The organism is Aquaspirillum serpens DSM 68 (assembly GCF_000420525.1).
Classification (GTDB): Bacteria; Pseudomonadota; Gammaproteobacteria; order Burkholderiales; family Aquaspirillaceae; genus Aquaspirillum; species Aquaspirillum serpens.
In genome coordinates this window covers 1-43,546 of sequence record NZ_ATVC01000014.1, presented here as the reverse complement: position 1 = coordinate 43,546, position 43,546 = coordinate 1, and the positions used below count along the sequence as shown (strand labels likewise).

At 50.6% G+C, this 43,546-nt stretch carries 48 protein-coding genes and 2 rRNA genes; 28 read left to right on the top strand and 22 right to left on the bottom strand.

Annotated elements, in window-relative coordinates; translation table 11 throughout:
• From G465_RS0104540 to G465_RS0104520, 4 genes are all read left to right on the top strand, one after another.
• Nucleotides 1–152 (top strand): 23S ribosomal RNA (locus tag G465_RS0104540); the annotation flags it as partial.
• A gap of 75 nt (nucleotides 153–227) precedes the next feature.
• Nucleotides 228–340 (top strand): 5S ribosomal RNA (rrf, locus tag G465_RS0104535).
• 155 nt (nucleotides 341–495) lie between these two features.
• Nucleotides 496–2,208 carry a proline--tRNA ligase gene (locus tag G465_RS0104530; protein WP_022653301.1) on the top strand — a complete coding sequence of 571 codons (1,713 nt, stop codon included), beginning with the start codon at nucleotides 496–498 and terminating at the stop codon, nucleotides 2,206–2,208.
• Nucleotides 2,209–2,447: 239 nt separating this feature from the next.
• Nucleotides 2,448–3,476: a nuclease-related domain-containing protein gene (locus G465_RS0104520; protein ID WP_022653299.1), complete on the top strand. Its 1,029-nt coding sequence runs from the start codon at nucleotides 2,448–2,450 to the stop codon at nucleotides 3,474–3,476.
• Nucleotides 3,477–3,521: 45 nt separating this feature from the next.
• Here G465_RS0104520 and G465_RS0104515 read toward each other — a convergent pair whose 3' ends face one another.
• From G465_RS0104515 to aroK, 3 genes are all read right to left on the bottom strand, one after another.
• Nucleotides 3,522–3,902 carry a type IV pilus assembly protein FimV gene (locus G465_RS0104515; RefSeq protein ID WP_022653298.1) on the bottom strand — a complete coding sequence of 127 codons (381 nt, stop codon included), beginning with the start codon at nucleotides 3,900–3,902 and terminating at the stop codon, nucleotides 3,522–3,524.
• 191 nt (nucleotides 3,903–4,093) lie between these two features.
• A complete protein-coding gene (aroB, locus tag G465_RS0104510; RefSeq protein ID WP_022653297.1) occupies nucleotides 4,094–5,197 on the bottom strand; it encodes a 3-dehydroquinate synthase in 1,104 nt (367 codons plus the stop codon).
• Entirely contained in the window at nucleotides 5,184–5,717 is a 534-nt protein-coding gene (gene aroK, locus G465_RS0104505; protein ID WP_022653296.1) for a shikimate kinase AroK, read from the bottom strand. The genes aroB and aroK overlap by 14 nt, the downstream gene beginning before the upstream one ends.
• Nucleotides 5,718–5,873: 156 nt before the next feature.
• Between aroK and G465_RS13510 the strand changes: the two genes are divergently transcribed.
• Nucleotides 5,874–8,225 carry a penicillin-binding protein 1A gene (locus G465_RS13510; RefSeq protein ID WP_022653295.1) on the top strand — a complete coding sequence of 784 codons (2,352 nt, stop codon included), beginning with the start codon at nucleotides 5,874–5,876 and terminating at the stop codon, nucleotides 8,223–8,225.
• 72 nt (nucleotides 8,226–8,297) lie between these two features.
• Nucleotides 8,298–10,208: a putative bifunctional diguanylate cyclase/phosphodiesterase gene (locus G465_RS13505; protein ID WP_162138812.1), complete on the top strand. Its 1,911-nt coding sequence runs from the start codon at nucleotides 8,298–8,300 to the stop codon at nucleotides 10,206–10,208.
• A gap of 60 nt (nucleotides 10,209–10,268) precedes the next feature.
• Here G465_RS13505 and G465_RS14985 read toward each other — a convergent pair whose 3' ends face one another.
• From G465_RS14985 to G465_RS0104470, 5 genes are read right to left on the bottom strand one after another with little or no spacing between them, the layout of a single operon-like run.
• The gene (locus tag G465_RS14985) at nucleotides 10,269–11,336 is read right to left on the bottom strand and encodes an SPOR domain-containing protein (RefSeq protein WP_022653292.1); all 1,068 of its coding nucleotides are present in this window, start codon (nucleotides 11,334–11,336) and stop codon (nucleotides 10,269–10,271) included.
• A complete protein-coding gene (locus G465_RS0104485; RefSeq protein WP_022653291.1) occupies nucleotides 11,333–12,055 on the bottom strand; it encodes a type III pantothenate kinase in 723 nt (240 codons plus the stop codon). The genes G465_RS14985 and G465_RS0104485 overlap by 4 nt, the downstream gene beginning before the upstream one ends.
• An 8-nt stretch (nucleotides 12,056–12,063) precedes the next feature.
• Entirely contained in the window at nucleotides 12,064–13,026 is a 963-nt protein-coding gene (locus G465_RS0104480) for a biotin--[acetyl-CoA-carboxylase] ligase (protein WP_022653290.1), read from the bottom strand.
• Nucleotides 13,023–13,526 carry an adenylyltransferase/cytidyltransferase family protein gene (locus G465_RS0104475; RefSeq protein ID WP_022653289.1) on the bottom strand — a complete coding sequence of 168 codons (504 nt, stop codon included), beginning with the start codon at nucleotides 13,524–13,526 and terminating at the stop codon, nucleotides 13,023–13,025. Before G465_RS0104475 ends, G465_RS0104480 begins: the two co-directional genes overlap by 4 nt.
• 29 nt (nucleotides 13,527–13,555) lie before the next feature.
• Entirely contained in the window at nucleotides 13,556–14,383 is an 828-nt protein-coding gene (locus G465_RS0104470) for a ferritin family protein (protein ID WP_022653288.1), read from the bottom strand.
• 491 nt (nucleotides 14,384–14,874) lie between these two features.
• On the opposite strand from G465_RS0104470, the gene G465_RS14980 reads away from it, so the two are divergent.
• Nucleotides 14,875–16,341 carry a methyl-accepting chemotaxis protein gene (locus G465_RS14980; protein WP_162138811.1) on the top strand — a complete coding sequence of 489 codons (1,467 nt, stop codon included), beginning with the start codon at nucleotides 14,875–14,877 and terminating at the stop codon, nucleotides 16,339–16,341.
• Here the strand turns inward: G465_RS14980 and G465_RS0104460 are convergent.
• The 9 genes from G465_RS0104460 to G465_RS0104425 all read right to left on the bottom strand — a co-directional run bounded on the left by G465_RS0104460 (nucleotide 16,334) and on the right by G465_RS0104425 (nucleotide 23,024).
• A complete protein-coding gene (locus G465_RS0104460; RefSeq protein WP_022653286.1) occupies nucleotides 16,334–17,140 on the bottom strand; it encodes a GGDEF domain-containing protein in 807 nt (268 codons plus the stop codon). The genes G465_RS14980 and G465_RS0104460 overlap by 8 nt on opposite strands.
• Before the next feature lie 54 nt (nucleotides 17,141–17,194).
• Complete coding sequence (locus G465_RS16330) at nucleotides 17,195–17,353, bottom strand: SiaC family regulatory phosphoprotein (RefSeq protein WP_211213669.1); 159 nt, start codon at nucleotides 17,351–17,353, stop codon at nucleotides 17,195–17,197.
• Nucleotides 17,354–17,360: 7 nt separating this feature from the next.
• Nucleotides 17,361–17,594, bottom strand: coding sequence for a DUF1987 domain-containing protein (locus tag G465_RS16325; RefSeq protein WP_211213668.1), 234 nt, complete (start codon nucleotides 17,592–17,594; stop codon nucleotides 17,361–17,363).
• 8 nt (nucleotides 17,595–17,602) lie between these two features.
• Nucleotides 17,603–17,992 carry a DUF1987 domain-containing protein gene (locus G465_RS0104450; RefSeq protein WP_027405167.1) on the bottom strand — a complete coding sequence of 130 codons (390 nt, stop codon included), beginning with the start codon at nucleotides 17,990–17,992 and terminating at the stop codon, nucleotides 17,603–17,605.
• A 5-nt stretch (nucleotides 17,993–17,997) separates the two neighbouring features.
• Nucleotides 17,998–19,560 (bottom strand): SpoIIE family protein phosphatase, encoded by a 1,563-nt coding sequence (locus G465_RS14975; RefSeq protein WP_022653284.1) that lies wholly within the window; start codon nucleotides 19,558–19,560, stop codon nucleotides 17,998–18,000.
• Nucleotides 19,561–19,569: 9 nt separating this feature from the next.
• Nucleotides 19,570–20,664: a branched-chain amino acid ABC transporter substrate-binding protein gene (locus G465_RS0104440; RefSeq protein ID WP_245556748.1), complete on the bottom strand. Its 1,095-nt coding sequence runs from the start codon at nucleotides 20,662–20,664 to the stop codon at nucleotides 19,570–19,572.
• A gap of 117 nt (nucleotides 20,665–20,781) precedes the next feature.
• Nucleotides 20,782–21,234 (bottom strand): SiaB family protein kinase, encoded by a 453-nt coding sequence (locus G465_RS13480; protein ID WP_211213667.1) that lies wholly within the window; start codon nucleotides 21,232–21,234, stop codon nucleotides 20,782–20,784.
• 85 nt (nucleotides 21,235–21,319) lie between these two features.
• Entirely contained in the window at nucleotides 21,320–21,766 is a 447-nt protein-coding gene (locus G465_RS0104430) for an HIT family protein (RefSeq protein WP_022653282.1), read from the bottom strand.
• Nucleotides 21,767–21,785: 19 nt separating this feature from the next.
• The gene (locus G465_RS0104425) at nucleotides 21,786–23,024 is read right to left on the bottom strand and encodes an adenylate/guanylate cyclase domain-containing protein (protein ID WP_022653281.1); all 1,239 of its coding nucleotides are present in this window, start codon (nucleotides 23,022–23,024) and stop codon (nucleotides 21,786–21,788) included.
• 139 nt (nucleotides 23,025–23,163) lie between these two features.
• On the opposite strand from G465_RS0104425, the gene G465_RS0104415 reads away from it, so the two are divergent.
• Nucleotides 23,164–23,505: a zinc ribbon domain-containing protein YjdM gene (locus G465_RS0104415; protein ID WP_022653279.1), complete on the top strand. Its 342-nt coding sequence runs from the start codon at nucleotides 23,164–23,166 to the stop codon at nucleotides 23,503–23,505.
• Between the two features lie 66 nt (nucleotides 23,506–23,571).
• On the opposite strand, the gene G465_RS0104410 is transcribed toward G465_RS0104415, so the two are convergent.
• Nucleotides 23,572–24,174, bottom strand: coding sequence for a CBS domain-containing protein (locus tag G465_RS0104410; protein ID WP_022653278.1), 603 nt, complete (start codon nucleotides 24,172–24,174; stop codon nucleotides 23,572–23,574).
• Between the two features lie 54 nt (nucleotides 24,175–24,228).
• Between G465_RS0104410 and G465_RS16465 the strand changes: the two genes are divergently transcribed.
• Nucleotides 24,229–24,720 carry a type II toxin-antitoxin system RelE/ParE family toxin gene (locus G465_RS16465; RefSeq protein WP_245556746.1) on the top strand — a complete coding sequence of 164 codons (492 nt, stop codon included), beginning with the start codon at nucleotides 24,229–24,231 and terminating at the stop codon, nucleotides 24,718–24,720.
• 10 nt (nucleotides 24,721–24,730) lie between these two features.
• On the top strand, nucleotides 24,731–25,021 hold the full coding sequence (locus tag G465_RS0104400) for a HigA family addiction module antitoxin (RefSeq protein ID WP_022653276.1): 291 nt from the start codon (nucleotides 24,731–24,733) through the stop codon (nucleotides 25,019–25,021).
• 49 nt (nucleotides 25,022–25,070) lie between these two features.
• On the opposite strand, the gene tolQ is transcribed toward G465_RS0104400, so the two are convergent.
• The 3 genes from tolQ to G465_RS0104385 all read right to left on the bottom strand — a co-directional run bounded on the left by tolQ (nucleotide 25,071) and on the right by G465_RS0104385 (nucleotide 28,111).
• On the bottom strand, nucleotides 25,071–25,766 hold the full coding sequence (tolQ, locus tag G465_RS0104395; protein ID WP_022653275.1) for a protein TolQ: 696 nt from the start codon (nucleotides 25,764–25,766) through the stop codon (nucleotides 25,071–25,073).
• A 47-nt stretch (nucleotides 25,767–25,813) separates the two neighbouring features.
• Nucleotides 25,814–26,371, bottom strand: a complete 558-nt coding sequence (locus G465_RS0104390) for an L-threonylcarbamoyladenylate synthase (protein WP_022653274.1) — start codon at nucleotides 26,369–26,371, stop codon at nucleotides 25,814–25,816.
• 75 nt (nucleotides 26,372–26,446) lie between these two features.
• The gene (locus G465_RS0104385; protein WP_022653273.1) at nucleotides 26,447–28,111 is read right to left on the bottom strand and encodes a sigma-54-dependent Fis family transcriptional regulator; all 1,665 of its coding nucleotides are present in this window, start codon (nucleotides 28,109–28,111) and stop codon (nucleotides 26,447–26,449) included.
• A 296-nt stretch (nucleotides 28,112–28,407) separates the two neighbouring features.
• Between G465_RS0104385 and G465_RS0104380 the strand changes: the two genes are divergently transcribed.
• The 6 genes from G465_RS0104380 (at nucleotide 28,408) to G465_RS0104355 (ending at nucleotide 33,109) form a co-directional block, all read left to right on the top strand.
• Nucleotides 28,408–28,671, top strand: a complete 264-nt coding sequence (locus G465_RS0104380) for a phenol hydroxylase subunit (RefSeq protein WP_022653272.1) — start codon at nucleotides 28,408–28,410, stop codon at nucleotides 28,669–28,671.
• Between the two features lie 47 nt (nucleotides 28,672–28,718).
• Nucleotides 28,719–29,735, top strand: a complete 1,017-nt coding sequence (locus tag G465_RS0104375) for an aromatic/alkene monooxygenase hydroxylase subunit beta (RefSeq protein ID WP_022653271.1) — start codon at nucleotides 28,719–28,721, stop codon at nucleotides 29,733–29,735.
• The gene (locus tag G465_RS0104370) at nucleotides 29,732–30,001 is read left to right on the top strand and encodes an MmoB/DmpM family protein (protein WP_022653270.1); all 270 of its coding nucleotides are present in this window, start codon (nucleotides 29,732–29,734) and stop codon (nucleotides 29,999–30,001) included. Before G465_RS0104375 ends, G465_RS0104370 begins: the two co-directional genes overlap by 4 nt.
• Before the next feature lie 34 nt (nucleotides 30,002–30,035).
• On the top strand, nucleotides 30,036–31,589 hold the full coding sequence (locus G465_RS0104365) for an aromatic/alkene/methane monooxygenase hydroxylase/oxygenase subunit alpha (protein ID WP_022653269.1): 1,554 nt from the start codon (nucleotides 30,036–30,038) through the stop codon (nucleotides 31,587–31,589).
• Between the two features lie 14 nt (nucleotides 31,590–31,603).
• Entirely contained in the window at nucleotides 31,604–31,984 is a 381-nt protein-coding gene (locus G465_RS0104360) for a phenol hydroxylase subunit P4 (RefSeq protein WP_022653268.1), read from the top strand.
• Between the two features lie 66 nt (nucleotides 31,985–32,050).
• The gene (locus tag G465_RS0104355; RefSeq protein WP_022653267.1) at nucleotides 32,051–33,109 is read left to right on the top strand and encodes an NADH:ubiquinone reductase (Na(+)-transporting) subunit F; all 1,059 of its coding nucleotides are present in this window, start codon (nucleotides 32,051–32,053) and stop codon (nucleotides 33,107–33,109) included.
• Between the two features lie 10 nt (nucleotides 33,110–33,119).
• On the opposite strand, the gene G465_RS0104350 is transcribed toward G465_RS0104355, so the two are convergent.
• Nucleotides 33,120–33,827: a GntR family transcriptional regulator gene (locus tag G465_RS0104350; RefSeq protein WP_022653266.1), complete on the bottom strand. Its 708-nt coding sequence runs from the start codon at nucleotides 33,825–33,827 to the stop codon at nucleotides 33,120–33,122.
• Nucleotides 33,828–33,968: 141 nt separating this feature from the next.
• Here G465_RS0104350 and G465_RS0104345 point away from each other — a divergent pair, with 141 nt between their 5' ends.
• From G465_RS0104345 to G465_RS0104290, 12 genes are all read left to right on the top strand, one after another.
• Complete coding sequence (locus G465_RS0104345; RefSeq protein ID WP_022653265.1) at nucleotides 33,969–34,298, top strand: 2Fe-2S iron-sulfur cluster-binding protein; 330 nt, start codon at nucleotides 33,969–33,971, stop codon at nucleotides 34,296–34,298.
• Nucleotides 34,299–34,361: 63 nt separating this feature from the next.
• Nucleotides 34,362–35,288 carry a catechol 2,3-dioxygenase gene (locus G465_RS0104340; RefSeq protein WP_022653264.1) on the top strand — a complete coding sequence of 309 codons (927 nt, stop codon included), beginning with the start codon at nucleotides 34,362–34,364 and terminating at the stop codon, nucleotides 35,286–35,288.
• Nucleotides 35,289–35,714 carry a GlcG/HbpS family heme-binding protein gene (locus tag G465_RS0104335; RefSeq protein WP_022653263.1) on the top strand — a complete coding sequence of 142 codons (426 nt, stop codon included), beginning with the start codon at nucleotides 35,289–35,291 and terminating at the stop codon, nucleotides 35,712–35,714.
• A 50-nt stretch (nucleotides 35,715–35,764) separates the two neighbouring features.
• A complete protein-coding gene (locus G465_RS0104330) occupies nucleotides 35,765–37,219 on the top strand; it encodes a 2-hydroxymuconic semialdehyde dehydrogenase (RefSeq protein WP_022653262.1) in 1,455 nt (484 codons plus the stop codon).
• 30 nt (nucleotides 37,220–37,249) lie between these two features.
• Complete coding sequence (gene dmpE / locus G465_RS0104325) at nucleotides 37,250–38,032, top strand: 2-oxopent-4-enoate hydratase (protein WP_022653261.1); 783 nt, start codon at nucleotides 37,250–37,252, stop codon at nucleotides 38,030–38,032.
• Between the two features lie 12 nt (nucleotides 38,033–38,044).
• Nucleotides 38,045–38,839: an SDR family NAD(P)-dependent oxidoreductase gene (locus tag G465_RS0104320; RefSeq protein ID WP_022653260.1), complete on the top strand. Its 795-nt coding sequence runs from the start codon at nucleotides 38,045–38,047 to the stop codon at nucleotides 38,837–38,839.
• A 25-nt stretch (nucleotides 38,840–38,864) separates the two neighbouring features.
• Nucleotides 38,865–39,815, top strand: a complete 951-nt coding sequence (locus G465_RS13475) for an acetaldehyde dehydrogenase (acetylating) (protein WP_022653259.1) — start codon at nucleotides 38,865–38,867, stop codon at nucleotides 39,813–39,815.
• Between the two features lie 15 nt (nucleotides 39,816–39,830).
• On the top strand, nucleotides 39,831–40,862 hold the full coding sequence (gene dmpG, locus G465_RS0104310; RefSeq protein WP_022653258.1) for a 4-hydroxy-2-oxovalerate aldolase: 1,032 nt from the start codon (nucleotides 39,831–39,833) through the stop codon (nucleotides 40,860–40,862).
• Entirely contained in the window at nucleotides 40,859–41,650 is a 792-nt protein-coding gene (gene dmpH / locus G465_RS0104305; RefSeq protein WP_022653257.1) for a 2-oxo-3-hexenedioate decarboxylase, read from the top strand. Before dmpG ends, dmpH begins: the two co-directional genes overlap by 4 nt.
• A gap of 12 nt (nucleotides 41,651–41,662) precedes the next feature.
• The gene (gene thmT / locus G465_RS0104300) at nucleotides 41,663–41,854 is read left to right on the top strand and encodes a 2-hydroxymuconate tautomerase (RefSeq protein ID WP_022653256.1); all 192 of its coding nucleotides are present in this window, start codon (nucleotides 41,663–41,665) and stop codon (nucleotides 41,852–41,854) included.
• 147 nt (nucleotides 41,855–42,001) lie between these two features.
• The gene (locus G465_RS0104295; protein WP_022653255.1) at nucleotides 42,002–42,922 is read left to right on the top strand and encodes a SphA family protein; all 921 of its coding nucleotides are present in this window, start codon (nucleotides 42,002–42,004) and stop codon (nucleotides 42,920–42,922) included.
• 188 nt (nucleotides 42,923–43,110) lie between these two features.
• The gene (locus tag G465_RS0104290) at nucleotides 43,111–43,311 is read left to right on the top strand and encodes a YlcI/YnfO family protein (protein ID WP_022653254.1); all 201 of its coding nucleotides are present in this window, start codon (nucleotides 43,111–43,113) and stop codon (nucleotides 43,309–43,311) included.
• Nucleotides 43,312–43,546: the final 235 nt, after the last annotated feature.

Below are 43,546 nucleotides of genomic sequence, written 5' to 3'. Positions count from 1 at the left end.
ATCTAAGCGGGAAACTCGCCTCAAGATGAGACTTCCCCGAGGCTACAAGCCTCCTAAAGAGTCGTTGAAGACCACAACGTTGATAGGTCGGGTGTGGAAGCGCAGTAATGCGTTAAGCTAACCGATACTAATTGCTCGTGTGGCTTGATCCTATAAGTAGCGACACTTACACAATCTAACCCATAATCATCTAACCCATAATCTTTACTTCTTCTCTCCCCTTTTTGCTTGGCGGCCATAGCGAGTTGGTACCACCCCTTCCCTTCCCGAACAGGACCGTGAAACGACTCAGCGCCGATGATAGTGCAGATCCCTGTGTGAAAGTAGGTCTCCGCCAAGCCCCCCATTACAAAAGCCCCTGACAATCAATTTGTCAGGGGCTTTTGGCTTTCCTGCCTGTCGTGGCATTAAATTCTGTTCTGAATGACTGTGATTACGGGCTAATAACGCGCATTCTGGTAAAATCCAGCCAAATTTCTTTGATGGATAACCACTATGCGTGCCTCCCAATTCTTTTTTTCTACGTTAAAAGAAGCGCCTGCCGAAGCCGAATTACCCAGCCACAAGCTGATGATGCGTGCTGGCATGATTCGCCGTGTTGCGTCTGGTTTATATAACTGGATGCCAATTGGTTTTCGTGTTTTGAAAAAAGTCGAAGCCATTGTGCGCGAGGAAATGAACCGTGCAGGGGCGATTGAATTGATTATGCCTGCAGTGCAACCTGCAGAATTGTGGCAAGAATCAGGTCGTTGGGAGTTTTATGGCAAGGAATTGCTGCGTTTGAAAGACCGCCACGAGCGTGATTTCTGTGTTGGCCCAACCCATGAAGAAGTCATTACCGATATTGTGCGCAAAGAAGTGCGCAGCTATAAGCAACTTCCTCTTAATTTCTATCAAGTACAAACTAAATTCCGTGATGAAGTTCGCCCCCGTTTTGGCGTGATGCGGGCCCGCGAATTTGTGATGAAGGATGCTTATTCATTTCATACTGACTTTGAGAGTTTGAAACAAACTTATCAAGTGATGTATGACGCCTACTGTCGTATCTTCCAACGTTTGGGCTTGCAATTCCGGCCAGTGGCAGCGGATACGGGTTCGATTGGTGGAACGGGTTCACATGAATTTCAAGTGTTGGCCGATTCTGGCGAAGACGTGATTGCCTATTGCCCCACTTCGGATTATGCCGCCAATATTGAATTGGCTGAGGCCGTTGCCCCGACCACACCACGTCCCCCTGCTGCGGTTGCACTGGAAAAAATTCATACGCCTAAAGTTAAAACCATTGCTGATTTAGTGGCGTTTCTAAATGTTGATATCAAGCAAACGGTAAAAGCGATTGTTGTTGAAGCGGAAGATGGTGCACCAGTCTTGATGTTATTGCGTGGCGATCATGAGCTGAATGAAATCAAAGCTGAAAAAATCGCTGGTATTAAATCACCCCTGACTTTTGCCACGCCAGAATCGATCCAACGTGCGTTCTCTGCCCAGCCTGGTTCGTTAGGGCCGGTTGGCTTCCAAGGCCGTATCATTGCAGATCGTACGGTCGCTGTGATGGCCGATATGATTTGTGGCGCGAATGAAGACGATCACCATTTATTAGGTGTCAATTTTGGTCGTGATTGCGCTGAGCCTGAAGTGGCTGATTTACGCAATGTGGTGGTGGGTGATCCTTCGCCATGTGGGCAGGGCGAATTGGCTTTGTGTCGCGGGATTGAAGTGGGTCATGTTTTCCAACTGCGTACCAAATATTCTGAAGCGATGAAATGTGAGTTTTTAGATCGTGAAGGAAAATTGCAGCCGATGGAAATGGGTTGCTATGGCATTGGTGTGAGTCGGATTGTTGCAGCAGCGATTGAACAGAATTTTGACGAGCGCGGGATTATCTTTACCGATGCCATGGCGCCGTTTACGGTGGACATTGTGCCGATGGGTTATCGCCGTTCTGAAGCCGTACAACAGGCCGCAGACCAGTTATATGCTGATTTAACCGCATTAGGTGTGGATGTGTTGTTAGATGACCGAGATGAACGTCCTGGGGTGTTGTTGGCTGATGGCGAGTTGATCGGCATTCCTCATCGCGTGGTGATTGGTGATCGTGGTTTGAAAGAGGGTGTGGTGGAATATCAACACCGTCAGGATAGTGAAGCCACTAAGGTGAATCTTGACCAGTTATTGAGTGTATTGAAGGCGAAATTGAATCTGGCCTAAACACTGTGGTATTCACTGCTATGGAAACCATCTCAATGAAAATTGAGGTGGTTTTTTTGTTAAACATAAAAACATTAAGTTATTTGTTTAATTTGATGTTTGACTATGTTGTATGCGTTTTTGCGCTGTCAAATTGATGTTTTATGAAATTTGACCAGAAACAAGCGTAATTACCGCAAATCTGTTTTACTATTCCGCTTTCTGTATGCGTCATTTCCCTAGAAAGCGAATTTCCCCCCATGCTTGCAAAGAAACCAGATGCCTTGGATGCGCCTCTCGCTGCTTTACAAAGTTTGCGGCAGGGTGCTCAACCTGATGATTTGCCATTTATTGATATTGGCTTGCGTGATTATGTCGGTTGTGCCAAGGCAAGTATGGCTGTGGTTAAGATGTTAGAGGCAGATTTTACTCGTGGGTCAAATTGGTTGGTTTTGCACGATTTGACTTTACGCGTCGGTGAACACTATGCCCGTATCGACCATTTATTGATTAACCGCAATTTCGATGTTTTTATCCTCGATTCTGCACTTGGCTCAAGTTTGATTAAGGTGGATGGTAAGGGCACCTTTTCACGGCAATGCCCCGGACAAACGCGCTTTGTTGCGATTGATTCGCCGCTTGATCAAATGGCACGTCGTATGGCCTTATTAAATGCGCTGCTGCCGCGTTTACTGGCTGCGGTGAAACCGGGGCCAGATAGCCAGTTACGACCAAATGTGATGGGCTTTTTCTTGCTGTCTCCTGGTATCAGTGTGGTTCGTCCCGGTGGTTTTGGCAGTGTCGATACCCGTTCTTTTATGCCGATGATTCAAATTACCAAAGAATTGAATCACTACGGTGCAAACTCCGGCCCGATGGCGGCAGCGGCTTTGGTCTCGATGAATCAGATTGATAACCGTGTGTTGACGTTATTAGGTGAGCGGTTGGTGGCAATGCACAAGCCCGATCCGATTCCAACAGTTGAAGCGTTACGCCTGCGTTATCCGCCACCACCCAAAGTGGACACCCCAGAAGAGGCCGCAGCGAAAGCGGCATTGGCGTTTTCTTGTAATTGTGGTTCAGAGACCTTCACTATCCGTAAACTGCGTTTAGGCGGCGATGCGGTGGCCTGTGCCGAATGTGGTGCGGCGTATATGTTGATGCAGTTATTCCGCTGTAAGCAACGGCCATGTGGCGCTAAAACCGAGGTAACTGCTAACGGTAAGCTGCGGGTGTTTTGTGAGAAGTGTCAAAAAGAAAAACTCTTGCATTACAGCGAATCGACTTAAGCGGTCGCGAAGCCGATTGGCTTCGCGGGCATGGTGGTAATTGGATTAGCGGAAGAGTTCGTCGTGTGGCAACAAGGTTTGGCCGGTTTTGCGGATTTGTTGCCAGATGGCTTGTTGTTCTAATTGTGGTTGTAAGTGGGCTGCCAATTGACGGTATTCCTTGGCTTTACCGCCTTCAGCAAAGGCACGCAGTAAAGTCACTTGGATAGCGACATTGTGCGGCTCATCTTGCAAGGCAGCTTGTAAGACCCGAATTGCTGCTTTGGGATTGTGGCTGAACAAAAACACTTCTGCTTCGCCAATCGGGTCGATGCCTCGGGCACTGGCTTTGACAAAACGATGTTGTCGCCGCCAATAAGCCAACAAGTACGCCACCCCACCAAGCAACGAGGCATTGAGTAACAATTCATAGCCAGCGAGCTCCATCAGCATCTCCCCTTTTTTGTTATCAGGTTGGTGTAATGGGGAGATATCTTCTGCTGGAACTGGCTGCTGCACAATGCGTAGAAATGCGGAATTCCCTGACAAGAGTAAGGTTTTTCGCTTTAATGCAGCAGCACAGCTAAGTATTTGATTCTCAAACCTTGTTTATGCCTAAGGTATAGGCTGTTGTCGTCTTAATTGGCATCTTTTGCGGCTAAAATCCACCGACCCGACAGGACTTGTTGTAAGACTGCGACAGGCACATTGCTGCGGATTTCTGCTTGCCCCAGTTTTGGTAGCAAAACAAAGCGGGGGACACCATTCTCCACTTTCTTGTCATGACTCATCAACGACATCCACTGCGTAAAACCTAAATCTGGGGCATGGGTCGGCAGTTGTGCTGCTTCGAGCAAGGCGGCAATCCGTGTAACCTCTTCGGCAGCTAACTCACCCAATAAATAGGAAGTCTCTGCTGCCAATAACATTCCCACCGCCACCGCTTCACCATGCAACCAACTGCCGTAACCAACGCCGGTTTCAATAGCATGACCAAACGTGTGCCCAAGGTTGAGCAAGGCACGAACGCCTAATTCTTTTTCGTCCGCCGCTACAATCTCGGCTTTCATCTCACATGAGCGTTTTACCGCATAAGCAAGAGCATCACGGTCACGGCGCAACAGTGCTGGCATATTGGTTTCTAGCCAGCTAAAGAATGTTGCATCGCCCAACAAGCCATATTTAATGATTTCGGCAATGCCGGCGGCGACTTCACGCTGCGGCAGGGTGTCGAGCAGCGTCATATCCGCCAACACTAAACGTGGTTGGTGGAAAGCACCAATCATGTTCTTGCCTTTGGGATGATTAATCGCCGTCTTGCCGCCCACGGATGAATCGACTTGAGCCAATACCGTAGTTGGAATTTGGATAAATGGGGCACCGCGCTGCCAACAGGCGGCGGCAAAACCTGTCATATCACCCACCACCCCGCCACCAAGGGCAATGAGCGTGGTTTTACGTTCTGCGCCATGCTCTAGCAGCATGTCAAAAATCAGATTCAGGCTGTCCCATGTTTTGTTGGCTTCGCCATCGGGTAAAACGACGGTTAATACCTGAACACCGGCTTGTTCCAGACTCGATTGCAGACGAGCAAGATAAAGTGGAGCAACCACCTCATTGGTAACAATGGCTACTTTTTTTTGTGCCAGATGCGGCAAGATCAGGTCGGCACGTTCTAATAAATCTGTACCGATATGAATGGGGTATTGGGTGTCTGGCAAAACCAAGTCAAGTGTGATCATGATGGCGCAGTTCAATTTGGCGTAAAAGACGGTGAACTAAGGTATTGATATTTTGGCGCGAGGTATCGACCACAATATCGGCAACTTCACGATAGAGGGGATCGCGCTGGGCAAACAGTGCTTCGAGCTTGGCACGAGGGTTAGCTGTTTGTAATAGTGGGCGGTTTTTATCATGTTGGGTACGGGCGAGGAGGTCATCAATGCTGGCCCGCAGATAAATCACCGTACCGTGGTTGGCAAGGATTTGGCGATTATGTGGGTCAAGCACGGCCCCGCCACCGGTCGCCAAGACAATATCGGGAAGTGCAGCAAGTTCGGCAATCATTTCACTTTCACGGACGCGAAAGCCTGCTTCTCCTTCTATTTCAAAAATGACCGGAATTCTTACTCCCGTACGGGCTTCGATTTCGTGGTCGGAGTCATAAAACGTTTTGCCCGTCAAACGCGCAAGTTGACGGCCAACGGTGGTTTTGCCGGCACCCATAAGGCCGACGAGGAAGAGATTTCCGGACGCTTTCATGCCGACATTGTAACCAAGTCTGGCAGCCTCCGCAGGCTATTGATCGGCATAGAATAGAAAAGAAACGGCACGATTGTTTCGCTTGGTTAAAAGCTGTGCACGATGCGTGCAGCCATGTGCGTATAATCGCCCTTTCCGCTGCTCGTCTTTGCCATTATGTTCGCTCGCTTAATTCTCGGTTTTATCGCATTTCTTCTCACCTTAGTGATTCTTGCTGCCGGCGCGGCAGGGGTCGCCATTGCGGTAACCTATCCCAAATTGCCGAGTTTGGATGTGCTCACCGACTATCGGCCTAAAATCCCGCTGCGTGTTTACACCAGCGATGGTGTCCAAATCGGTGAGTTTGGTGAAGAAAAACGCGCTTTTACTCGCATCCAAGACGTGCCACAGTTGATGAAACAGGCCATCTTAGCGGCAGAAGATGAGCGTTTTTATCAACACGGTGGGGTGGACTATATGGGGGTATTGCGGGCGGCCTCTGGCAATTTAGTCTCTGGTCGAACCCAATCAGGTGCTTCCACCATCACTATGCAAGTGGCAAAGAATTTCTTTTTGTCGAGTGAAAAAACCTTCACTCGCAAATTCAACGAAGCTTTGTTGGCATTCAAGATTGAACACAACCTCAGCAAAGACCAAATTCTTGAGCTCTACGTTAATCAAATTTACCTTGGCCAGCGTGCTTATGGCTTTGCCGCCGCTGCGCTGACCTATTACGGCAAACCACTGAAAGAACTGTCAGTGGGTGAGTTTGCGATGTTGGCAGGTTTGCCCAAAGCACCGTCTTCTTATAATCCAGTGGTAAACCCCGATCGGGCTCGCCTACGGCAACGTTATGTTTTGCGGCGGATGAAAGAACTGAACTTTATCACCGAAGACCAATATCAACAGGCGGTGGAAGAACCCATCCGCCTCGCAACGCGCAAAGAAGATTTCAGTGTACCGGCGCAGTATGTCGCAGAGATGGTGCGGCAAATTATGGTGTCGCGTTATCAAGAGGCAGCTTATACCCAAGGTTTCCGCGTCTATACCACGATTCGCAGCGATCACCAGCAATGGGCATTCGACGCCCTGCGTGATGGCTTAATGGATTATGACCGCCGCCACAGCTATCGTGGTCCTGAATCGTTTATTGACCTCAAACCACTGACAGCAGATAACCGCGACGAGGCACTCGATGAAGCCTTGGCCGCCATCCGTGATAGTGGTGATTTACAACCTGGGGTGGTGCTAGAGGCCAGCTCAAATCAGGTGAAAGTCTATCTGCGTGGTGGGGAAGAAGTGGTGGTAAAAGGCAATGGTTTGTCGTTTGCTCGTTCTGCTTTGTCGAAAAAACTGACCCCTGCCCAACAAATTCGCTCAGGTTCTGTTGTGCGATTGGAAAAATCGGACAAGGGTGAATGGCGGATTGTGCAAATGCCGAGGGTGGAAGGGGCCTTTGTCGCGACTGACAGCCGAACAGGGGCGATCTTGGCTTTGGTCGGTGGCTTTGACTTTAACCGTAACCACTACAACCGTGTTACACAAGCATGGCGACAACCGGGGTCGAGTTTTAAACCTTTTGTCTATTCTGCTGCCTTAGAAAAAGGCATGACCGCTTCCACGCTGATCAATGATGCGCCACTGGTGATTGACCCGCAAACCCTAGGTGGGCAGCGTTGGAGCCCAAAAAACTATGATGGTAAATTTGCCGGCATGATGACGATGCGCCAAGCGTTAACGCGTTCTAAGAACTTGGTCTCGGTACGCATTTTGATGGCAGTTGGGACCGATTATGCACAAGACTATTTGCAACGTTTTGGCTTTATGCCCAAACAACATCCGGCCTATCTGACGATGGCGCTGGGGGCGGGCATGGTGACGCCGCTGCAGATGGCCGAGGCCTACAGTGTTTTTGCTAACGGTGGCTATCGTGTCAAATCGTATTTCATTGAACGTATTGAAGACGAGCGCGGTTATGTGGTGGCGCGGACGGCTCCGTTAGTCGCTGGACAAAATGCGCCGCAAGCAATCGACCCGCGCAATGCTTTTATTATGACCAGCATGATGCGTGATGTGGTGCGCTATGGCACGGCGACTCGCGCCATGAGTTTGGGGCGTGGTGATTTAGCGGGTAAAACCGGCACCACTAACGATGCGCGAGATGCTTGGTTTGCCGGTTACAACCCCGATATCGTCGGCGTGGCGTGGATGGGTTTTGATGACAATAAACCGCTAGGCGGTGGAGAAACTGGCGGCGGTGCGGCGTTACCGATTTGGATCGGGTATATGCAACACGCCCTGAAACATCTGCCCGAAGTCGATCAACCCATCCCCGCCGGTCTGGTCGAACAGGCCGGCGCCGGCAGCCGAGGTGGGTCAGAGTATTACTATCAGGAATATCAACGGCCCAATCCTGCATTGGGTTTGAATAATCGGTCGAGTGACGCTGCTGACAACCGTGGCGACCAAACCGAAGGCCAAGATACAGCGCGCGATGCTGTAGAAAACGTCAAAGAGCTCTTGTTCTAATGCCTCATTTTCGATCGTTTCAGGAACGGTGGTTCGCCGCCTCTTTCCAAGCTTCTGATGGGGGGGCGGCGCTTGATTGCCCGCCATCCTGCTTTGTTAATTGCCAGTTTATATCTGTTATTTGGTTTGCTATGGATTTTGTTTAGTGACCAAGCGCTTGAATGGTTGGCGGGGGGAGATGCGCCGTGGCTATCACGGTTGCAAACCTATAAAGGCATGGCCTTTATGGTGATTACCACCGTGTTGTTATTTGCCCTGATTAGCGCCAGTCACCGTGTCCGCCTGCGGCTCTTGCAAGAAGTTGCCGAGCGCGAGGCGCGGCTGAGCGATATGGCACAGCATATTCCCTCGGTGTTTTGGATTTTAGAAGCTGATCTCCAACCGCATTACATCAGCCCCGCGTTTGAAAAGGTGTGGGGTATTTCGTTGCAAGATTTTATGTACGACAACTTGGCGTGGCAGCGGGCCATCTTGCCGGAGGATTTACCGACAGCGCAGCGCTTTGTTGATAGTTATTTGCATGGTAAAAGTCGTTCGGTAGAGTGCAAATACCGCATCATGCGGCCCGATGGCGAAGTGCGGTGGATTCATGACACCGCTTATCCGGTACAAGATGAAGCAGGTCAGTTGATACGAATCATCGGGGTGGCCAATGATATTACTGAACAAAAACGCGCCCACGATCAGCTCTACCTGCTGGCGCATTTTGACAGCCTGACCGGACTCCCTAATCGCAGTTCCTTAATTAGCCGCCTTGAACAAGCGTGTGCCGACCGTGAACACCGCCCGTTTGCTCTGCTGTTTATTGATCTTGATCGCTTTAAGGTGATTAACGATACCCTCGGTCCGCAAATGGCGGACCATTGTTTGCGTCGGGTCGCATCGCTGTTAGAACATGCGTTTTTGCATGACACCTTTACCGCCCGCCTTGGCGGCGATGAGTTTGCTTTGATGTTTACCGAGCAAACCAATCGCGAACATCTGGCGATGACTTGCCATCAACTATTGGCTTTGCTATCTCATCCGCTTGAGGTCGATGGCCATGAGGTGTATGTCGGGGGCTCGATTGGGGTGGCGTGTTATCCACAAGATGGTGAGACGGCAAATTTACTGCTGCGCCATGCGGATATGGCGATGTATGCGGCAAAGCAAGCGGGGCGTAATACTTTCCGTTTTTATGATGTGCAATGGGAACACGGCAAACAAAATCTTGAGCTTGAACGTGAGTTACATAAGGCATTACAGCAAGAAGAGTTTGTGTTGTTCTATCAACCGAAGTTTTGCCCAATCACCCGCACTCTGCAGGGGTTTGAAGCTCTGTTGCGCTGGCGTCATCCCGAACGCGGTTTAGTGTCTCCAGCGTTATTTATTCCGTTATTGGAAGAAACGGGCCTGATTCGTGAAGTGGGTAAATGGGTGATGCATGCAGCTTTCCATGATTTGGCGCAGTGGCAAGCTGCTGGCTTTGGCCATATCACGATGGCGGTGAACGTGTCAGCGCGTCAGTTAGATCATCTGAATTTGGTCGATTTTGTGCAAGAAGCGCTCGAGCGTTACAACTTACAGCCACAGCATATTGAGTTGGAATTGACTGAAAGCGACTTGATGACTAACCCCGAACAATCGCGCGCCATTATCCAAGGGCTGCGGCAACAGGGGATTCGCATTGCCATTGATGACTTTGGTACCGGTTATTCCAGTTTGGCCTATCTCAAGCGTTTTGCGCCTGATACCCTGAAAATCGATAAATCGTTTATTGATGACATTGACCACGAGCACGATGCGGCGGCGATTGTGGAGGGGATTATTCAATTATCGAAAATCCTACACATTCATGTGGTGGCCGAGGGGGTCGAACGTGATAGCCAGTTGCAAGTGCTGGCACGGGTGGGATGTGATGCGGTACAGGGCTTCTTACTTGGTAGACCGATGCCGGCGGTACAGGTAATGGGATTGCTCAACTTAGAACAAAAATTAGATTAGCCTCAATAAAAAAACCGCCCTGTCTGATGCAGAAACAGGGCGGTTTTTGTATGGGCAAGATTATTTCGGGCAGGCCTGCGATTTCAATGTCGCTTGCGGCCATTCGCTAGCCAACAGCTCAAGTTTTGCTTTTTGGTCGCTGTCTAAATTGCGCAGACGGAACGTGCTGAGTTTGCCACTGGCAGCGGGAGCGGCGGCTGTGGTGCTGCTACCACCATTTTCACGCACTTCAATTTTGGCGGGATAGCCTGCTTGGGTCAGTTTGTCGCGCATCCCTTCGGCCGAGGCTTGTTTACTGAATAAACCCACCGAGATGGCATTACGCATTTCCCCTGCTTGGTTGACCACATAGCTATCAAAGCCTTTCGACTTCAAGGTCATGACCAACTCGACAGCAGCCTCGCGGCTGGCTTGTGGCGGTAAGTGAACCCAATAACGGGTGCTGGTGCTGCCTTCTGCTGGCGCGGCGGCAGGTTTTGCTGCTGGGGCTTCGCGGGTCATTTCTACCATTTGCCCTGCAAGTTTAACCTTCAGCAAACGCTGTTTCACCTTGCTGGCCGCAGCACTGTCAAATTCACCCCACTGATAACATGCCAAGGTGGTTGGTGCCGGTTTGGCTTTTTCTTGTGGCTTATCGCCTTTCTCGGCGGCAGCTAAGAGTGGGTCTTTCTCCGCTGGTTTGGTGGCTTTTTCCACCACTGGCGGTTTTTCAACGGGTTTTTCTACGGCTTTTGCCGCAGGTGCCGAGACCGCCGGCGGTGGTGTCGTGGGGACTGCCGTGGCTGTTGGTGCTGCGCTGTTAACGGCGGCAGCAGTGGCCGCTGCTGCGACTGCTGTCGTCGCTGCTACCGCAGCAACCGTGGTGGCGGTATTTCCATTTTCTGGAGGCGTGTTCGCGGCAGTGGGTGCGCTAGGCTGTTCAAGCGGAGGCGCTGGGCTGATTTCTGGGCTGGTCGCTGGCGTACTATTCCGGCGCAAGGCCGCGACTTGTTCGGGGGTCAGTTGTTTTACCTGTGGGGCATTGATTTCCCGTGAGGCAACATTACTCGGTTCGGTGGTGCGAGTGCCAATCAAGAGCGCAACGGCTAGGTTGGCTGTCAGCAGGCCGACAAAAAGCCACTTCATCATGATGATTCTTCTTCTGCCATATATGCTAATCCAGTGAGGACCAGATTATCCACAATAGTGGGCCGGCGCGGGAGTCTGCTTGCAATAATTGTTGCATCACCGCCGCCTAGAAAGACGTTGACACTGCGGTTTTGCTCGGCTTCGAAGCGTAATAGATTGCCATAAATGCTATCGGCTAAGGCATTAAGACAACCGCTATAAATGGCATCGACTGTGTTATTAGGGTGTGCCTGCCAATGACCCTCGGCATAGGGTAGCTGGGCTGTGCCTCGGGCGAGGCTATCCCGCATCAGATGTAAACCGGGGGTGATGGTGCCACCCAAAAAATGCCCCGTGTGGTCAACACAGTCGATGGTCAAAGCCGTGCCAGCATGAGCAACAACACAGGCTTGTTGTTGGTTAAGATGATAGGCGCCAATCGCGGCCGCCCACCGATCTGCCCCAAGCCGACTGGGATCGAGATAGGCATTGCTTAATCCTCCGGCACGAGTGCTGGGGCGTAACCACGTGATGGGGTGGGGAGAAGCGCGCGAAAGCTGCTCGGCCACTGCCTGCCCCGCGACATTACAACCGTAGGCGCGAGTGATGGCTAGGGTTGACCACAAGGCGGCCAGTTCGGGTAAATCTGGATGATTGACACTATGGATAGGGCCAAGTTGGTGTTGATTGGCAAGACACCATTTCACGCGGGTATTGCCTGCATCGATAAGCAAATTCATATTCAAGATCAAGAGTGGGCGAGGGTACGGCGCAGGCTGACTTCACCAGCGTGAATCAATTTTTCTTGACCATCGCCAAGCTGTAAGCGCAACGCGCCTTCATTATCGACCCCGAGTGCAATGCCAGGCTGTGGCGGTCGATAGGCCGAAATAATATCCACTGCTTGGTGTTGCCACGCATGACTGGCTTCCCACTCCGCCCGAAAAGCAGCAAACCCGTGTTTGGCAAATTGGCCTAACACCTGATCGAGTTCGTTTAATAACAATGCTGCTAATTGATTGCGGTCGGGCATCGGGTAGTTTTCTAAACCGGCTGCGGCTTGATCGACACCGGTGGGGTGGATCAGATTCAAACCAATCCCAATCACCACTGCGGATGGCCCTAGGGCATCGCCAGACAGTTCAATCAAAATACCGGCCAGTTTTTCCCCATCCAATAACACATCATTCGGCCATTTCAGCGCCACCGGTACTTCTAGACGCTGCAACACCCGTACTAAAGCTAAGCCAACCACTAAAGACAAACCCGATAGTCCCGCTACTCCACATTCAAATCGCCATAGCAAAGAGAAAGTGAGTGCTGCCCCCGGTTGTGCCAGCCATTGCCGCCCATGACGGCCACGGCCTGCGGTTTGCCATTCCGCAAATAAAGCGGTGCGGTGTGGTGCGCCGTGGCTGGCGCGGGTGAGCAGGGCGCTATTGGTGGAGTCAATGGTTTCGGCCACTTCGAGTTGCCAATCACCGAGTAGACCAGCACGGATGGCACTGGGCTCTAACCATGTGATGGGATGCGGTAGCCGATAGCCCTGCCCACGCACGCGATAAATGGTGAGAGGGAGGTGTTGTGAGAGGTGTTCAATGGCTTGCCAGATGGTGCCGCGAGAGCAGCCAAAGGTCTGTGCCAAGCTTTCGCCAGAGTGAAATGCCCCATCCGACAAACACCGTAAAACGGAATGGGCAAGCGGAGTCAAGACGCAGCCTCGGCACGGCGGATTTTGTGTAGGGTGGCGGTGGTTGAGGTGTCGAATAAAAATGGAATGGAATGCACACTGCCACCACGTGCCAAGGTTTCTTGGCTGCCGACAATTTTATCAATCGACCAATCGCCACCTTTGACTAATACCTGTGGTTTCACTTGTTCAATCAAAGTGGCGGGGGTGTCATCGTCGAACCAAGTGACGAGGCTAGTCGATTCAAGCGCCGCAATTACCGCCAGACGATGTTCTAGAGGGTTGATTGGGCGATCGTCTCCTTTACCCTGTCGCCGTACGGAAGCATCACTGTTGAGCGCAATCACCAAGCTGGCGCCTAAGGCACGCGCTTGTGCCAAGTAGGTCACATGGCCGCGATGCAAAATATCAAAGCAACCGTTGGTGAACACGATTGGCTGTGGCAAGCTGGCCAGTCGGGTGAGCAAGGCATCGGGCGCACAGATTTTTTCCGTAAAGCTTGGGACAGGGTAAGAAGTCATCGTCAGTCTCAACAAAAAGAGTGCACAGTTTAACTGTTCACTAACGATTTACGGTAACGGTTTAGTTGTTGTACCGACTCAAAGGTTTGGCCGAACAAACTCGACAGATTGCGCAAAATACCGCCTACCACGCGGCTTTCCCAATCTTGGTCAAAACGAATTTTGTTGGTTAACCAATCTTCTAACCATTCTGGTTTTGGTAAACGACTTTGTACGGTGTCGTTCGGGAACAGCGATTCGTTGACGTGTAAGTTGGTTGGATGCAGTGGTTTGCTCGAACGTGCGCTGGCTGCCATCAACATGCCGATTTTGGCAAATGCCAATCTTGCTTCATTACCAAAGCGGTCGATGGCTTGCTTCATGTACTTGAGATACGCCCCTCCATGCCGCGCTTCATCACGCGATAAAGTGCTGTAGATGTGTTTAATCACTGGCTCGGTGTGCCATTCGCTGGCGCAACGATACCACTGTGTCAAACGCACTTCGCCACAGAAATGCAGCATCAAGGTTTCCAGCGGTGGTGCTGGGTCAAATTCAAAACGGACTGCATGGAGTTCTTCTTCACTCGGCACTAACTCAGGTCGAAAGCGGCGCAGGTATTCCATTAACACCAAGGCGTGTTTTTGTTCTTCGTAAAACCAAATTGACATAAAGGCAGAAAAATCACTGTCGTCACGATTGTCACGCAGGAACATTTCTGTTGCAGGTAAGGCCGCCCATTCGGTGATGGCGTTCATTTTGATGGTTTCGGCTTGTTCATCCGTGAGGAGATCAGCATCGAACTGCTCCCACGGGATATCGTCAGCCATATTCCAACGTGCCTTTTCCAGTTGGGCGAACAGTTCAGGGTAAAGCATCAGGTGTCTCCGCAGCGTGAAATCAAAGGAATACTAAAGCCCGAGGGTGAACAAAACATGACCACCCCGCACCAGTATTGTAACGAAAAGTCATACTAATCGTATGTTTCTTGATTTATATCAGAACTGGCGGTGTCGATTCCAAATATCGGCAATACTTTTTGCGAGGTTGCTATTTGTTTTGAGAAAAAGTGACAAAAAATTCATGAAATATTTATGTCATATTTAAATGTTATTTTCACAAGGAAAAATGTTACCTAATAACACATTGGATTGAAGTAATTGAACTTATGTTAAATCGACTACGTACCTCAACCAAGCTCTGGTTGCTTGGTTTTATGGCCGCCTTGTGTATTTTTGTCATTGCCATCGTTGGTGGGGTGGGGATGAACAATATGGCCATGCAAAATCAAGCTGACCTACAGTCCGCACAAATTGATCGCGCTGCTATGATTGCAGTCAAGGGGGCACAAACTCATTTTCTGAACCAAGTGCAAGAATGGAAGAACATCTTGTTACGCGGGCATGATCCTGTGCAGTTTGAAAAATATTTAGTTTCCTTTAAGCAACAGGCCCAGCAAACCCAGCAACAATTGGCACTAGCACAACAATTGTTACAACAACAGGGTGTTGTTTTGCCTGCTCTGTCTCTTTTACAGCAACAGCATCAGCAACTGTTGCAACGTTATGAGCAAGCACTTCTCACCTTTGAACGACAAAATCCTCTGGCAGGACAACAGGTCGATCTGTCTGTTCGTGGTATTGATCGAGAAACTACACAAACCATGAATGAGGTGGTAACTGCAATAGACGGTTTAGCAACTGAACGAATGACTACCGAAATTGCAGAAAGTCGAATGCTAGCTGACAAAATAGTATGGTGGTTTGTTGCAATCTCTGGCGCTGGCTTGTTATTTATCGTTGGCTGTTCACTATGGATTCGGCATGATTTGCTACACCAGCTTGGTGGAGAGCCTTCTTATGCTGCTGATATTGTCCGTGCTATAGCCAAGGGAGATTTTTCTATTGCAATTGAGGTGGAACCTCGTGATAAACAGAGTTTATTATTTGCCATGCAAGAAATGCAATTTGGATTGAATGCCATGCTGTCTGATGTACAACAAGCTGCCTTGTCGCTTGCAAAATCATCAGAAATCTTGGTTAGCACTGCTGTACAAGTTGCTGCAGGTAGTCAGCAGCAATCCGCCGCCTCTTCAAGTATCGTGGGTGCTATTGAACAAATCACTCATAACATTCAGGACGTGACACAAAACACATTACAAACTCAGCAATTAGCTGCATCGGCTAAAGATTCCTCACAACACAGTAGCGCCTTGGTAGTTGAAACCTGTCATGAAATGGAAAACATGGCACATATGATGTTCACAGCAACTGAGCAGGTGGAGCTGCTGGTCGCACATTCAAACTCGATTTCAGGGATGGCAACGGTCATTAAAGATATTGCGGATCAAACCAACTTACTCGCATTAAATGCTGCCATTGAGGCAGCCCGAGCGGGTGAACAAGGACGTGGATTTGCTGTTGTAGCGGATGAGGTACGGAGTTTGGCGGAAAAGACAACAGCTTCTACAGAACATATTGCAGCTACAACTGCTGCCATTCGGCAAGGGACTCAATCGGCTATTCGCTATATGCAAAATGGTTTGTCTCAAGTGGGGCTTGGTGTGAAAATAGCACAGGATGCGGGGTTATCGATGCAACAAATCCATCAGCAAACAGACGATGTATTACGAGCTGTTGATGGCATATTTGGCTCGCTACAACAGCAAAACACCATTGGTGAAGGCATTGCTCGCCACATTGAACATATTGCTCAGATGGCTGAGGAAAATAGCGCAGTAATCAGCGATGTTTCGCACGCTGCAACACAGCTACTAGGCTTGTCTCAATCACTCAATCTTAGTTTGAGTCGTTTTCAACTGCGAGAGATTAAGTAAAAATCTCAATTCGATTGCGGCCTTGGTGTTTGGCACAGTAGAGCGCACGGTCGGCGCGGGAGATGGCGTGTTCGAGCGAAATATCGCTGCTTTGCAGTGCGGTGACGCCAATACTGGCACTGACAGTAATCACTTGGCCATCGAAAGTGACCGGATGCTCGGCGATATAGTGGCGTAGCGTTTCTATCACCGATTGCGCAGTCTCTAATTCTGTCTGTGGGAAGAGAATTAAAAACTCTTCACCCCCAAAGCGGCCAATCAGATCAGTTTCACGGCATACCTTACGACAGTTCGCCGCAAAACAGCGCAACACCTCATCACCTGCGGCATGGCCGTAGTTATCGTTAATTTGCTTAAAGTGATCGAGATCGAGTAAAGCCAAGCTCACCGGCTCATCGAGGTGGCGTTGGCGTTTTTCCTCGATAGCGGCTAATTCAAGAATATGGCGACGGGTATAAAACCCTGTTAGGCCGTCAATTGTCGCAATTAGCCGCAATTCTTCGGCCAATTGCTGCCGTAGTGCGACTTCTTCTTCTAACGCAGCATTCAAGCGTTTTAGCTCAGCGGCTTGGGCGGCTAAGGATTGATTGGCCTTATGTAAGTCTAGTTGCAGCCGATCGCTGATGCGCAATAGGCGGCGGTGTTCGGCATAACTTTTACGATACGCCGCTGCCAACTCTTTCACACCACCTGAAAACTGCTCAAGTTGGTGCAGCATACTTTCTGCACCAAGCAGGACGCGTTCCTCGTTATCAAACAGCGAGAAAGTTTCGTGGGTTGGAGGACGTTTTGGGGTCATCGTAGGTTACCAATCGGTGCAACAAACTGGACAATCCTCATCAGCGAAGGGCATTCACTCGATCAGGCTCAGTAAAAATTGGGCATGTTGAAATTCTTCGGCAAAGTCTTCGCCCGACTCCAACATGGTTTCATCGTCTTCGTGGTACCACCAACGAATGGTAATCGTGAGGCCTCGTGCAGCTTGTTCTTCTAACAGGCGAAATAAATTCATCAACGCCTTAGCACATCAACGCCTTAGCACTGCTGGAGTTGAAATATACCATCCGCAAATCAAGTTCGAGCGTTGTTGCCGGAGCGGTGGTGAAATACTCCGTCAGGGCCTGTTGCAATGGACCAAAAAAGGCAGCGGTGTCTTCGGGGTAGGATTCTCCGGCCAGTGACAGGCGACCACTCGTAAAATCGAATGCCACTTCAGGGGTGCGTTCTGCGGCTGGGATGCGGATAGATTGCATGTTTTCCTCTAGCTTTCGATGGCTTGCAAAACAAATTGTGTGTGTTGCAAATCCTCGGCAAATTCTTCTCCAATTTCGATCATGCCCTCATCCTCGGTGCGGTGTTGCCAATAGATGGTGACTTGATTGCCTTCTTGCATGGCGATGGTGTCGAGAAAATCGAATAGACCGAGTAACACTTTCGCAGTTGAGCTATTGAAATAGATTAAATCAAAATTGAATGTGATGTTGGCATTTTTTTGTGTTTGCAGATGTTGCTTCAGTTGTGTGACTAAAGGACCATAGAAAGCTGACACATCTTCTGGATAAGATTCCCCCCGCAGCAAAAAATGATTTGCCGCGAAATCGAAGGCCACTTCTGGGGCACGGGGGCTGCGGGCGAGATAAAAAGATTCCATGCACATCAACTTAGTAAAAAACGATCAGAGGGGAAGTGCTCAGGAATTTCAAAACCGACAATAGACACATCATCACGGCGGCTTTGTGTGCCTTGATAACTTTCGAGTGCTTGGTAGAGCACATGGCCTTGTTCGGTCATCGGTGTGTGTTGTAGCGAATTGAGCAAGGCCTTAAAGCGTGTTTTACCGAACATACACACCCGAGGCTGGGCATCATTCACCTGTTCAATCAAGCCATCGCTGGTTAGGTAAAACCGCATTTTGGGCCGCAGAGGAATGTCGTGGACGGTATAGCTTTGTTGATGATCGATACCACGATAGCCCATGCTGGCGCGGCTCCCTTTGACTTCGGTCACTTCTCCATCTTGTTGCACAAACAGACTGAGGTGGGCACCAGCAAAGCGCATGATACGTAAATCAGCCGGCAGATAACAGGCACCGAGCTCAATCCCATCATCCGATTCGCCACTTGGCAAATGCTGTCCTAACGTAGTTTGCAGATGTTGGTGCATTCGGGTAAGCAAGGTATCCACCTCACCGGCAGGAATTTCCATACAAGCGCGTTCTAAAGCACCCGTCGAAATCAGGGTCATAAAAGCCCCTGGTACCCCGTGGCCGGTACAATCACCGAGAATAACCAACACCCCATTGCCCCAAGTGCGATACCAAAAAATATCACCGCCGACGATGTCTCGTGGCTTCCATAACACAAAGTGTTGTGGAAAATCGTGGCTAATCGCCTGTTCATCGGGTAGAACGGCGCGCTGAATGCGGCTGGCGTAGCGAATGCTGGCCGAAATCACTTCATACGCTTCGTGTAACTCATTGGTTTGTTTGCTTAATTGTTCGGTACGTTGTTGCACTCGCTGTTCGAGTGAGGTATTGGCTTCGGCAAGGCTTTGTTTTAAGTTGCGCTCGGTATCCAAAGCGTGGGAAATCCGTTTAGCGTGCAAACGTCCCATCGCAATGAACACTAAAAACACCAACACGATGGTGACTTGCATCGCCTTAGCGAGATTCTCCGACTGTCGTGTATTGGCCTCGCTGTCTTCAACCAATAAGCTTAAGGCACGCGATAAGTTGGCACGGTAGAGCCCTTTTTGTCGCTTGTAATGGGGCGAAGTGATTAACGCTAAGGCTTCATCCCACGCTTCTTGTTCAATCAGTGCTAGGGCTTCTTTTTCGAGAATTTCAATTTCTTGTCCCGCTTGGGCCATGTCTTTTAATGCCCGTTTTGCTTCGTGATGGCTGACCAGTTGCAAACTCTCTGCCAACAGTTGGTTACGGGTCTCTAATAAATCGTCATAGTTGAATAAATAGCGTTCTGAGCGCAGACCGGCGGTGAGGCGGATGGCCGAGGCGGTGGCATCGTTGGCATTTAGAATCCGTTCTGCGTTTAGCGACAGTTGTCGTAGCGTGGCGGCGTGATGTTTAAATTGGGCATCAAAATAAAAGAAGGCGACGAAAGCCAATAACATCAACAGTGACAGCAACGATAGGCCATACAAGCTGGCTAAACGGCCAAGGCTTTGTTGCAGATGGGCGAGAAAAGCAATCGGTTTCGACATGGTCGCGACTTAATCCAGATAATCAATTTCGCCACGGTTAAACGCATACATCACAAAACCGGGCTCGGAAATATCGCCATGTTGATTAAAACTGACTTTGCCTAAGACCGAATCAAACTCGCGGCTTTTTAAGGTCTTGGCGACAGCTGGCATTGCCGTACTTTGGCTGGCTTTCACTGCCTGACTCCAAATTTGTACGGTGGCATAGCTATAAAAAGTAAACGCTTCGGGTCGATAGCCTTGAGCAAGATAACGTTTGGTCAGGGCTTGATTTCGGCGATCGTGTGAAGGATCGGGTGGGAAAGTAATCAACACGCCATCGGCTAAACGCCCAGCTTGTTCAATAAACGCCTTATTCATCAACGCATCACCGCCCAACATACGAAACTTGAGCTTGTATTCGCGTGCCTGCCGCAAAAATGCCGCCGCTTCGTTGCCATAACTGGCAAACACCACAAAGCGGATTTTTTCTGTTTGCATCCGGTTCAAAATCGCGCTGAAATCGGTTTGCCCTTTTTCAATTTTGGCAACAAAACGCTGTTGTAAACCGGCTTTATTGAGGTGGTGTTGCGTCATACGAGCAAAGCCGGCGCTATAGACTGTGCTGTCATGCAAAATTGCCACCGGTTTATTTTTATGGTTGCGGACAATATAGTCTGCTGCGACAAACCCCTGCATATCATCGCGCCCACAGGTGCGGAACACATTGGGCAATTTGCGGTTGGTGAACTCGGGATTGGTCGAAGCGGGGGTGATTTGGATAATGCCGTGTTGGTGATAAATCGTCGAAGCAGCAATCGAGGCGCCAGAACACAGATGGCCATCCACAAAGACTACCCCCGCCTCACTCAGTTCTTTGGCAATAGTGGCCGCTTTTTTCTCGTCACAGACATCATCACGCACTAACAATTCAAGCCGCTGCCCCAACAGTCCACCTTGGGTATTGATTTCGTCCACCGCCGCTTGTGCGCCACGCCGCAGTTGTTCTCCCATTGACGCATGTTCGCCACTCATCGGGCCCACCACGGCGATTTTGATTTGTGCCGCTGCCGGCATTGCCATCCACAACGCCAACAGCCATGCCGAGGGCCGAATCCATCGCATCAATCGTTTTGTCACCATCACGTCAGATATAAGCTTTCAAGCAAAAGAAAGCTGCTTGGTTGTCGAGATCCATAAAATCGAATTGGATAGGCTCACTGGCGCGGCGGGCAATTTCAATCAGACCAATGCTACCGCCTCGGCTTTGTTCTTCGGCTGGCTCGCGTAGTTTTTCTTTGTAATAGGCTTTGAGGGCGTCTTTATCCATCTGCGACATTGTAAACGATCACGCAGCGCGGTGACATCGTCTTGACTGACGATATTGCCGCACACCACAAAGAAGCGATTGTTTTCACGGCCAACGGCAATCATGCCCGAGCTGAGTTCGACTTTTTTCCCCACTTCGCCTTCGACACGGTCGGCAGAGTAGCGAATGATGTTTTGCACTTGTTCAACAAAAATCGAAAATACTTTGCGTGTCACATTGGCATCGGTTTCATCGAGTGCCATTTTTTGTTTCAACGCTTCGCCCAAGGCATACAAAATCCCTTCCGAGACATAGCCGGTAAAAGAAAAGATAATGCCTTTGCTATGCAAGTCTTGTTGAAATTGATAGTAGGGCTGTACCAGCATACGGGGGATCTCCCTTTAAGCAGATCGTGTTAGGAACAAGCGCAAGAGTGTGCCACATTCTGCCGGATAACGAATTTGTGTTATGTCAGCGATTGGCGAGTGCATTTTTAATCTGTGTTGCGTATTGATGCAACAACTCACTAGGCGGCTCTTTGCGTGGCCAGCTCAACGCCACACCATCATCGACATGACGCGGCAAGATGTGGATATGAAAATGGAACACGGTTTGGTCGCCGGCTTTGCCGTTAGCTTGGAATAGCGTGAGCCCGGGCGGTTGAAAAGTCTCTTGCACCGCCTGTGCGACATGATGGACAGTGCGCATCACTGCTGCGGCTTCATCGGCTGTCAATTCAAACAAATTAGCGGCATGGCGTTTGCTGGCAACCAACACATGCCCTGGGTTCACTTGGCCGATGTCCATAAAGGCGATGGTTTGGTCATCTTCATACACCACCGCCGCCGGAATTTCACCCGCAATTAGACGACAAAAAATACATTCGCCAGCCGGCGAGGTATCGATAAACATCGGCATGGTGTTTCCTTTGCTTGGTTTAAGATGATTTTTTGAAAAAAAGCGCCGTCGGTGTGGTTTTGCCGTGTAAAACCGTCAATTTGGCACTCGCTTGGAACAACTGACGGTAGGCCGGTGGAAGACGTTGTATCACATTTGCTGACACGGCTAATACACAATCCTCTTCGCGTGTCGTGCTTTCGATACGGGCGGCAATGTTAACGGTATCCCCAATCACGGTATGGTTTTTCCTTTCTTGGCTGCCAATATCTCCCAAAATCACTTTGCCGAAATGACAGCCAACACCAAACCCTTCTGGGGTGGGTAATTTTTCTGCTTGTAATTGCTGTAGCAAAATCGGCCATTGCTGTTCAAAATCTAAGGCGGCGGCGACTGCCGATTCACAGGCCCGTGCTTCGCCTTCTAAACCGAAAATCACCATGATCGCATCGCCAATATATTTATCCACCACGCCATTATGTTTCGACACAACTCGATGCCAATGCTCAAAATAAATGTTTAGCATTTTAGTCACATCAATTGCGCTTGAATTTTCACATAGATGTGTGAAATTTTTAATATCAGAAAATAAAATACAAAGTGACATATCTGTGGCGACAACGTCTTCTTGCAAAATACGGTTGCGGATGTTTTGGTCAACATAAGTCCCAAACAGCTGAAAAATCCGATTTTTCAACCGCAAAATTTCCAGCCGCCCAAGTGCTACTGTCATCGCCAAAATAAAACCACCGATCATAATAAAGTGATGGGTAATATCAGAGAAAAAATCGGTTGTATAAGAAAAAATATTATCAATGGTAAGTGCAGATTGATCGCGTAGGTCTTTGAACAAATCAAGATAAAAATACAGAAAAATAAAGATGCTCACATTCAGCAATACTGTTGCTACTTCAGAGAACTGAGTAATCATTGAGTTTGGATGTTGTTTAAGATGATAGAAAAAACAAGATACAGCAGCATAAATCCAAAACCCAATATGAGCGGCATTCAGGATATGGTCGAATCCCTCTCTTATTTCTCCCACGCTATAGATAGCGGGGGCAATCAATGAACAGAAAAAACGAGCCATTGAAGTTTGGCCGAAACTAATAATGCAGTGAGTTTGAATCACCAGTGCCAGCACTAATAGCGTATGATCGAGGCTGCTAAAAAATAGCGATTTTTGCAGAATAATTTGCATGATAATATAGAACAAAGCAAATTGGCCTGAGTACAATAAAATCTCTTGTGCAAATTGTGATAGATATTTTTTGTTCATGATTTTTTCAGATAAAAGAACCCATTTTTATGGTAAAGGATATCTTTCAAACTGACCTTAACAAAAATAGCAGGGCTGCTATCAAATTTGTGCATAAAAATATAAAATTGTCTTTTCAATTTTTTCTTGAAAGTATGTGATGAGTTCACTGCCTGCCTGTCCACAATGTCAATCTGTCTACACCTATGAAGATGGCGCGATGTATGTTTGCCCTGAGTGTGCCCACGAATGGCCACAACAAGCCGCTGTGGTGGAAGAGCAACAGCGTGTGATTCGTGATGCCAACGGGACGCTGTTGCAGGATGGGGATAGCGTAACGGTGATTAAGGATTTGAAAGTCAAAGGCTCTTCATTGGTGGTGAAAATTGGCACCAAAGTGAAAAACATCCGCTTGGTCGAAGGTGATCACGATATCGACTGTAAAATTGACGGTATTGGCGCGATGAAGTTAAAGTCAGAGTTTGTGAAGAAGCTGGCTTAAGCGACAGCAACAAAAAAGCCAGTCGTACAGACTGGCTTTTTTGTTGCTTCTTGTGGGCAAGACAAATCAATCTTCGTGCAACAGTGTGTGTTGAATCTCAGAAAAACTGCTCGGCACTCGGACAAAATTCAGCGAAATCCCCAAACGGCGGGCAATTTGCGAGGTGGAGAACAAACCGCAAATTTCGTGGTGGCCGGTATCAGCGTTTTTCTCGATCACCAGCGCGTGTTGGCGGCCATAGCGTTTCATGGTAGCAATCAGCTGGCCGACGTTGGCATGTTCGACATCACGCAAAATCAGCGATTCCAATTCAGCACGCGGTGTCATCACATCACGCACTAAAATTTCACTATGGCGGCGGCCTTGTTCGTGGATGCGCTGCATCGGACGCTCACCCAAAATATCTTTAGCGGTGACCAAACCAACCAAGTTGCTGTTTTCGTCAATCACAAACAACAAACGAATGGCACGACCCACCATCAGACGGTGTGCATCTTCAACTGAAGCATCATCGTCAACTGTCACGGGATCGAGTACTCGCAAATCGGTCATTACCTCGACGGCTGGGCTTTCCATCGTGACCGAACGGCGCGGACGTTGCGCCAGCGACAGCAAAACCGTTCCCGCTGGCAGCGAGATGGAGGGCAGGGGGGAGTAGTTAGTGTCCATCAGTTCAATCTCCACGCATTATTGTGATTAGCCGCTTATGGGTGCGGGTCCATCATGATGAAGCTTGTGAGCAGTTTGCTAACTTCATCGTGGTTTCATTTTATGCCCAAGTTGCAAATGCGTGAAATAGCAAAAACACATTTCCTGCTAAAAAAATTTTCTTTCCCAAAAAGACAAACGACAACATCCATTAAGATACCGTCTTATTCTGAACTGGGTGGGGGTCTGCATTGTTGTAGTTCGTATATCAAGGCTATACAATGGTGCATGATTCGAAGTTTCCGTCACAAAGGACTTGAAGCCTTCTATCGCAGAGGCAGCAAGGCCGGTATCCAGCCTCACCATGCTAATCGACTTCACGCACAACTGACTGCGCTGGATTCGGCTGCCTGCGCGGAAGATATGAATTTTCCGGCTTGGCGTCTGCATCCTCTGACGGGAGATCTATCTGGTTTTTGGGCTATCACTGTTAACGGTAACTGGCGCTTAATCTTCCAATTCCATGGCGAAGATGCAGAGTTAGTTGATTATCTAGACTACCACTAGGAGAGTGACAATGAATGGCATGCACAATCCAGCTCACCCCGGCGAAGTGTTAAAGGAAGGCTGGCCGGCTGAAGTAACTATCACGGCAGCGGCAAAGCAACTTGGCGTGACGCGGGCCACGTTGTCGCGCATTCTCAATGGTCATGCCTCTATCAGTGCAGACATGGCCTTACGTTTGCAGGATTGGTTGGGCATCAATGCGCAAATGTGGCTGCGTATGCAGGCAACGTATGATTTGTGGCAGGCGCAGCACAACAAACAGCGGCCTCGTGTTGAGCGACTCAAGCACCTAGCTCAGTAGCCCGCTAGAGTGGGCACGTTTCTGTGCCCACTACATCGGTAAAATTGCACTAATTACTCAAAGGCATCCGTGAGGCTTGGCGTTGCAGGATGTTGGAAAACTCTTCCATAAAGGTGTCAAAACGCAGGGCGAGGCGGTCAACCTCATGCGAAAAACGGTTGTAACCAATCACCGCCGGAATTGCCGCAAACAGACCAATTGCCGTGGCAATCAAGGCTTCGGCAATCCCTGGTGCGACGGTGGCGAGGGTCGCAGTGCCGGCATTACCCAAGCCAATAAAGGCATGCATAATCCCCCACACCGTTCCCAACAGACCGATATAAGGGCTGATTGAACCGACGGTGGCTAAAAAAGCGGTATGGCGGTCGAGTTCGTCAATTTCACGCTGTGCCGCTGCTTTCATGGCGCGGCGGGTGCCATCCATGATGTCAGACAATTCTCCCCCTGGTTGTCGCCGCAGTTTCATAAATTCACCAAACCCAGCAGCAAAGATTTTTTCCGTGCCAACACTGTCTGGCTCGGTGGCAACACGCTGGTAAATGGTGTTGAGATCAGTACCCGACCAAAACAGCCGCTCGAAATTCTCGACATGGCGATTGGCTTTACCAAGGCTGCGCCACTTATTAAAAATATGCATCCACGAAATAATCGACAGTAATACCAACAACGCCATGATGAACTGCACCGGCAAGGTGGCATCGAGTATTAACTGCACAACAGACAACGATTGCGGAGCAGATTCCACAGTAATCCTTTCTCTGCGACAACAAAGCCGCCTATATGGGGGCAAAATTAGCGCAACACACGCCCAGTTTGGACATCAATAATGGTTGAAGGTTTACGCCGTTTGCCGATCTGACCGGGGAGCGTGAGGACTTGTTTCCCAAATTGCCGTTGGCAGGCGGCTGCCGAACGCAGCGAGCGTTGTCCGGCACGATTGGCCGAGGTGGAAACCAAGGGCCCAAGGGCTTGGCACAGGCGTTGGGTAAACGGGTGTGCCGTTACGCGAACGGCTAAGGTGCGATGGCGTCCCCGTAACAGCGGCAACACTCGCTTAGCCGCTGGCAACAGCAAGGTGTACGGCCCAGGCCAATAGCGTTGACACATCGCTTCTGCTTCTGCTGATAACGGCGCGAGTAAGGGCCGCAACTGTGCCAACGAGGCAGCAACCACAATCATTCCCTTGTGATTGGGCCGACCTTTATAAGCAATGACGCGCTTTAACCCTTTCGCGGATAACGGATGGCAACCGAGGCCAAAACACGATTCAGTGGCATAGGCAATTACGCCGGCTTGGCGCAAATGATGTTGGGCCCGACGTAGGTATGCCGCAGGAGGAAGACGTGACATGAACAACAGCTCAATCCAGCAAATGAAGGCCAGTATTCTGACAGATTGGCGCTGATTTTTGCTATGTCGAGTTGTCTAGGCGCTGGTCTTTTTTAAGCGATAGGCCAATTGTGGCCGCGTAATGCCCAACATCCGTGCTGCCCGCGATAAATTGCCATCGGCTTTTTTGACCGCATGATTCAAAAAGTTGCGCTCAATATCATCAAAACTCAGCCCACTGTTTAACATCTGCTCATATAAATCATGTTCTGCTGTCGGTGTGGCGGCTTGTAAGTGGCCGCCTTGGTCGAGGCCGGTATTGTTCATCGCCTGCTGTTGTGGGAACAGATGGTTGACCTCAATCAAGCCCCCTGGCTCGGCCAAAATCAAACCCAGTTCAATGGTGTTCTCCAACTCACGCACATTACCCGGCCACGGATATTGTAATAAAGCTGCCAGTGCGCGGTCGGTAATACCTGCGGTTGGTTTTTCATGTAACACGCTCAACCGTTCCAACATTGCATTGACCAACAGCGGAATATCGCTTTGCCGTTCGCGTAGCGGGGGGATATGCACCGGATAGACATGAATTCGGTAGTACAAATCAGCGCGGAAACGGCCTTCGCTGACGGCTTGTTTGAGGTCAACGTGGGTGGCGGTAACTAAACGGACATTGACCTTGCGCACTTTATGATCGCCCAGCCGTTCAATCTCGCCTTCTTGCAACACTCGCAATAACTTTGCCTGTGCCGCCAGTGGCAATTCACCGACTTCATCTAAAAATAAGGTGCCACCGTCGGCACGTTCAAACCGGCCCATCCGTGTTTGTTGCGCGCCGGTATAAGCGCCTTTTTCAACGCCAAACAGTTCGGCTTCAATCAGATTTTCTGGGATGGCAGCACAATTGACGGCGATAAAAGGTTTATCTCGGCGCCCACTTTGTTTGTGTAATAAGCGGGCAAAGCGTTCTTTGCCCACGCCGGTTTCACCTTGTAATAACACCGTGACTTGGCTGGCGGCGGCGCGTTGAATCAGATGGCAGGCATGGCGAAAGCGTTCAGAACTGCCAATCATGCCATCACAGGGTGGGGTGCGGCTGATGGTTTGTCGTAAACAATCGACTTGTTTTTGCAGTTCAAGTAATTGCGACAAAATCGAATCTTGTGCGAAAAAATGGCGGTAATCGTCGGCATCTTCCCATTCTTGTAAGGGTTTGCCGATGATGCGACAGTGGGGTTTGCCGCTGGCGGCGCATTCCACTTCTTTGAACAGAATAAACTGCCCCATAAAAGCCGAGGTATAACCAGAGGCATAGCCAATTTGCATCCAGCACACTGGGTGGTCGGTATGGCCAAATTCTTTGACGTGGCTATCCGATTCCCACGAGTCTTTCCATAAAAACTCGCCGTAAAACTCCCCCTGTGCCATATCAAACTCAACTTTGACCGGCGTTACTTGCACGCTTCCTTCCAGCATGTGTAGCTGTGGGCCGACGACAAAAGCGTCGATCTTGTCGCCATTGCCGCGTATCTTGCGGGCAATTTCCGCGTCATTCATCCCTGAGACATAGCCGACACGGGTGAGTAAATTGCGCGCATGTTCTAGCCCAACCAAGCTGATGATCTCTCGCCGCAATACCGCCATTGCGGCCACATGCAGCATCAACATGCGGCTTTCTGCCAGCCAAATATGGCCAGTCTCTGCCGAAAAATGCACCAGCTCACGCAGATCGTGATTTTTGGGGTATTTGATTGCCGCCATGCTTCTCTCTCCTCGTTGTGTGTCGTGTTCACCCTTCTTTGAGGGCTGTGCTGCGCCGGTGGATGGCGGATAAAGCGCGTGATTTTTACAAAATTAGCGCGCTCGGGCAGCTCAATGTAGAGCAATTTACCATTTGATCAAATAAAAAATCGATATTTTACCAAATCATCAATTTTCTATAGATGCTGCGCCGCAACAAAAATGCGTGTTTTCAGTAAAAACAAAGATTTATTGCTGTGGCACGCTTCTTGATAAGAATAAATTGCTCACCACCGAGTTTTGCCTTGGAGCTCATCATGTCATCAGTTCTACCTGCCACATTGCCGAAATTCGTTCGCGTGACTGGGATGCGTGGGCAACAGTTCATCGAATTTGACTTTGCTATCGGTGAACCAGAGCTGTTCGTAGAAATGATTTTGCCTGTGGAACATTTCGAAGCGTTTTGTCGTGATAACCAAGTGATTCAAATGGACAGCGACAGCAGCGACCGAATTGATGCAGACAAACGGCAATGGCGGAGTGGCGACAGTCAACTGACACAACGCCCACGTGAGGACTAGGCCTCATTTACCTGCTATTCACATCACACAATAACGAGGAGAGACGAATGCAGATTGATTTGCGTACTGTGGCGATTCGCCCCAAACGCCAGACTTTTAGTCACATTGCCCGCCGTCAAGGGCAGGACAAAGCGGCATCGCGTTACCAAGAGGCCACGTTAGACCTGCAACCGACCGCAAATTTCCACTATCGCCCGTACTGGGCACCACAATTTGAAATTTTTGACAGCCGCCGTACCCAGATTGTGATGAAAGACTGGTACAGCTTCAAAGATCCTCGCCAGTTCTATTATGGCACCTACACCATGGCACGGGCACGACAACAAGATGCGGCAGAATCGGCATTCGAGTTTGTCGAAGATCGCGGTTTGATTGCCCTGTTGCCAGAGTCCTGTCGTGAGCAGGCGCTACAGGTGTTATTGCCACTGCGCCATCTGGAATGGGGCGGCAATATGAACAACACCTATATCTGTGCCTATGGCTACGGCACCGCCATCACACAGGCGGCGATGTTCCATGCGATGGACCGTCTTGGCATTGCCCAATATCTGACTCGCATCGGTTTGACCCTGAGTGGCCCCGAGGCATTAGACACCGCTAAAACCGCGTGGTTGGAACAAGCCGAATGGCAAGAATTGCGCCGCTATGTTGAAGACACTTTTGTGTTGGATGACTGGTTTGAATTGTTGATTGCGCAAAACGCGGTGCTCGATGGTTTGTTATATCCCTTGGTTTACGAAGCCTTTGACGATGCCATCAATCTGCAAGGTGGCACTGCTATTTCGATGCTGACGCAGTTTATGCGTGATTGGAAAACTGAAACCAATAAATGGCTCGATGCCACTTTAAAAACCGCAGCAGCAGAATCGCCTGACAACGCGGCGCAGTTGGCGCAGTGGGTGGCGCATTGGCAACAACGCGCACAAGTGGCGTTGGCACCGGTGGCACAACTGGCCTTGCCAGAAACTGGCGCGGCGGTGTTGGAAGAGATTGCCCAAGAATTTTCAGCTCGTATGCAAAAACTGGGCGTGCGTGCTGCCCAAACTGAAGGAGTGGCCGCATGAGTAAGGTTTTTATTGCCCTGCAAACCAATGACGATACCCGTCCGATTATCGAAGCCATTTTGGCCGACAACCCCCACGCCGAACTGAACGAAGCGCCGGCGATGGTCAAGATTGATGCCGAAGGTTCGTTGACTATTCACCGTAATAGCATTGAAGAGCTGTTGGGGCGCGATTTCAACTTGCAGGAACTGCATCTGCACCTGATTACCCTGTCGGGCAATATCGATGAAACCGACGACGAATTCACCCTGTCTTGGGCCAACTAAGTTGGGCCGCTGTTAAAGCATACGAGGTGTTGCAATGGATATGAAAACCAGTGGCCGCAAACTTGGCCTGAAAGAGAAATACGCACACATGACCCGTGGCTTGGGTTGGGAAACCACCTATCAGCCAATGGACAAGGTATTTCCGTATGACAAGATGGAAGGCATCAAAATCCATGATTGGGAAAAATGGGAAGACCCTTTCCGTTTGACCATGGATGCCTACTGGAAGTACCAATCGGAAAAAGAACGCAAGCTGTACGCGATTATCGATGCGTTTGCACAAAATAACGGCCATCTGAATGTAACCGATGCCCGTTATATCAATGCGCTGAAATTGTTTATCACCGGCGTATCGCCGCTGGAATACATGGCGCACCGTGGTTTTGCTCATACTGGCCGTCAACTGCGCGGCGTGGGGCCACGGGTTGCCTGTCAGATGCAGGCGATTGACGAAATCCGCCACGTCCAAACCCAAATTCACACCATCTCGAACTACAACAAGTTCTACAACGGCATGCATGACTTCCGTCATATGCACGATCGGGTGTGGTATTTGTCGGTGCCAAAATCGTTCTTTGACGATGCCATCTCCGCCGGCCCATTTGAATTTATGGTCGCGATTGGCTTTAGCTTTGAATATGTGCTGACCAATCTGCTGTTTGTGCCGTTTATGTCGGGTGCGGCCTTTAATGGCGATATGGGCACTGTCACCTTCGGTTTCTCGGCCCAATCTGACGAAGCCCGTCACATGACCTTGGGTCTGGAAGTGATCAAATTCCTGTTGGAGCAAGACCCCGACAATCTGCCGATTGTGCAGAAATGGATTGATAAGTGGACATGGCGCGGCGTGCGGATGTTGACCTTGGTGGCGATGATGATGGATTACATGCTGCCTAAGCGGGTGATGAGCTGGCGCGAAGCATGGGATATCTATTTCGAGCAAAACGCCGGTGCTCTGTTCAAAGATTTGGCGCGCTATGGCATCACTATGCCGAAGTGTGTTGAAACCGCGATTAAAGAAAAAGACCACATCTCGCATCAAGCGTGGGCGACCTTCTATCAATACGGTGCGGCTGCCGCTTTCCACACTTGGATGCCCACTCCCGAAGAAATGGATTGGCTATCGTCGAAATACCCAGACAGTTTCGACCGTTACTACCGTCCACGGTTTGAATATTGGCGTGAACAAGAGGCCGCCGGTAATCGTTTCTATAACAAAACGCTGCCGATGTTGTGCCAGACCTGCCAAATTCCGATGTTGTTCACCGAGCCAGACGATCCGACCAAAATCGCCTATCGCGAAACCACCTACAAAGGTGAGAAGTACCACTTCTGCTCTGACCATTGCCAGCACATCTTTGAAGATGAGTCGGAGAAATACATGCAGTCGTGGTTGCCGGTGCATCAGATCTATCAGGGCAATTGTTTCCCCGAAGGCGTTGACCCCACCGCACCGGACTTCGACCCTCTGGCCGCCGTGTTGCAGTGGTATCACATCCAATTTGGCGCCGACAACCTCAGCTTTGAAGGGTCGGAAGATCAGAAAAACTTCGAACAGTGGCGCGGCATGGCCACCCAGAACGTGTGAAGGGAAACCACATCATGACGACAACCGCAGATCTGCGTAACCCACCCCCCATGCAAGACTATCAAGGGCAGGCAAAAGACGGGGTAGAGCATTTTCATGGTAACCAACTGTTATACGTCGGTTGGGAAGATCACCTGTTGTTCTGTGCGCCTTTTGCGTTCCCGTTTCCACCGGCGATGCGCTTTGGTGATGTGGTGAGCCATGTTTTGCCTGGGGCTTTCGGCTATCACCCTGACTTTGCCAATATCGATTGGCAGCAGGCGCAATGGTTTAAATCAGGTCAGACTTTCCAGCCCGATTTTGACAAATCGTTGGCTGACAATGGCTTGGGGCATAAAGACGTGATTCGCTTCCGCACCCCCGGTTTAACCGGCATTCGCGGTTCTTGTAGCTAACCCCCACGGCCAGCACCACTGCCCTTGGTGGGGGTGCTGGCTGTCTTTGTCTCGGAATTTTTGGCCATGAGCTACCAACTGACGATTGAACCCCTCGGCGAGACGATTGATGTCGAAGAGGGCCAAACCATTTTAGATGCCTGTTTACGGAAAGGCATTTGGCTGCCACATGCTTGCTGTCATGGCTTGTGTGCCACCTGCAAAATCCAAGTCAACGATGGTGAGATTGAACACGGCGAAGCCAGTCCGTTTGCGCTGATGGATTTCGAACGCGACGAAGGGAAATGCTTGGCGTGTTGTGCCACCTTGCAATCGGATGTGGTGATTGAAGCCGAAATCGAAGAAGAACCCGATGCCGCCAACTATCCCGTCACCGACCATGTCGCAACGGTGAGCCGGATTGTTGACCTGACTCCCACCATCAAAGGCATTTTTCTCCAGCTCCCAGCAGGTGAACAGCTCTCTTTCCAAGCGGGGCAGTATGTCAATTTGCAAGTGCCTGGGGTGGAACAAGCTCGCGCTTTTTCGCTGGCGAATGCGCCACAAGAGGCCGAATTAGAACTGAATATCCGTCATGTCCCCGGTGGACAAGCCACCACATGGCTACATGAGAATCTCAAAGAAGGTGACCGTCTGGCCTTGTCTGGGCCATACGGACGCTTTTTTGTCCGTAAATCGGCCCAACAACCGCTGTTGTTTATTGCCGGTGGGTCGGGATTGTCCAGCCCAAAATCGATGATTCTCGATTTATTGGCCGAAGGCTGTGAGTTGCCGATTACTTTGGTGCAAGGGGCGCGGCAGTTGTCCGAGCTGTACTACCACGATTTGTTTACCGAATTGGCCGCACAACACAGCCACTTTACCTATCTGCCGGCCTTATCCGCCGAGCCGGAAGACTCCGCTTGGGCGGGTTTCCGTGGTCATGCCCACGAAGCGGCGCGAGAACATTTTGCCGGTGATTTCCGTGGCGTGAAGGCCTATTTATGTGGGCCACCGGCCATGATCGAAGCCTCGATTGCGACGTTGATGCAGGGCCGGTTATTTGAGCGTGATATTTACACCGAGAAATTTTTTAGCGCAGCGGATGCGCAACAGGTGCGGAGTCCTTTATTCCGCAATGTGTAGCGAGATTGGGCTATTCGCCAAAGCTGTCAGCGGGTAGCAGCCGTACTACTTCGAGGGTTTTTTCGATGTGGTGAACCAACAGCCGGCTGGCGGTTTTGGCATCGCGTTGTAGCGTGGCCTCGAGCAAAGCACTGTGCTCAGCATGGACATCACGCGGCACGGTTGGGTTGCCTAATACCAAACGGCGATAACGCTCGGATTGTTGATACAGGATAGAGAGAAAGTGCAGCGTCCAACGCGATGGGCACGCCGCCAGCAGGCTGGAATGAAAAGCGCGGTTGCGTGCTTCCCATTCATCAAAGCCAACATCGCCTTGGTGCAATCTTTCCTCGACTCGCGTTAGGCGGTGAAAAGCGGCGACGGCATTGCTCTCCCACACCTCATCGCCATGCGCGATGGATAGAGCAAGCGCCTCGGCCTCGAGCACCGTCCGCACGCGGGTGATGTCCTGAAAATCGTCCAGCGAAATCGGCGCCACCCGAAAACCGCGTTGGCCTTGAACGGTAACCAGTGCATCGGTAACCAGTAATAACAGTGCCTCGCGCAAAGTGCCGGCACCGACTTGATATTGCTTTTTCAGGTGCTCAACGCGCAGCTTGCTGCCCGGGCGATGTTTGCCGGTCACGATGTCGTGCCGTAGCTGAAGATAGGCATTTTCAGCCAAAGTTTTTGGGCTATTGGGTTCGATGGCAGCCGCGTGTAAAGAGTCTTGAGACATAAAGAGTCAGATTTTTCTGCAAAAAACGAATGGCCGAGATTTTACGCTGAACGGGGTTTTTTGCAGTACAAAAAAATCTCGAGAAAAAATGTTTACATCGAGAAAAACAAGTTGTATCGTAATGTTTCACGGGAGAACAGCATGGCAACGCCAACCTTTAATGTGCTGATTACTGATACCGGAGAACGCTATCGCTGCCGTTCCGACCAGACGGTGTTGGCTGGGATGGAAAACCTCGGTCGCAAGGGGATTCCTGTCGGTTGCCGCCAAGGCGGTTGTGGGGTGTGCAAGGTGGCGGTGTTGTCGGGTGAATACCAAGCAAAGGTGATGAACCGCGATCACATCAGCAAAGAAGATGAAGCGGCTGGGCGTGTGCTGGCGTGTCGCATTCGGCCAAGCTCAGATTTGGAAGTACAGGTTTTGGGTTCGATGAAAAAAAATGTGTGCTACGTCCGCAAGCCAGCGGCATAACACACAATCGAAATGGCCAATCACGGCTGAAATAGAGAAGAAGCTAAACAAGGAGAAAACATCATGGCGATGACCGGCGTATTGCGTCCAGGACATGCACAACTGCGCGTGTTGGATATGGAAGAATCGGTGAAGTTCTACACCGAAGTGATGGGCTTAGTGGAAACCGGCCGTGACAGCCAAGGCCGCGTGTATTTCAAAACCCGTCAAGAGCGCGATCACAACAGCATCATCCTGCGTGAAACCGATCGTGCAGGTCTCGATTTCTTTGGTTTTAAGGTGCTGGACAAAGCGACCTTAGACGACTTCGAACAAAAATTGCAGGCCTATGGTGTAAAAACCGAGCGTATGCCAGCCGGTGATTTGTTAGAAACCGGCGAGCGTGTGCGCTTTGTGTTGCCCACCGGCCACACGATTGAACTGTATGCCGAAAAAACCGACGTTGGTAACGGCATGGGCTACTACGACCCAGACGTGGACGTGATCGATGGCCCGGGGATTCGTCCAGTTCGCATGGACCATGCGCTGATCTACGGTGGCGACATCGATGGCAACCTGAAACTGTTTACCGAAGTGTTGGGTTTCTCGTTGGTCGAGCGCGTCAAACTGGAAGATGGCGAAACCGACTTGGCGACATGGATTACCTGTAGTGCCAAGGCCCATGACTTGGCGATGGTGCGTCATCCTGAAGATGGCAAATTGCACCATGTCTCTTTCCTGATGGAAAGCTGGGAACAAGTGTTGCGCGCAGCCGACATCATGAGCCGCCATCGGGTATCGATTGACATTGGCCCAACTCGCCACGGCATCACCCAAGGCACCACGATTTACTTCTTCGACCCTTCCGGCAACCGTCTGGAAACCTTCTGCGGCGGCTATCAACACTATCCCGACATGCATCCGATTACTTGGAGCTGGGAAGAAGTGGGCCGTGGCGTGTTCTATCACAACCGTCAGCTGAACGACGCCTTCCTGAGCGTGGTGAGCTAAATGCAAGCCGCCACCCTCTTGCCCGGTATTACATGGGAGGCGGCGGCCACCGCCGCTCGTGCGGCGGTGTTGTACGCAGAAGCCCGCCAGTGGCGTATCAATGTCGCGGTGGTGGATCGCAGCGGCAATCTGATGAGCTTCCTGCGGATGCCCGGTGCGTTTTTACATTCGGTTGATATCGCCATCGACAAAGCCTACACCGCCGCCAGTTTCGGTTTTCCAACGAAAGATTGGATGAAACATATCGGCCACGATGATGGCATGAAGCTTGGCTTCTCATCACAGCCTCGTCTGGTGGTCTTCGGCGGTGGTCTCCCGATCACAGTTGGGCAAGATTGGATTGGCGGCATCGGTGTGTCCGGTGCGTCAGAGGCCGAGGATGAAGAATGTGCCCGCGCCGGTTTGGCAGCGATTGGCTTGGCCTAAGTTTGCCCCGACGCGGTTTTCTCTACGCTTGAACAAGGACACTGTGCACCATGAAAGACATCCTGAATTTTATTAACGGCGAGTTTGTCGCCACATCGAAACAATTTGAAAAACGCACGCCAGTTGATGACAGCCTGATTGGTATGGTGCATGAAGCTGGTCAAGACGAAGTGAATGCCGCAGTGGCTGCGGCGCGTGCCGCATTAGAAGGCCCTTGGGGCAAGATGACGGTGCAAGAACGTACCGAGATTTTGAACAAAGTGGCGGATGAGATTACCCGCCGTTTTGATGAATTTCTAGAAGCAGAATGTGCCGACACTGGCAAGCCAAAAAGCTTGGCCTCGCATATCGATATCCCACGCGGTGCTGCCAATTTCAAAATTTTTGCTGACGTGATTAAAAACGCGCCGACCGAATTTTTTGAAATGGCCACCCCAGATGGCAAAGGTGCGATTAACTACGCTGTGCGCCGCCCAGTCGGTGTGGTCGGTGTGGTGTGTCCGTGGAATTTGCCGTTGTTGTTGATGACATGGAAAGTCGGCCCTGCTTTGGCCTGCGGTAATACCGTGGTGGTGAAACCTTCTGAAGAAACGCCCCAAACCGCCACCCTGCTCGGCGAGGTGATGAATGCCTGCGGTGTGCCAAAAGGGGTTTATAACGTCGTGCATGGTTTTGGCCCACAATCGGCCGGTGAATTCCTCACCACCCATCAAGGTGTGAACGCCATCACCTTTACCGGCGAAACCCGCACTGGCGCGGCGATTATGAAAGCAGCAGCCGAGGGGGCGCGTCCGGTGTCGTTAGAAATGGGCGGCAAAAACCCAGCGATTGTGTTTGCCGATTGCGATATCGATGTCGCGATTGAAGCCACTCTGCGTTCTTGTTTTGCCAACTGCGGTCAAGTGTGTTTGGGCACTGAACGGGTGTATGTCGAACGCTCGATTTTTGATGCCTTTGTCGCTCGTCTGAAAGAAGGGGCAGAAAAACTGAAGTTGGGTGTCCCTAGCGACAGTAATACCAATATGGGCCCGCTGGTCAGCCAAGAGCATCGCAATAAAGTGTTGTCCTACTACAAAAAGGCAGTGGAAGAAGGTGCAACAGTTGTTACCGGTGGTGGCATACCCGAGATGTCGGCAGAGCTGGCGCAAGGGGCATGGGTTCAACCGACAATTTGGACCGGGTTAGATGACAACGCCACGGTGGTACGGGAAGAAATTTTTGGCCCTTGCACCACGGTGATGCCATTCGACAGCGAAGAAGAAGTCGTCCGCCGTGCCAATAACACCCACTATGGTCTGGCGGCATCGGTTTACACGCAAAACATCAACCGCGCTCATCGCGTTGCTGCGCAATTAGAAGTCGGTTTGGTATGGGTAAACAGCTGGTTCCTGCGCGATTTGCGTACCCCATTTGGTGGTTCGAAACAATCGGGTATCGGGCGTGAAGGCGGTGTGCACTCGCTGGAGTTCTACACCGAACTGAAAAACGTCTGCATCAAGTTGTGATGCCCACTGCAACCTAAGGATACCTGTGAGATGGAACAAGCCAAGATCAACGAATTGGGCGATGAGCTGTATAGCGCGTTAACCGAGTGCCGCACCATTGCTCCCCTGACCTCGCGTGGCCTCGATATTTCTATCGAAGATGCCTACCACATTCAACAGCGCATGATTGCGCGCCGGATTGAAAAAGGTGAGCGCGTCGTCGGCAAAAAAATCGGCGTGACCAGCCAAGCCGTGATGAATTTATTGGGGGTGCACCAACCCGACTTTGGCTATCTGCTCGATGGCATGCTCTACAACGAGGGCGAGGCGATTCCGTTTGATCGCCTGATTCAGCCGAAGGCCGAAGGGGAAATTGCCTTTTTACTGAAAAAAGATTTGCAAGGCCCAGGGGTCACCGCAGTTGATGTGTTGGCAGCGACCGAGGGTGTGATGGCATGTTTTGAAATTGTCGATTCGCGCATTCAAGATTGGAAAATCAAAATTCAAGACACCGTTGCCGACAACGCCTCATGTGGGGTGTTTGTGTTGGGTGATCAGTTGGTTGATATCAGCAAAGTTGATTTGGCTCTGTGCGGCATGGTGTTAGAGAAAAACGGTGAAATTGTTGTGACCGGTGCTGGTGCAGCGACGTTGGGCCACCCAGTGAATGCCATGGTCTGGTTGGCGAATACCTTGGGCCGTCTTGGTATTCCATTAAAAGCCGGCGACATTGTGTTGTCTGGGGCAATGGGAGCGATGGTGCCGATTCAAAAAGGCAACAACTTGCGCGTCACCATCGGCGGTATCGGTGGTTGCTCAGTGCGTTTCGTATAAGGCACACCGATTATGGATTTGTTGCTTGCGGGTAAAACCGCCTTGGTAACTGGATCGACCGCCGGCATTGGGTTTGCGATTGCCACCGAGTTAGCCCGTGAAGGGGTGGCGGTGGTGTTGAATGGCCGTTCAGCCGCCGGTGTGGCGGACGCACAAGCGCGGTTATTGGCGCAACTGCCAACCGCCAACGTGAGTGGCATCGCGGCAGATTTGGCAACTGCTGCTGGTTGCCAAGCGGTGATCGAGGCCCATCCCCAACTGGATATTTTGGTCAACAACCTCGGCATTTTTGATCCGGTTCCTTTTGAAGCTATTGGCGATGAGGAATGGCAACGTTTCTTTGATACCAATGTGATGAGTGGTGTCCGATTGTCGCGTCACTATTTGCCATTGATGAAAGCGGCCAACTGGGGACGAATTGTCTTTATCTCCAGCGAATCGGGGGTCAATCCACCCACTGAAATGGTGCATTACGGGATGAGCAAAGCGGCGGAGCTGTCGATTTCACGCGGTTTGGCGCAGTCTGCCGCCAGCACTGGCGTGACCGTCAATGCTGTTCTACCGGGGCCAACCCGTACCGAAGGGGTGAGTGAGTTTTTTGCCAAATTAGCCGCTGAACAAGGCATCGATTTGGCAGAAACCGAACGCCGGTTCTTTGCCGAGGCGCGCCCCACCTCGCTATTAAAGCGTTTTATTGATCCAACAGAAGTGGCGGCACTGGTGGCCTATGTCTGTAGCCCACGTGCCGCTGCCACCAACGGCGCCGCCTTGCGCGTCGAGGGCGGCATTCTGTCCTCGATGTGTTGAACCTCATTTCTTCAAGGAACACACCATGACCAAAAAAATCAAATGCGCGCTGATCGGCCCCGGCAATATCGGTACCGACCTGCTGTATAAATTAAAGCGCAGTCCTGTGCTCGAACCGCTGTGGATGGTGGGGATTGACCCAGAATCAGAAGGCCTGAAACGGGCGGCCGAATTGGGGTTGAAAGTCACCGCCGAGGGCGTGGATGGTTTGTTGCCCCATGTATTGGCGGATGAAGTGCAAATCGCTTTTGATGCCACGAGTGCTTATGTTCACGCAGAAAACTCACGCAAATTAAATGAGTTGGGCGTGTTGATGGTCGATTTAACCCCTGCGGCGATTGGCCCTTACTGTGTACCGCCAGTCAATCTGTTGGAACATGTCGGTAAACGTGAAATGAACGTCAATATGGTGACCTGTGGGGGTCAAGCGACCATCCCGATGGTGGCGGCGATTTCGCGGGTACAGCCGGTGAATTACGGTGAGATTGTGGCGACGGTGTCTTCAAAATCTGCTGGCCCAGGTACCCGTAAAAACATTGATGAATTTACCCGTACCACTGCCGGCGCAGTCGAACGAGTCGGCGGCGCCAAAAAAGGCAAGGCCATCATTATCATCAACCCTGCCGAGCCACCACTCATCATGCGCGACACCGTGCATTGCTTGGTGGAAGGTGAACCCAATCGCGAAGCCATCACTGCCTCGATTCAGGCCATGATTGGCGAAGTCCAAAAATATGTGCCGGGTTATCGTTTGGTGAATGGGCCGGTGTTCGATGGTAATCGGGTGTCGGTGTTCCTTGAAGTCGAAGGCTTAGGCGACTTTTTGCCAACCTATGCCGGTAACCTCGACATCATGACCGCCGCTGCAGCGCGGACGGCTGAAATGTTTGCCGAAGAAATTCTTGCCGGTCGTCTGACATTAAGCCCTGCCACCGTCAGTGGCGAGCCGCGTTTGGCTGGTTGTGGTTCACATTAAATCAAGGAGCACAAAATGAGTCTGGCAGGAAGCAAAATTACCGTTCACGACATGACATTGCGCGATGGTATGCACCCGAAGCGTCATCAAATGACCTTGGAACAGATGAAGTCGATTGCATGTGGCCTCGATCAAGCTGGCGTGCCTTTGATTGAAGTGACCCACGGCGATGGCTTGGGCGGTTCGTCCGTCAACTACGGTTTCCCCGCGCATACCGATGAAGAATATCTCTCCACCGTGATTCCTTTGATGCAACAAGCCAAAGTCTCGGCCTTGTTATTGCCTGGCATTGGTACGGTTGATCATCTGAAAATGGCGCGTGATTTGGGCGTGCACACCATCCGTGTTGCCACCCATTGCACCGAAGCAGATGTGTCAGAACAGCACATCACCATGGCGCGTAAGTTAGACATGGATACTGTCGGTTTCTTGATGATGTCGCACATGAACAGCCCCGAGGGTCTGGTGAAACAGGCCAAGCTGATGGAAGGCTATGGTGCGAACTGTATCTATATCACCGACTCCGCCGGTCATTTATTACCTGATGGCGTGAAAGCCCGTTTAGGCGCGGTGCGCGAGGCATTAAAACCAGAAACTGAATTGGGCTTCCACGGCCATCACAATTTGGCGATGGGGGTTGCGAACTCGATTGCAGCGATTGAAGTCGGTGCGACTCGGATTGATGCGGCGGCAGCGGGTTTGGGCGCTGGGGCAGGTAACACCCCGATGGAAGTGTTTATCGCGGTCTGTAGTTTGATGGGCATTGAAACCGGTGTCGATGTGGCAAAAATCACCGACGTTGCTGAAGATTTAGTGGTACCGATGATGGACTTCCCGATTCGGATTGACCGTGACGCGCTGACCTTGGGTTATGCCGGTGTGTATGGTTCGTTCCTGTTGTTTGCAAAACGCGCTTCGGTGAAATATGGCGTGCCAGCACGCGATATTTTGGTAGAACTGGGTCGCCGTGGCATGGTGGGTGGACAGGAAGACATGATTGAAGATACCGCCATCACGATGGCGCGGGCACGGGGATTACTGGCATGAAATTAGAACGCGCAACCATCTTGTGTTTAGCTGAATATTTAGAAAATTGTGAGCTAAATGCGCAAGACACCTTAAAAATCACTGACGATCATCCCGAGATGGATTGGGAAGATGCTTATGCGATTCAGGACGAAATCCGCCGCCGTAAATTAGTGCGTGGGGCGCGAATTGTCGGCTACAAAGCAGGTTTGACCTCCTACGCCAAAATGAAACAGATGAGCGTGGATAGCCCATGCTTTGGTTTCTTGGTCGATTATTTCTCGGTGGTCGATGGCGGAGAGGTGAAAGTCTCGGAGCTGATTCATCCTAAAGTTGAGCCAGAAATTGCTTTTGTGTTGAAAAAGCCATTAAAAGGCCCCGGCTGCCATATTGGTAGCGTGTTGGCGGCGACCGACTTTGTGATGCCAGCGATTGAGGTGATCGACAGCCGCTATCGCGATTTTAAGTTTGATCTGAAAAGTGTGATTGCAGATAACTGTTCGTCAGCACGTTTTGTGTTGGGTGGCAGCATGACCTCGGTTGAAGGGTTAGACCTACGCACCTTGGGCGTGGTGTTAGAGAAAAATGGCCAACCGGTGGCTTTGGGTGCAGGTGCAGCGGTGTTGAACCATCCCGCAGCTGCGGTGGCGATGTTGGCAAACCATCTGGGTGCGCGTGGTGAGGAATTGCCAGCGGGGACGGTGGTGTTGTCGGGTGGTATTACCGAGGCGGTGGCGGTGGCACCAGGGGATCATGTGACCTTGCGTGTGCAAAACTTGGGCAGTACCTCGATTCGCTTTGTGGAATAAAAGGACAGTGATATGCCTATCGCAGAAGTGCATTTATTAGAAGGCCGGACGGTGGAGCAAAAGCGCAAGCTGATTGCGGAAATGACCCGTGCTATTTCAGAATCGGTCGATGTCAAACCTGAACAAGTCCGCGTCATTATCCATGAAATGCCAAAAGAGCATTTCGGGATTGGTGGGGTGTCGGCGAAAGATTTGGGACGTTAGCGATCTCTGCTGTGCTGCTAGGAGAAGCAACAGGGCAACGACAGTCAATATTAACAACTAGCCTGCTGTCGTTGCCACACTGTGGATGCACTGCCGTTGGTGGTGACATCACACGGAAAAATCTAAAAATAGAGGAAAACACCTAAGATGCTGCGCAATAAAACCCATTACTGTATCGCCGTGGCGCTAGCCGCCTTTGCGTTACAAGCTCAGGCCAAAGAAGGTGGTGACCAGTACCCAAATGGTGCGGAAACGTTCTTGTCTGGTGCATTGCCACCCCCCGGTACCTATTTTATCAACTACATGGGCTACTACTCCGGTACGTTGAAAGATGGCAATGGCAATACAGTGAAATTGCCAAATGGCAAAGGCGGCACAGAAAAAGCCACCGTTAAAGCTTTCTTCGATGCCCTGCGTTTGGTGCATGTCACTGATGTAAAAATCCTCGGTGCGAACTGGGCAATGCACGCCATTTTGCCAGTGGTGTACCAAGATCTTGATTTACCGCCTTTGGGTGGCAGCAAATCGCGTGTTGGCTTGGGCGATGTAACGGTGAATCCATTTGTGTTGTCATGGCATAGCCCAAATTGGCACGTGGCAGCGGGTGTGGACATCAATTTGCCCACCGGCGCATGGGATAGCCAAGACCCACGCCGCAGTATTGGTGCCAATTACTATAGCTTTGAGCCCATTTTGGCGGTGACTTATTTGGCAAACAATGGTTTTGAGGCATCGGCGAAGCTGATGTACAACATCAAAACCAAAAACAACAGCACCAATTATCAATCGGGTGATGAATTCCACATGGACTATTTGCTTGGCTATCGCCAAGGGGAATGGGCCTATGGTTTAGGTGGCTATTATCTGAAGCAAACCACTGATGATGAGCTCAATGGTCGCAAAGTTGGTACCGATGGTAACCGTGGTCAGGTGTTTGCCTTTGGCCCACATATTCAATACACCGGCAAATCTGGCGATCAGTTCATCTTTAAATGGCAGCATGAAACAGCCGTAGAAAACCGTTTTGCTGGCAATAAAGTCTGGTTTAAATATGTGCACCGCTTTTAATTGCTGATGTTGTTCTGACACACAATCGCTCGCGCAATCTTCTCTTGCAGCGCTCCTTCTGGCCCGATTTTTCGGGCCTCTTTTTTTTCGGCACAGTTTATGCTTAATCAAACATGAGGCACCGTCTGTGGTTAGAGCACAGCAACATTGCCTCCATCTCGATTGCAACACTGAACAAGGAGCTTGCCATGTCTGTGATTTCATTGCGTTTGTCGGCCGAGATCGAACATCGTTTGGCACGTTTAGCGGAAGATCGGGGCTGTAGCCGCGCACAAATTGCCGAGGCTGCGTTACTCGCTTTTCTGACCGATACCACCGCTGCGACTTCTACCACACCCTCCAGCAGCCATCACCCTCGACATCCTGCATTAGCCCGTCAAGCGGCGTGAGTGCGATGTTTCCTCTCCATCGGGCAGACTTACCCAATGCGCGGAAAGCCTCGGGTTTCAGCCCGAGGTCAAGAGCGCGGACGCTGAAGGCGTCCTAGTGTGATGGTTTGTTATTCTTCAGATTATCTTTGAATATCAATCATCACATCACAACAGCTTGCTATAATTTTGTCATGGAAACCGTAAAAACCCTCAAACTCCGCATCAAAGACAAGCACGCGAAAGTGTTGCTGGC

Excerpts from the sequence above, each read along its gene's own strand:
- thmT (WP_022653256.1), top strand. The coding sequence starts at position 41,663 with ATGCCTATCGCAGAAGTGCATTTATTAGAAGGCCGGACGGTGGAGCAA.
- G465_RS0104515 (WP_022653298.1), bottom strand. The coding sequence starts at position 3,902 with ATGGAGCTCGCTGGCTATGAATTGTTACTCAATGCCTCGTTGCTTGGT.
- G465_RS0104470 (WP_022653288.1), bottom strand. The coding sequence starts at position 14,383 with ATGCTTTACCCTGAACTGTTCGCCCAACTGGAAAAGGCACGTTGGAAT.
- G465_RS14975 (WP_022653284.1), bottom strand. The coding sequence starts at position 19,560 with ATGTCGAAACCGATTGCTTTTCTCGCCCATCTGCAACAAAGCCTTGGC.
- aroB (WP_022653297.1), bottom strand. The coding sequence starts at position 5,197 with ATGATCACACTTGACTTGGTTTTGCCAGACACCCAATACCCCATTCAT.
- G465_RS0104370 (WP_022653270.1), top strand. The coding sequence starts at position 29,732 with ATGAGTAAGGTTTTTATTGCCCTGCAAACCAATGACGATACCCGTCCG.
- G465_RS13480 (WP_211213667.1), bottom strand. The coding sequence starts at position 21,234 with ATGCTGGTACAGCCCTACTATCAATTTCAACAAGACTTGCATAGCAAA.
- G465_RS0104340 (WP_022653264.1), top strand. The coding sequence starts at position 34,362 with ATGGCGATGACCGGCGTATTGCGTCCAGGACATGCACAACTGCGCGTG.
- G465_RS16325 (WP_211213668.1), bottom strand. The coding sequence starts at position 17,594 with ATGCAATCTATCCGCATCCCAGCCGCAGAACGCACCCCTGAAGTGGCA.
- G465_RS0104350 (WP_022653266.1), bottom strand. The coding sequence starts at position 33,827 with ATGTCTCAAGACTCTTTACACGCGGCTGCCATCGAACCCAATAGCCCA.
- G465_RS0104440 (WP_245556748.1), bottom strand. The coding sequence starts at position 20,664 with ATGCGATGGATTCGGCCCTCGGCATGGCTGTTGGCGTTGTGGATGGCA.
- G465_RS13510 (WP_022653295.1), top strand. The coding sequence starts at position 5,874 with ATGTTCGCTCGCTTAATTCTCGGTTTTATCGCATTTCTTCTCACCTTA.
- G465_RS0104410 (WP_022653278.1), bottom strand. The coding sequence starts at position 24,174 with ATGGACACTAACTACTCCCCCCTGCCCTCCATCTCGCTGCCAGCGGGA.
- G465_RS0104390 (WP_022653274.1), bottom strand. The coding sequence starts at position 26,371 with ATGTCACGTCTTCCTCCTGCGGCATACCTACGTCGGGCCCAACATCAT.
- G465_RS0104485 (WP_022653291.1), bottom strand. The coding sequence starts at position 12,055 with ATGAATTTGCTTATCGATGCAGGCAATACCCGCGTGAAATGGTGTCTT.
- aroK (WP_022653296.1), bottom strand. The coding sequence starts at position 5,717 with ATGAAAGCGTCCGGAAATCTCTTCCTCGTCGGCCTTATGGGTGCCGGC.
- G465_RS0104355 (WP_022653267.1), top strand. The coding sequence starts at position 32,051 with ATGAGCTACCAACTGACGATTGAACCCCTCGGCGAGACGATTGATGTC.
- G465_RS0104425 (WP_022653281.1), bottom strand. The coding sequence starts at position 23,024 with ATGAACAAAAAATATCTATCACAATTTGCACAAGAGATTTTATTGTAC.
- dmpH (WP_022653257.1), top strand. The coding sequence starts at position 40,859 with ATGAAATTAGAACGCGCAACCATCTTGTGTTTAGCTGAATATTTAGAA.
- G465_RS0104530 (WP_022653301.1), top strand. The coding sequence starts at position 496 with ATGCGTGCCTCCCAATTCTTTTTTTCTACGTTAAAAGAAGCGCCTGCC.
- G465_RS0104450 (WP_027405167.1), bottom strand. The coding sequence starts at position 17,992 with ATGGAATCTTTTTATCTCGCCCGCAGCCCCCGTGCCCCAGAAGTGGCC.
- G465_RS0104365 (WP_022653269.1), top strand. The coding sequence starts at position 30,036 with ATGGATATGAAAACCAGTGGCCGCAAACTTGGCCTGAAAGAGAAATAC.
- G465_RS0104345 (WP_022653265.1), top strand. The coding sequence starts at position 33,969 with ATGGCAACGCCAACCTTTAATGTGCTGATTACTGATACCGGAGAACGC.
- G465_RS0104460 (WP_022653286.1), bottom strand. The coding sequence starts at position 17,140 with ATGACCCCAAAACGTCCTCCAACCCACGAAACTTTCTCGCTGTTTGAT.
- G465_RS0104295 (WP_022653255.1), top strand. The coding sequence starts at position 42,002 with ATGCTGCGCAATAAAACCCATTACTGTATCGCCGTGGCGCTAGCCGCC.
- G465_RS0104320 (WP_022653260.1), top strand. The coding sequence starts at position 38,045 with ATGGATTTGTTGCTTGCGGGTAAAACCGCCTTGGTAACTGGATCGACC.
- G465_RS0104430 (WP_022653282.1), bottom strand. The coding sequence starts at position 21,766 with ATGCCGATGTTTATCGATACCTCGCCGGCTGGCGAATGTATTTTTTGT.
- G465_RS0104335 (WP_022653263.1), top strand. The coding sequence starts at position 35,289 with ATGCAAGCCGCCACCCTCTTGCCCGGTATTACATGGGAGGCGGCGGCC.
- G465_RS16465 (WP_245556746.1), top strand. The coding sequence starts at position 24,229 with ATGATGAAGCTTGTGAGCAGTTTGCTAACTTCATCGTGGTTTCATTTT.
- G465_RS0104380 (WP_022653272.1), top strand. The coding sequence starts at position 28,408 with ATGTCATCAGTTCTACCTGCCACATTGCCGAAATTCGTTCGCGTGACT.
- dmpG (WP_022653258.1), top strand. The coding sequence starts at position 39,831 with ATGAGTCTGGCAGGAAGCAAAATTACCGTTCACGACATGACATTGCGC.
- G465_RS0104385 (WP_022653273.1), bottom strand. The coding sequence starts at position 28,111 with ATGGCGGCAATCAAATACCCCAAAAATCACGATCTGCGTGAGCTGGTG.
- G465_RS0104475 (WP_022653289.1), bottom strand. The coding sequence starts at position 13,526 with ATGACTTCTTACCCTGTCCCAAGCTTTACGGAAAAAATCTGTGCGCCC.
- G465_RS0104360 (WP_022653268.1), top strand. The coding sequence starts at position 31,604 with ATGACGACAACCGCAGATCTGCGTAACCCACCCCCCATGCAAGACTAT.
- G465_RS0104290 (WP_022653254.1), top strand. The coding sequence starts at position 43,111 with ATGTCTGTGATTTCATTGCGTTTGTCGGCCGAGATCGAACATCGTTTG.
- G465_RS0104520 (WP_022653299.1), top strand. The coding sequence starts at position 2,448 with ATGCTTGCAAAGAAACCAGATGCCTTGGATGCGCCTCTCGCTGCTTTA.
- G465_RS13475 (WP_022653259.1), top strand. The coding sequence starts at position 38,865 with ATGACCAAAAAAATCAAATGCGCGCTGATCGGCCCCGGCAATATCGGT.
- G465_RS16330 (WP_211213669.1), bottom strand. The coding sequence starts at position 17,353 with ATGAATTTATTTCGCCTGTTAGAAGAACAAGCTGCACGAGGCCTCACG.
- G465_RS0104375 (WP_022653271.1), top strand. The coding sequence starts at position 28,719 with ATGCAGATTGATTTGCGTACTGTGGCGATTCGCCCCAAACGCCAGACT.
- dmpE (WP_022653261.1), top strand. The coding sequence starts at position 37,250 with ATGGAACAAGCCAAGATCAACGAATTGGGCGATGAGCTGTATAGCGCG.
- G465_RS0104415 (WP_022653279.1), top strand. The coding sequence starts at position 23,164 with ATGAGTTCACTGCCTGCCTGTCCACAATGTCAATCTGTCTACACCTAT.
- G465_RS0104400 (WP_022653276.1), top strand. The coding sequence starts at position 24,731 with ATGAATGGCATGCACAATCCAGCTCACCCCGGCGAAGTGTTAAAGGAA.
- G465_RS14985 (WP_022653292.1), bottom strand. The coding sequence starts at position 11,336 with ATGATGAAGTGGCTTTTTGTCGGCCTGCTGACAGCCAACCTAGCCGTT.
- G465_RS0104330 (WP_022653262.1), top strand. The coding sequence starts at position 35,765 with ATGAAAGACATCCTGAATTTTATTAACGGCGAGTTTGTCGCCACATCG.